This window comes from Allotamlana fucoidanivorans, assembly GCF_006265225.1.
GTDB classification, from domain to species: Bacteria; Bacteroidota; Bacteroidia; order Flavobacteriales; family Flavobacteriaceae; genus Allotamlana; species Allotamlana fucoidanivorans.
Genome location: NZ_VDCS01000001.1, coordinates 1 through 57,671, shown reverse-complemented (window position 1 = coordinate 57,671; position 57,671 = coordinate 1). Strand labels below are relative to the sequence as shown.

Sequence of the window (57,671 nt, the reverse complement as noted above, 5' to 3'; positions counted from 1 at the left end):
AAACCGGCGTCATTGTATATTCTAGTTGTTTTGGTAATTGATGCGCTGCCGCTAGAGCTAATTTGGAAAATTCCGTTGGCACTGCTTTGAACAAAACTTCCTTGGGTCTCAACAAAAAGAGTACCGTTTACAAAAACATCATTTTCAACACTTACATAAGAACCATTATCTACAGTTAAAACATATGGGGAGTTAATTGTTAACTTACAACAATCAATATTATCAATCGTTAAAGAATTGTAATCACCATTTATTATTGCTTCATCTGATGATGTTGGAGTAGAAGGAGTCCATGACGTGCCATCCCAAGTCGTTGTAATTCCCGAGCATGTAGGAATCAAATTAACAATGCCATCTAAACTAAGGTCGTCCCCTGGTAATGGTCCAACTGAAAAAGTTCCATTACCATCTTTAGCACCCCAGCCATAGAGTCGAAAACTTATTGTTGTACCAAAAGCAACATTTTGTAATTCAGAAATAGTTGATAAATTAATTTGAGTTTGAGAAGTAGCTGAGCTGTCTATGGAGTAGTTAAATGGATTACCAATATTAGTAAAAGTAATGCCATCAAGACTGTATTGCCATAGAAAGAACTCAGGACCCGTAGCTGTTCTTCTTAAATTTACATCTAAAGTGTATAAAGAAACTCGATACCCGTTAGTTGCAGAAATTTGAAATTCCAAATAGTCATTGTTGCTTAAAGCATCTGCTTGAGAACCATTAACGGTGAAGTTTCCAGAAGAAAAAGCGTTAGTAAGTTGTCTCGGTGTTAATCCAGACCCTCTACTTAATGTGGAAATAATCAATCCTAGATCATGAGTTGTGTCTTGAAAGGTTACTTCATCTCCATTATTACCATCCATGTCCCATGCCACAATCTGCCCAAACCCTAAACGAAACAGTAATATTAAAACAATAAGCAGTGTTGTTTTTTTCATAACGCGTATGTTTTTATGCCTAAGATTTGGCTTTTATAAATTTTCATTCGTTGGTTTATTAATAGTTGTTATTTTTGAGCACTTATGCTATCAAAAAAAACATATACACTACAAGAGGCTACTAAAAAATTAGAGCACTATTGTGCGTACCAAGAACGCTGTCATCAAGAGGTTAGAAAAAAACTAGAAACCATGCATATGATACCCGAGGCTATTGATGTGATTGTGGTTCATCTTTTACAACATAACTTTCTTAATGAAGAACGTTTTGCCAAAACATTTGTACGTGGAAAGTTCAATATAAAACGTTGGGGACGTTGCCGATTAACTTTAGAACTAAAGCGAAAAGACATTTCCAAAGTTAATATAAATCAAGCACTTGCTGAAATTGATGAAGGGGAATACATCGAAGTTTTTAACGCTTTGTCAGAAAAAAAGGCAAAAAGCATTAAGGAAGTTAATATTTACAAGAAGCGTAAGAAATTTACAGACTATTTTTTATATCGTGGTTGGGAATCTTATTTAGTATATGAAAAAGCTCATGAATTAATTTCTTAACTCAGGCTTTTGTGATATAAAAAAAGACGCATAATCTAGTTTTGGTGTTACTAGACCATGCGCCTTGTTGCTTTAAACGAATAGTTTATTTATAAACTAAATGAAGCACCAATATTTACATTAAATTGATTGTTTAATTTTTGAGCGGGGGTTAAATCTCCTGTTTTGTATTTGGCTAAAGGCACCCCAAACTCGGTATATAAACCAAACCCTGAACTGAAGAAGTAACGCGCCCCTAGATGACCACCAAAGTTTCTAAGTCCTAAACTTAGGCCTGGGTACAAATCAAAATTTTCATCTACATTAATCACGTTGCCTAGGTTAGCATTAAAGCGGCCTCTTACATCAAAACGATCGCCAAAATCGGCATCTATATTTTCATTAACGCCTAAGGCATAGGTTGAAGATACCCCAACTGAAATGTTTTCTCCCAAACCAAAGTCATAACTAGCATGAATACCTGTGGCATGGTTTTGCAAATTAACTCCTACTTGAAATTTGTTGTCGTTTGCCCCTATATAGGCTTGAGAACTGGCTAAGGTTATACTGAAAACAGCTACTAATAGCGCAAAATGTTTCATGTTTGATTGTTTAAAAATTAGTTGCAAAGATATTATAAGTACGGCAAAAACAAACTTAAATTTAAAGTTGTTTATGAGTTCTTAAAATGGCTTGCTCATTCTTCCAATCAATCCATTTTTGCCCCTTAATGCGGCGCATCATATTATCAAAACTCCGCATCACAAATACATTGTAAACCGCCTTGCTAAAGTTTTTAGGGTTTCGGGCCATAGCACGTAAACTCATAGAAAATCCAGGCGTAAGATAGCGCATATAATGCCAATAGCCCTCGGGCATATACAATACTTCACCATGATTAAGTTCAGTTTTATAACCTATTGCTTTTTTTAGCATGGGCCATTTTTTAAAATCAGGGTTGTTAAAATCAATATCTTCTCTGGTGATGAGTGAATGGGGTATTTTATACAGGTATTCGTTTTGGTTTTGATCAAACAAAATGCATTGTTTTTTTCCTTCAAAATGAAAGTGAAAAATATTGGCTAAGTCAATGTCATAATGCATAAACGTATAGGAATCTTCTCCGCCAAAAAATAACATGGGTATGCCTTTCATAAGGCGTAGTCCAAAATCAGGAAATGTAAAGTCTTTCTGTAATTCAGGAATTTCTTTTAATGCATTCCATAGAAAAATACGGTATTTAGTGGGTTCTCTTTTGAGTAAATCGATGTATTCACCCAGCTTCATTTTGGCATGTGGTTCGTTAAAACCGTCCTTGTAGTCAACCGGTCTGTCATCATACAATGGAACGGTTAAATCACCCCCAATATTTTTCATGTAATCTAAATTCCATTTAGAATAGGCTGGCCAATCTTCTATAAAACGCTCAATAACCACTGGTTTTTGTGGTTTAAAGTAATCTTTTAAAAATTCCGCTTTGGTAATGGTTTTCACGCGCGGAATATCCTGTAAGTTTAGTGACAACGTTGCTTTGGTTTTTATCAGGTAAAGTTAATAAATCGACACGAAATATGTTAATAGATTTTTGTAAGACCTGTGTTGTAATTATGCTTTTGTATAAGCAGGTCTTTTTATCTTTTGTCAGAGACACCCAAGGTGCTTACAAGAAAAGTTAAAATTCACTTGATAAGAACTTGACAATTGGCTAAACTATAGTATAACCTCAGGTTTTCTTGTAGATTTGAAATGCTAAATAAACAAAAAGAAAGATGAAACTGATTAAATTGATTAAAGAAATGAGGCTTTTAATGCTAATTTTACTTGTGTTTACATACATTATGGTAAGCTGTGGTGGTGACGATAATTCTGAGACTAATGATTTTCCTTCAGCAAATGATGACAGTTTAGTTGTTAATGAAAATAGTGTGCCTGGGAAACAAAATCAGGTAGTAGTCTCGGCCAATGACAATATTGGAAAGGATGGTGGAAAAGGAAATGATTATAGTATACTAGAAGCACCTAAAAATGGAAATGTAACAGAGGTAAGCGATGGTGTTTTTGAGTATTTGCCAAATCCTAATTATTTTGGAGAGGATAGCTTTATGTATACGTTAACAGATGCAGATGGTGATAAGGATTCTGCAATGGTTAGTGTCACGGTTACTGAGGTAAATAGTGAGCCTATTGCCAATGATGATACTTTAACAGTTGATGAAAATAGTGGTGCTGGTGAAGGAAATAGGATAAATGTTTCTCAAAATGATGTAATCGGATCTGATGGAGGTGACGGGGATGATTTTAGTTTGTTAAATAATGCTGGTAATGGTACGGTTTCAGAGGTTTCTGATGGTGTTTTTGAGTATGTTCCAAATGCTGATTTCCATGGAGCTGATTCCTTTACATATTCACTTACAGATGCCGATGGTGATAGTGATACGGCAACAGTGCATATAACTGTGAATAAATCTGAACCAACTTCAGAAGATTTTGCAAATATAGATCCTAATTTTCCGTCTTTCGTGTCTATTGATAATACAACGCCTGCAGGTAAAAAGTGGGTTAAATTAGAAAGTATGTCTGATGAGTTTAACTTTTGGGATAGCTCTAAATGGTTTAAGTCTACATGGAATTATGGTGTGCCAGTGTATATGTCAACCTCTGGAGAAAATTCTGGTGTTTCTAATGGTAATCTTTGGATAAAGGCAACGTTGAATGAGAGTAATCCTGAGGGGCGTTGGTTTCAAACAGCACGAATTCATTCTATCGATGAAACTAAATACCCAATGTATACAGAAGCAAGAATTAAAGCAGCACATATATCTGCATATAATACATATTGGCTTAATAATGGGGATATTAATAATAGAGATGAGATTGATATCATTGAAAATAATTCAAAACCGTCTTGTGGATGTAAGCCAGATTACCCAACCACAATGAATTCTCAATATTTTCATGCTGATTCTAGCTTGAATCCTGTTACCATTAGAAATGATGATAACTTTAATAATATTAATTTATCAGAAGCTAATCCGGCGCGTGGAGTGAAATGGAATGAAGCCTATCAAACATTTGGTGTGTGGTGGAAGGATTCTAAAAATATTCAATTTTATTTAAATGGAGAGGCTGTTGGTAGTGTTACGGTTGGTGAAGATAGATCGGGATCAATTTATCCTAATCGTGAATTTACCAGAGAACTAGAGATTATTTTTGATTTATGGACATTTGATGCCGATTGGATAGGTGGTTTAGCTTTAAAGAATGATTTGTTAGATGATACTATAAACACTATGAAGATTGATTGGGTTAGAACCTGGAAACTTGAAGATGAATAATTGAGCACTACTTTAAAATAGTGTATAAACACAAATGCCATCCAATGATTTGGATGGCATTTGTGTTTATATTAAATTCGTTTATTTAAGCGTTTTTGCTTTGGCCTTTGCAGCCTCGTTACGCTCAATAATATGCTCTGGGCGAGTCCATTTTGGTTTTTCACCTAAAGCCTCGAATTGAGATTCTGCAGCTTCAACTGTTTTAGGCTGAACCTTTTTAGTGAACGGTTTTTGTGGTTTCATACCTAAAACTGCAAACATTTCCATGTCCTCATTCACATCAGGGTTTGGTGTAGTTAATAATTTATCGCCCGCAAAAATGGAGTTTGCTCCAGCAAAGAAACACATAGCCTGACCTTCTCTAGTCATTTGCGTTCTGCCTGCACTTAAGCGCACTTGCGTCTCAGGCATAACTATTCGGGTTGTTGCTACCATGCGCACCATGTCCCAAATTGATACGGGTTTTTGATCTTCAAGTGGCGTGCCTTCAACAGCCACTAAAGCATTAATTGGGGTAGACTCTGGTTGCGGATTTAAGGTTGAAAGTGCTACAAGCATACCTGCGCGGTCTTCAATACTTTCGCCCATACCAATAATACCACCACTACACACGGTAACATTGGTTTTACGTACATTGTCAATAGTGTCTAAACGATCTTGATAGCCACGTGTTGAAATCACTTCTTTATAATATTCTTCTGAAGAGTCTAAATTATGATTGTAAGCATACAAGCCAGCTTCGGCTAAGCGTTTGGCTTGATTTTCAGTAACCATGCCTAAGGTACAGCAAACTTCCATATCTAGTTTATTAATGGTTCTTACCATTTCTAAAACTTGATCAAACTCTTCGCCATCTTTTACATTTCGCCATGCGGCACCCATACACACACGAGAGCTTCCTGTAGATTTAGCACGCAACGCTTGTGCTTTTACCTGTTGTACAGACATTAAATCATTACCTTCAATATCTGTGTGATAACGCGCAGCTTGCGGACAATAACCACAATCTTCAGAACAACCTCCTGTTTTTATAGATAATAGCGTAGATACTTGCACTACATTAGGGTCGTGATGCAATCTATGAACCGTAGCTGCTTCATAGAGCAATTCCATGAACGGTTTGTTGTATATTTCTAAAATTTCTTCTTTCGTCCAGTTGTGTCTAGTCTCGCTCATAAAATCAAATTCAAAATTTGGCTCAAAAATAACCTATTTTATATTGAAAAAAGTATTAAATAGGGTATAAAATTTATCGGGTTCCTCTAAATAAGGGTTGTGTGCACTATCTTCAAACATGACAAATTGGGCTTGAGGCATGAATATTTTGTATTGAACATTGAACTCTGGCGTTGAAACCCCGTCATATCGTCCCGCTACAATAAGTGTTTTAGCCTTTACATGTTTTAGTTGTTGCCTATAGTCTTGGTTAATCATGCTACCAGACACATCAAAATCGCCATCAATACCTATAATGGTAGTATACACATCATTGTTCCAATTTCGGTATTTCGTTTTTGGTCGGTTCGATTGAATTTTCGTGTTATGGTAATAGATGTATTTGGTTGGAAAATTGCCGTAAAGCGTTTTTAGGGGCTCCTGACTTGATACATAGCCTAAAGCACGAAGGGAATCTACTTGTTGCCACTTTTCAGGGAAATGGGTTTTAGCATAGTGGTTATAACTATCACAGTTTGCTTGCCACATGGCCCCTGAGTGAAACCCGCTAATAAGCATCATTTGATTCACATGATTAGGGTACTTTATGGCATAGGCCTGTGCGGGTACAGTGCCGTAGGAATGTCCAACGAGTGAAATTTTGTCAAAATCTAGTAATACGCGAAGTTTTTCAATAAGTGCAACATCATTTTCAACTGAGTATTCTGAAACGTTTTTGGCATCATCACTTTTGCCTCTACCTAAAAAATCAAAAAATACTACAGTTTTGTTTTTGTAATAGTGCCCAAAACAACCTTGCATGTAATCATGAGAATTTCCTGGGCCACCAGGTAAAAAGAAAATAGGGTCTCCTGATCCTTTTATTTCAACATTGATATTGTAGCCATCAATATTGTAGAATTTTGACTCAAATTTGTCAAAAATATCAGGGTCTGGTTGGGCTATTAATAAAATTGGTGTTAGAAACAGAAGTAATGCAAGAAAGGTTAAAATAGATTTCATAGCACAATGTTTTTAGGTATATGTGTAAAAGTATTGAAAAAAAATCATCCGCTATTTAGCGGATGATTTTGTTATGCTTCAGGTTGCGAATCGTTATTTTTGGTATCAGATGTAGGAGGCGTAGGTTTCGTTTTAGGATTGTCACTCTCTACCTCTTTACCACTTAAGTACTCGGGTAATTGCATGCCTGCCATATTAAACATGTCTTGTAATGGCGGAACGGATTTATACATACCCGATAAGAAATTGGCCGTTGATGATTTCCCATCTTTAGAACCTCCATTTTCCCAAACGGTAACTTTATCAATCTTAATGTTTTTAATGGCTTCGGCTTGTGTTTTAACTAATTCAGGTAATTTATCAGCGATTAGTAAAAGAACGGCATCTTTTGAATTATTACCGGCTGCTTTAACTATTTGGTCTAAACCAGCGGCTTGTTTGGTTAATACTTCATATAAACCTTCAGCTTCAGCTTGTGCTTTTAAAAGTATAGCATCGGCTTCACCTTTTGCAATTCTCCTTATATTTTCTGCTTCCGCTTCGGCGTCAATTTCTACTTTACGTTTATCAATTTCTGCAGGAACAATAATATCTGCTAATTGTGATGAACGTTCTCTGTCTGCTCTAGCTTCTTCTGCTTTCTTCTCGGCTGCATAGGCCTCTTCCAAGGCTTTTGCTGCTTGAACCTTTTCAGCAGCAATAGCTCTTTTTTCTGCTTCCGCCTCACGCTCTCTACGTTTGGCATCCGATTCTGCAATAGAAATTTTGGCAATATTTTCTCCATCAATAGCACGTGCATTAGCTTCGGATGTTTTAATGCGTTCTTCTTTTAAGGCTTCGGCCTCCCCAATTTTAGCTAAGGCAATAGCACTTGCGGTTTGAACACGCTCCGTTTGACTGGCATTAGCTTCGCCTATTTTAGCCTGAGCGTTGGCCGCAGCAACTTGCGTTCTTTCATTTTGCATGGCATTAGCTTCGCCTATTTTAGCCATAGCATTTAGTTCGGCTACTTGAGTGCGCTCATCTTGAACCGCATTGGCTTCACCAATTGATCCGTCTCTATTTTTCTCGGCAACCGATTTTCGAGCCGCATTAATGGCGTGAGCAGCCGCTTCTTTACCTAGCGCTTCTATATATCCAGACTCATCAACAATATCAGTAATGTTTACGTTAATAAGCTTTAACCCTACTTTTTTAAGTTCAGATTCTACACTTTGTGAAATATTTGTAAGAAACTTATCACGGTCTGAGTTAATCTCTTCAATATCCATAGAGGCTACTACCAAACGTAATTGCCCAAAAATAATCTCTTTGGCTAGTTCTTGCACATCGCTCATAGAAAGGCCTAATAAACGTTCGGCCGCATTTTGCATTACCCCAGGTTCGGTAGATACACCAATGGTAAAACGAGAGGGCACATTAACACGAATGTTTTGTTTTGATAAGGCATTGACCAGATTAACTTCAATTGAAATTGGTGTTAAATCAAGAAATTCATAATCTTGAATCACTGGAAAAATAAAAGCAGCACCACCATGAATACATTTGGCTGATTGCCCGCCGCCTACCTTACCGTAAACTACTAAAATGCGGTCTGAAGGACAACGTTTATAGCGTCTAACAAGGATGATAAAAAAAACAAATACAAAAAATACAGCAGCTATAATAGCCATTGGAAAGCCTATATTAAAGGCTTGTAATGAAGAAATGGATAACATATCTTTTTTTAGTTAAGTTGTTCTACAATTAAAATACCGTTTTTAGTTACCGACTTTACGGTAATAACAGTTCCTGATTTTAAGTCGGTTTCGGCATCTGTAAGCGCTTCAAGTTCTCTTAATGCGCCTTGAATACGTATGTGTGCTTTTCCTATTGAAGAGCGTTTAGCCCCAATGGTTAAATACACTTCACCAACACCACCTATGGCGTTTTTGTACACTAATGTGCCACTATCATTAAGTTTACGCATGTAATAAAACATAGCGGCCATGATACTCATCATAATGAGGCCTGCAAGCAACGCAATAATAATGGTTATAGGTTTTGATAATCCTGCATCAATACAGGCTATGCCTGTCCAGCCAAAAAGAGTGAAAAAGCCTATTAAGTTCTTAAAAGTGATGAATTGAAAACCAATACCGGTATCGGCATCAATTTCAGCATCGGTGTCAAGATCGCCAGAATCACCACCAATAAACGTGGTAATAATTACTAAAATAAAAACTAGCGATCCTAAAAGTGCAATGCTCCAAAAAATCTTTGGAAAAAGTTCTAAACTTGAGTACCACTCCATAGTTTTAAAATTTAAAAGATTAAAGAATTATGCCAAATAGATATTTTGTACTACGGAATAGTGCTTTAGCTATTTGGTACTAAATGTAAGACTTTTTGTATAATCTTACAACGTTATTTTGAAAGTAAAATAGAAACGGCATTTCCTCCAAAGCCAACAGCATTTACAAGAATATGGTTCAGCTTTTTAGGAGGTTTAGGGTTGTCTATATATGGTACACCAATACATTTTTGATACTGTAACATGAATACAGCGAGTTCAATATTTAGCGTTCCGGATGCGCCAAAGGTGTGACCTATCTTCCATTTATTTGTAGTTAAAAAAGGCCTTTTGTTACAAAATATTTTTTCAACAGCCTTAAATTCTGAAAGATCACCTTTTATGGTGCCTGGTGCATGCATGACAATAGCATCAACTTCATCAGGGTTAATGTTGCCTAAGGCCATTTTCATAGATTTTTGAAAACATTTTGCATCACTTGAAATGGAGATATTATGTTTTAAAACCTCTGTAGCGTAACCATAACCTGATATAGTTGCTAAAGCATTTGTTGGGCGGCCAGCTTCTAAACATACCATGGCGGCGCCCTCACCTAAAACCATGGTGTTTTTAGTTTTGTTAAAATCTAAAGCGCGACACGGAAAATTGGTGTTTTGCTTGGTGTAGATTTTAAGGGCTTGCATTTGTGCAATGGTAAATGGTGTTAAAGGAGCCTCACTACCACCTACCAAAAATTTAGAACACATACCTGCATTTATCCAAGCAATGCCATTGAGCATGGCATGTAATGCCGTTGAACAGGTAATAGAATGGCTTATTTCTGGTCCGTTAGTTTGTAAATCATGCGCTACCCATGAGGCAATGTTGCCTAGTGTTGTTGTTGGTGAGCTAAGAGTTTCGGCTTTATTGTTTTCAAGAAATGCGTCATAATACTTTTCAAAAAGTGTTGTGGCACCTCTTGAGGAACCTATGTTTACTCCAAAATGATCTGTTGATTGCCAGCCAGCTTGTTTTACGGCTTTTCTTGATGTGTAAATAGCGTATAAAACCGAATGGTCAAGTGATTTGTATTTAGGATCGGATTGTTTGAGTATTTCTATGTCTTTTAGGACATCTGGCGGAATTTGAGCCACCACCACGGGTTGTTTTGAAACTGTTTTTGTTGTGAAATGATGTTTGTTATTTAAATAACCTTCCCAAATATGCTTAGGCGAATTACCCAATGCAGAAATGGATGCTATAGCGGTTATTGAAATAGGGGTATTCATAAATGTTGTTTCAAAATTTAATCATGTTAATGTTTGATGTACATTATCATGTATAATATGAACGGCAAAAGTAATACTTATGCGTTAGGGATAGAAGCGGCATCCTTTTTAATTTTCGGAAAAATTAAAAAGATATAGCGGATAGCCTCGACCCTTGCGGTAACGCCTTAAAAAGTATTGAGTGCTTTTTCAATAACTTGATATACCGTGTTGAGCTGGGTAGGGGTAATTACAAATGGAGCTTGAATGTATATGGTGTTGCCTAGCGGACGTAAAAACACCCCATGATTCATAAAGAATTTAAAGAGTTGATCACGCATATTGCCATAGCGTTCCATTTCAATATTTAGGTCTAGCGCAAAAATGATTCCTGTTTGCCTAACGGATTTAACCTCGGGGTGTTGTTTTATTTTTTCGCCAAAGGTTTGATGGGATTCTATGATGCGGCTTATGTTGTTTTGAATGTCTTGTGATTGTAATAATTCAATGCTAGCTAAGGCGGCTGTACAAGCTAATGGGTTTGCAGAATAGGTGTGGCCGTGAAATAGTCCCTTGCTCATATTGTCACTGTAAAATGCGTTGTAAATATGTTGTGAGCAAGTGGTAAGCGCCATAGGGAGTAGGCCGCCAGTTAGGGCTTTACTAAGGCACATAATATCTGGTTTGGTACTAAGGTGTAGTGAGGCAAAATGCTTACCTGTTTTGCCAAATCCGGTCATCACTTCATCGGCTACAGTGATGATGTTATGAGCTTTACAAAATTCTAAAATGGCATTTAAACCTTCTGCATTATGCATGCTCATGGCGGCGGCACCTTGCACTAAAGGTTCATAAACAAACCCCGCTACCTGATGCTTTGCAATAATGGTTTTGAGAAGGCTTAAAATCTCTTGGTGATTATGGCCATTAGGGACAGGAATGCGCTTTACTTGTAGAAAGAAGTCTTCAAAAGGGCCATTGTATACAGATAAGCCAGAAACACTCATGGCGCCAAAGGTATCGCCGTGAAAACCGCCTTCAAAGGCAATGAGGGTATCTCGTTTGTCATTAGTGTTAAAATGGTATTGTAAGGCCATTTTTAAGCCAATTTCAACTGATGTTGACCCATTATCGCTAAAAAATATTTTATTTTGATTATCAGGAAGTATGTCCATTAGAGCTTCCGAAAGTTTAACGGCGGGTTCATGTGTAAAACCACTAAAAACAACTTGGTCTAGTTGTTTCATTTGTTCTGAAACCCTGTTGGTAATGTATGTGTTACAATGGCCGTACATACAGGTGTACCACGAAGCAATAGCATCAATATAGTCATTACCATCTTCATCCGTCAGAATACAACCTTTAGCCTTTTTTATAGCAATAGACTCAGGATGCAATTTATGTTGCGTTAGCGGGTGCCAAAGGTGTTTTTGGTCACGTTCTTTTAGTGTCATAATTTGTTTTTAAACAATTCGGCATATTCCTTTACTACATTTTGGTCAAAATAAGGCTCTTCATTAATTCTGCCAATAACGGGAACCTGTGTCATTTTTTTAATGATATCTTCGGTTGATTTATGCTTATTACCACTGAAAAGCAAATAGACATCAAAACCTGTTTTTTTCAGCAAATTAACGGTTAATAACGTATGATTAATACTGCCTAAATAATGCCTTGAAACCACGATAACTTTATAGTTTGGCTTAATGATATCAAATACCGTGTGTTTATCATTTAATGGGACTAATAAGCCGCCAGCGCCTTCAATGACCAAATGGTTGTCTGTTTTGGGAGGGGTTATGTGTTCTATGTCTATAGAAATCCCGTCAATATCAGCTGCGGCATGCGGACTCATAGCGGTTTTTAATGCATAGGCATTTGGATGGTATTTAGACCTTGAGTTAGATACCAAGCGTTTTACTTTTTGGGTATCACAATTGTCTAAGTCGCCCGCTTGCACAGGTTTCCAGTAGTCGGCCTTTAAGGCTTCGGTAATTATGGCAGAGGCTACTGTTTTACCTACATCGGTTGAAATTCCTGTTATAAAATATGTACTCATTTTAAATTGAATTCGGTTTTGCAATCTTCACAGCGGTACAGGTGTCTGGTGTGAAAAGGAAGCGCTGCAAAGATAAATCCAATAATAAAAGCAACAAGTGATTTAAAGGTATTAATTGTAGAGTAAATACCTATTTTTGAATGTCCGCAATTTGGACATTTTAAGGGTGTTTCTTCATCATCAATAGCATATTTATTAATGCGTTCAAGTATATATTGTGCCTTTAAAGCGTCCTGAGATAGTACTTTTAATTTCACGCCCCCAATAGCTTGACTTACCAGTGGATCGGTATCAATGGTTACATGGTCTGAAAGAAATACTTGAATGCCTTCGGCTTCCAGTCGCCCCTTAATAATTTGAGCTTCTGTTGTATATTGAAACCGTGCAATAGTTTTAAAAGTATTACTCATGGATTTAAATTTAAGGATAAAAGCTGGAGTACATGTTCTATATCTGTTTCTGTATTATAACTGTGTAAGCAAAAGCGTAAGCGTTCTTGACCTTTTGGTACGGTTGGAGATAAAATAGGTTTAACATCAAAGCCTTTGTTTTGAAGTGTTTTTGCTATGGTTTTTACCCTGTCATTACCAGAAACAATACAGCAATGAATGGCAGAATGACTTTCAATAAATGCGTTTTGAAGCTTATGTTTTAAGATACCGTTCTTAAAATGAAGAATGTTTTGATGTAACTGTTGCTTGCTATGAGATACAAACAGTTCGTTATAGGCCGCATGAATAGTTGATAAGCTATGCGGTGGTAATGCCGTAGTGTATATTAAGCTTCTACAAAAATTAATTAAATATTGTTTTAAAGGGGCACTGCCCAAAATAGCTGCACCATGACATCCCATGGCTTTTCCAAACGTTATTAATCGGGCAAAAACAGATGCTTCTAATTTTAGGTGTTGCACAAGTCCTTCACCTTTATTACCAAAAACTCCAATAGCATGTGCTTCATCTATAATCAACAGCGCCTTATTTGTGATGCAAAGTTTTGAAAGTGCTTTTAAATTGGGTGTGTCACCATCCATAGAGAATACAGATTCGGTAACCACATAAATATTTTGATCTTTGGGTATACGTCTTAATAATGCTTCAAGATGCACCAAATCATTATGTTTAAATTTATAAGATTTAGCATGACTCATGGAAATACCATCTCTAATAGAGGCGTGAATATATTCATCAAAAAAAATAATATCGCCGCGTTGAGGTACACTTGAAAAGAAACCAATGTTGGCATCATACCCCGAATTAAAAATTAAAGCAGCGTCACTATTATGGACATTTGAAATGCTATTTTCAAGAAGGGGATACAACGCATGATTACCCGATAATAGACGAGAACCTGTGGCACCATTTTGAGTTATACCGTGCCCGTTTAAATAATCATGTGCCTGCTTAAAGATGGTTTTGTTTTTTGCAAAACCCAGATAATCGTTTGATGAAAAGTCAATCAAATGCGTAGGCGTTGTTAATGCTCTTAGGGCATTAGAAGCCTCGCGTTCTTCTAGTTTATGATGTAGTTTTTTAGGAAACATAAGGTAAAGATAGTAAAAGACATGTCTAAATAAATCAAGAGATTAGTATTGTTTTAAGAATGAGTGTTCTTTTTAAATTGTATTTTTGAAAGCATGTTAATACTATAAATTTTGGCTATGAAAACACCTGTATTTTTAATCTTATGTTTTGTGTCTTGTTTTTGTTTTGCTCAAGACAATCATATTGCAACGCTTGAAGATGGTCGGCGTATTTTATTAAAGGCCGATTATACTTGGGAATATATTGATTTAAAAGCACCCGAACAAAGTAATGTAAAGGCTGCTCTTGCAGAAACCGAGGTGAAAACGGGTAAAACCTGTTCCTTGGAAGCTGATTTTGTAGAGCCTGCACTAGACAATAACCTTCAAAAGCAATTAAAGCGAGGACGAGCCACTATAAAGCATATTAAAAAACGGGTTGCTAAAGATTATAAATGTGATGTTGATGATGTGATTTTATTAGCGGTGACTGAAGACAGAACAAAAGGCTCTTATGTTTTTTGTGCTAACGGAACCAGAGTGAGTTACAAGCGTATGGGCTATTCTATTGTTGAAAAAGGAAAGTTGTTTTAGTATAGACTAGTCTAAGTAGACTAATGTTTTGTTGTTTTTAGTGGCTGTTTTGTTAACCCATTTGTAATTGTTTGGGGTTGTGGCATCTAACAAATCAATGTTTAAACGTTCTGATAATTCAAATGCTATTACAAGGGCTTCATTGTAATCGTATTTTTCATAAAGTTCCCAATGTTGGTTTTTATTGTACCATAAGTTGACTTCATATATTTTGTCACCATCACTTAATGGTTGGTGAAATACGGATACATATTCATAATTATTAATGACTTTCCATTGACCTAGTTTTATGGGACCAATTTCAACGGTTGATCTAAATTTTGATGTATCTAAATCAATGTAAATACTTTTGTGAAAGGAAAAACCAATTCCAATCCCCATGACATAAATTACCGATTTTAAGTTGTGCCCAATATTAATTAGGTTTTTATCACTAAAATTAGCGTTATAAAATGTGTATATAAGTAGGGCAATGGCTGCGGTGAAGAACAAAGCGGCAATTACCCTTTGCCATAGAGGGCGCTGTTTCTCGGTAATAATCATGTTTTCTTTCATATTGTAAATGTAGAAAAAGTAATTGTTTTACCTCCGTCTATTAGCTAATAGAGGTGGAGGTTCTCCTGTAAAGGGGTTCCATCTGCTAATACTTTTCGCTTCCATACCAGCGGCATTAATAACCGCTCTGTCTCCATACCGTTCTCGCATTTTATCAATAGCTTGACTAAGGTGTAAGTGTTTTTCATTGTCTTCAAATAAATTAATTTGATGACCACCTTCTACCAAATGACTAAACTTTACGCCAATTAACCGTACAAGTAAGCGTCTGTGGTATAATTTCTTGAACAGATCTAAAACCACAGGAATAATAGAGTGGTCCATAGCGCTATACGGAATACGTTGTTGCTGTGTATAGGTTTGAAAATCAGAATATCTTATTTTAAAGGTAATGCAGGCTGTTAACTTATTGCCGCGACGTAATTGATAAGCCAGATTTTCGGTCATAGCAATAATAATACCTCTTAGTTTATAAACATCTGTAGTGTCTTTGTTAAAAGTGCGTTCTGTTGAAATAGATTTACGCTCATGATATTGTATTACAGGGCTGTTATCTATACCATTGGCTTTTTTCCAAATACTTAAGCCATTTTTTCCTAATACTCTGTGCATAAGTTCCATGGGCATATCTTGTACAGTTTTAATGCGTTTTACGCCCAAATCGCATAAAGCTTTATATGTTACATTGCCAACCATAGGGATTTTTTTTACAGATAAGGGGGCTAAAAACGGCTTTTCATGGCCTTTGTAAATTTGTATTTGGTTGTTGGGTTTAGCTTCTCCAGTAGCAATTTTAGAAACGGTTTTGTTAATTGATAAGCCAAATGAAATGGGTAAGCCAGTTTCATTTATAATACGTTGTCTTAATTCAGAAGCTAGTTTATGGCACCCAAAAAATTTATCCATTCCGGTAAGATCTATATAAAATTCATCAATGGATGTTTTTTCATATAAAGGAACTGTTTCTTTTATAACATCAGTTACATTTTTTGAAAATTTGGTATAAATACCAGAGTTTCCACGAAGCACAATGGCTTCAGGACACAGCATTTTAGCCATACGCATGGGCATAGCAGAATGAATGCCAAACTGTCTGGCTTCATAACTGCAAGATGCTACTACACCTCTATCGGAAGTGCCACCAATAAGTACAGGTTTGCCGTTAAGACGACTATCTAATAAGCGTTCACAAGACACAAAAAAAGTGTCTAAATCCATGTGTACTATAGCGCGGTTATTATGCATAGGTAATTACAAGGTTTAAGTATGTTGTGTGTTTTTAGAAACCATTGGTGAGAGACGATTGGTTTTATGGTCCTTAAAGCTCTTTTTGTTTTGAAATGTTGTATTTGATGAATTTACTGCATATCTAGGGTCTTCAATAATAGCGGCGTGCTCCATGCGTGACACCTCAATGTTTACACAATCAAACTCTACTAAAACTCTACCTGTAACTGTATAAATGCCTCTACCTCTAAAAGGATATTTTTTTGCTACAGGCGGAAAGTGAACAGTATCAATAAAATCACCATCATAGTCTAGAAATGTGCCAAATTGCATGGTTTTATTATGAGATGTTTTGGTGTTTTTTGTAGCTACCAAATAGCATTCAATAGTTATGGTTTTATTTTGAAATTTAATAAGATTTTTGGCTCGTAAAGTATTTGATGATGGCGTTTCTAACAGGAGAAACGGATTGCACAACGGGAAGCCTAATAGTTCTATTTCATCAAAAGCATTTTCTAAAGCAGAACTGGTAAGTTGGGGTGTTTTATAGCTTATTTTTTCAGTTTTAAATAAGGTAGCAACAGGATGCTTTATGGTGGTTTTACTTATTTTAAGATGTGCTTCCCAAAGTAGCTCACGTTTGTTAACATGTGTAAAACGAAAAGCATTGATTTTTATAAGAATGCTTATTTGCTCTATAGAAATAGGAACGCGATTAATAAAATCGTCTAAACTTGTATAAAGGCCATTTTGTTGCCGCTCAAAAATGATTTTTTTTATGGTGTTAGACTCAAAAGCCTGTAAAAACATGAGGCCTAAGTAAATGGTTTGCTGTTTAATAATGGTTTCAGAAAAGCTGTGGTTTACACAGGGCGGTTCAATATTGCCACCGTGCATTCTAGCTTCATGAACATAGAGTTCAGTTCTGTAAAATCCACCAAAATTATTGATAGTAGCTACCATATATTCTAATGGATAATAAGCTTTTAAAAACAAGCTTTGGTAGCTTTCAACCGCATAGGATGCCGAGTGCCCCTTTGCAAAGGCATAACCCGCAAAACTTTCTATTTGATTCCAAACATCGTGTATTAATGTTTCAGGTTCTCCTTTTTTTCTGCAGTTGGTAAAAAACAGCTGTTTTACAGCTATAAACTCATCACGTGAACGAAATTTACCAGACATGCCTCGTCGCAGTTTGTCGGCTTCTCCTAAGGTTAATCCTCCAAATAGGTGAGCCACTTTAATCACATCTTCTTGATATACCATAACGCCAAAAGTTTCAGGCATAATTTTTAACAATACGGGATGTGCTTTTTCTATGCGTTTAGGGTAGCGGTAGCGCAAAATATATTCACGCATCATTCCAGACTTAGCAACACCAGGCCTAATAATAGAACTGGCAGCTACTAAGCCTAAATAGGTGTCAACTTGTAGCTTTTTTAATAGCATGCGCATGGCAGGAGATTCTACATAAAAGCAACCAATGGCTTTTGCGTTTCTTAGTAAATGTTTAATGTTTTCATCTGTCTTAAATCTTTTTATATCGTGAATATCAATAGGCGGTTTGTTAGGGTGGTTGTATTTTACAATCTCAACAGTATCTTTAATTTTTCCTAATCCACGCTGACTTAAAATATCAAATTTATATAGCCCAATATCTTCAGCAACAACCATGTCAAACTGTGTGGTAGCGTAGCCTTTTGGAGGTAAAAACGTAGCGGTGTAATAATGAATAGGTTTTTCTGAAATGATGATGCCGCTAGCATGAATGCTTAAATAATTTGGAAATCCTTGTATGTGTTCACTATAGGTGAGAACAAGGCGCGATAACTTGTCTAAGTCATTCTTATTGTAGCGTCCTCTAGTAAGTAAATCCATTTCAGCTTTTGGTAAGCCAAATACTTTGCCTAATTCACGTACAGAAGCTTTAAATTTAAAGGTATTGTAAACAGCTAAAAGGGCAACGTTTTTAAATGTTTTAAAGATAAAATTGGTAATGTCATCACGGTCTGTCCACGAAAAATCAATATCAAAATCAGGTGGGTTTTGCCGAAATAAGTTAATGAAACGTTCAAAATACAAATCAAGCTCTATAGGGTCTACATCAGTAATGCGCAACAAGTAAGCAACAATACTGTTTGCACCACTACCGCGCCCAACATAAAAATAGCCTTTGCTGCGCGCGTATTTTAAAATGCACCAGTTGATTAAAAAATAGGAAACAAAACCCTTTTTTTTGATGATGTTTAATTCTTTCTTTATGCGGTTATAGATGGTTGTGTCAGGGTTTTCATAGCGGTATGCCAAACCCTTGTAAGTCAATGTTTCTAGTAATTTGTAATCGGTTGTTTCGTTTTCGGTATATGATTTTTGATTGTTTGGTGTTTGTTGTGAAAAATCAAAATCAATATTACATTGGTTTAGTAGGAGTTGCGTGTTGTTAATGAGTCTTGGAAATTCTTGATAAATGTTACAAAGTTCATCATAGGGTAGCATCATGTCATTTATACTGCCTTCTTCTGTTTTAGAAAGCTTGCTTAACAAGGTGTTATTGTCAATAGCACGTAGTAAACGGTGGGTGTTAAACCCTTTTTTGTTTTGAAATGACACGGTTTGTAAGACTACAAGTTTATGTTGTAGCCTGTACCACGTTGAAAACTTAAGCATATTAATATCGGTTGGTTTAACCCCTAAAAATTCGTTTGCTTTTAAATTGAAATTTTTTCCTTTTTGAAAGGGATAAATAACAAAAGTATCTTCAAGGAGTGGTGCTTGGTTTGGTATGTTTGAGCTAGCATGGTGAAGATGGTTTGATAAATATACATTGATATTATGAAAGCCATTGTTGTTCTTGGCTAGCATGATAAATTGTTGCTGAGCACCGTTTCTAAAATCAACCCCTAAAACAGGTTTAATATTATAGTTTTTTGATAAACGCACAACATCTAAACAGGCAGATGTGGTATTTATGTCGGTCATTGCTAATGTGTTAAGTCCGTGTCTTGAAGCAGCCATAAGCAAGTCTTCTGGCTTAATAGTACCATAGCGTAAGCTGTAATATGTGTGACAATTGATATACATAAATTAGGATTAACAAAATTAGCTACTAATTGTAGTTTTTGTTGCTTATATTTGTAGCAAATACTGTTAAAAACGAACAGGTTTTATTTTATATATGATGAAGTATATTCAAACCAATATTAAGCATTTGCGTGTGTTAAAAAAGTTTTCTCAAGAGCGTTTTGCAGAGGAATTAAAGTGGACGCGCTCTATGGTTGGTTCGTATGAAGAAGGGCGTTCAGAGCCTCCTATTGATCGATTAATTGAATTGTCAAATTACTTTGATATTCCTATAGATATTTTGGTGAAAAATGATTTGCGTGCTGCCACAGATACTTCATTTATTGAAGTAGGTAATAAACGGGTGCTATTTCCTATAACTGTAAATGAAACCGATGAAGATTTGATTGAGATTATTCCTGCTAAAGCCTCGGCAGGCTATCTTCACGGGTATGCAGATCCTGAATATATTGAACAATTACAAAAAATAAAGTTACCCTTTTTACCAACCGGAACCCACAGAGCGTTTCCAATAAGCGGTGATTCTATGCTACCTGTAAAAGATGGTTCTTTTATTGTAGCTCGATTTATTGATGCGATTACAGATATTAAAAACGGGCGCACCTATATTGTACTTACTAAAGAAGATGGTTTAGTATATAAGCGGGTTTATGATAAAATTAAAGAAAAAGGAAGTTTAGAGTTGCATTCTGATAATAAATCCTATAAACCTTATAATGTAAAGGTTGAAGATGTTATTGAATTATGGGAGTTTACCTGTTGTATTAATACCCAAGAGTATAGTAAAGATGAATTAAAATTAAGCAGCATAATGCGTATGCTTCAAGACTTAAATGTTGAATTAAAATTAATCAAAGATTTAGAAAACGGATTGTATTAAAATAGAGAAAATGAAACTTAAAAAGATAAATGGCTTAACCTTATTTAATCCTGAAGAAACCCAAGATTCAGGCGCATTGTTTTTTGATGCGGGTATTTCGGCAGGATATCCATCACCTACTGAAGATTTTTCAAATCAGCACTACTTGTCCTTAGACAAGGAATTGGTTAAAAATAAGCAGAGTACATTTTATGCAAAAGTAAGTGGCCAATCTATGATAGGAGCAGGGCTAGATGATAATGATTTGTTGGTTATTGATAGAAGTTTAGAGCCCGCTAACAATAAAATAGCCGTTTGTTTTTTAGATGGTGAATTTACCGTAAAACGCTTACGTGTTGATGTTGATGGTATTTGGTTAAAACCAGAAAATCCTAATTATCCTATTATTAGAGTAACTGAAGATAATAATTTTGTTATTTGGGGCATTGTAACAAATGTGATTAAAAAGGTTTAAAAATAACGTGCTTACTGCTTTAAGATAATTTCAGTAATAGTTCTTAATTTAGATAAATTTTGGTTGTTAATAAGGTTTGTTATCTTTCCTTAAGAGATGTAACTGCTTAGTATTGATGATTTTTTTATACTTTTGTATTTACAATGAAACAGATTTTTCATAAAATAATGGCTTTATCTATGGCTTTTGTAGTATTGTTTTCTACACTGTCATTTACTATTGATATGCATTTTTGTGGAGACACATTGGTAGAAACAGCTATTCTTAAAAAGACAAAAGGTTGTGGGATGGACATGGAAACTCCTTCAACAAATAGCTGTTCTATTACAAAAAAAAGTTGTTGTAGTGATAAACAGATTGTTGTAGAAGGTCAAGATGAATTGCAACTATCTATTGATTATCTCACACTTGAACACCAACAATTCATTGTTTCATTTGTATATACTTACTTTAACCTTTTTGAAGGTTGTGATGAGGGTATAAATGCTTTCAGAACGTATAGACCTCCTCTTGTTGTCAGGCCCATCTACAAGCTTGATGAAACATATTTAATTTGATTTTTAAACAATAGGCTATGTTATCCTATGGCTTTATGCTGTATGGGTAATGCATTGTATCTGATGTTTTCTCGCATCAATGTCTAATTGTTTAATTATCAAAAAATCATGCTCAATAAAAGCATCAAATTTTTAATAGAAAATAAACTTGTAGCAGTTTTGTTACTTGTATTATTTGTTGGTTGGGGTATAGTAACCGCTCCTTTTAATTGGAATACAGGCTTTTTGCCAAGTAATCCGGTGGCTGTTGATGCCATTCCAGATATAGGTGAAAACCAACAAATTGTATTTACCACATGGGAGGGGCGTTCACCACAAGATATTGAAGACCAAATCACGTATCCGCTAACAACATCCTTGCTAGGAATTTCAGGTGTAAAAACCATTCGTAGTTCTTCTATGTTTGGCTTTTCAAGCATTTATATCATTTTTGAAGAAGATGTAGATTTTTATTGGAGCAGAAGTCGGATCCTTGAGAAATTAAATGCTTTACCCAATGATTTGTTGCCAGATGAGGTTAACCCAACTTTGGGGCCAGATGCCACAGGTTTAGGACAGATTTTTTGGTATACCATAGAAGGGCGTGATGAAGAAGGACATGTTACTGGAGGATGGGATTTACATGAGTTGAGAAGTATACAGGATTATTACGTTAAATATGCCTTATCTTCTGCTAGTGGCGTTTCAGAGGTGGCTTCCATTGGAGGGCATGTTCAGGAATATCAAATTGATGTTAACCCTGAATTAATGCGGCAATATAACATTGGGCTTAACCAAATTGTTAAAGCTGTTAAGGCAAGTAATAAAGATATAGGTGCACAAACTATAGAAATAAACAGAGCCGAATACTTAGTAAGAGGGTTGGGTTACATTCAATCTGTTTCTGATATAGAAAATACGGTTGTATCGTCTGAAGATTTTACAGCTATCAGAATAAAAGATATTGCAAAGGTTTCACTTGCCCCTAAAGAGCGACGAGGTATTCTAGATAAAGAAGGCGCAGAAGTAGTTGGGGGCGTTGTGGTGTCTCGTTATGGAGCAAACCCTTTAGAGGTAATAAACAATGTTAAATCTAAAATCAGTGAATTAAGTTCAGGATTACCATCAAAGGTATTAGTAGATGGCAGAACCTCGCAACTCACTATTGTACCGTTTTATGACAGAACAGAACTCATTAAGGAAACATTGGGGACACTTAATGAAGCATTAACTTTAGAAATACTTATAACCATTTTGGTTATTATCGTAATGGTCTTTAATTTACGGGCTTCTGTGCTTATTTCAGGGTTGCTTCCTGTGGCGGTATTAATGGTTTTTATGGCCATGAAATGGTTTGGTGTTGATGCCAATATTGTAGCACTTTCAGGTATTGCTATTGCTATTGGAACTATGGTAGATGTTGGTGTAATCCTGTCTGAAAATATTATACGGCATCTTGATGAGGCAGAACAACAATCGGTAACTAGCAACCACCAGCAACCAACAACCAATCAAACAGTTTATAAGGCAACGTCTGAAGTTTCGGGAGCTATTCTTACGGCTGTTTTAACCACCATCATAAGTTTCATTCCCGTATTTACTATGATAGGAGCAGAAGGTAAATTATTTAGGCCTTTAGCTTATACAAAAACCTTCGCATTAACTGCGTCTATTATTGTTGCGCTTTTTTTAATACCTCCTTTTGCAGCGTATATTTTTAAGAAGAAAAATTTAAAAAAACATTTTAGCTACGTTCTCAATGGGCTTTTGATACTTTTGGGTATTGTTGCTATCATTTATGGGTATTGGCTTGGGCTTGTCCTTATTGCTTTTGGAATAACCGCCGTTTTAAAACTTCAGCATAGACTTAATGATAAGCAAGCTAACCTTACAAATGTTACTATTTCTGCTGTGTCTATTGTATTTCTACTGGCAACATATTGGAGGCCTCTGGGAGTTGATAAAAGCATTTTTTGGAACCTTGTTTTTGTTGGTTTCATTTGTTTTGGTCTATTAGCACTTTTCACCATATTTAGAACCTATTACACCCAAATTTTAAATTGGGCATTAGCAAACAAAATACTATTTCTATCCATTCCAGCGGGGCTTATTATTTGTGGGTTTTTAATTATGAAGCGTACAGGCAAAGAGTTTATGCCTTCCCTAAATGAAGGCTCTTTTCTACTCATGCCAACCTCTTTACCACATGCAGGGGTTGAAGAAAACAAACGTGTTTTACGGCAGTTAGATATGGCCGTAGCTAGTATTCCTGAAATTGAAACTGTTGTTGGAAAAGCAGGTCGTGTAACATCTTCATTAGATCCTGCACCACTTTCTATGTATGAAAACATGATTCAGTATAAACCAGAATATATGCTGAATGCTCATGGAGAACGCCAACGCTATAAAGTAAATGATAAAGGTGAATATGTGCTAAAAAACGGCATGGTATTGCGAGCAGAACAACGCGAAGCGTGGCAATCTCTTAATTTAAAGGAACAACTTATTCCAGATAATAAAGGCGAGTTTTATCGCAATTGGAGGCCAGAAATTAAATCACCTGATGATATTTGGCAGGATATTGTGAGGGTTACAAAACTACCGGGTGTTACTTCTGCCCCAAAACTACAACCTATAGAAACCCGATTAGTTATGTTACAAACTGGGATGCGGGCTCCCATGGGTATTAAGGTAAAAGGACAAGATTTAAAGCAGATTGAGGCTTTCGGATTTGAATTAGAAAATATTTTAAAAAAAGTTGAAGGTGTTAAAACCGAAGCTGTTTTTGCAGACCGCATTGTTGGGAAACCCTATCTTTTAATTGACATTGACAGAGATAAAATAGCGCGCTATGGTATATCAATTCAAGATGTGCAAGATGTATTAAATGTGGCTGTTGGAGGCATGGTATTAACCCAAACGGTTGAAGGTAGGGAGCGTTATGGGGTTCGTGTTCGTTACCCTAGAGAGTTACGGGCAAATCCTACCGATTTAAAACATATTTACGTTCCAGTGGAACAAGGCAATCCTATTCCTTTAGGAGAATTGGTTGAGATAAGATATGAACAAGGTGCTCAAGTGATAAAAAGTGAAGACACATTCCTTATTGGTTATGTGCTTTTTGATAAGCAAGATGGTTTTGCCGAAATTACAGTTGTTGAACAGGCACAGAACGTTATTCAGTCCAAGATAGATTCAGGTGAATTAGTGGTGCCAAAAGGTGTTAGTTATCAATTTACAGGAACTTACGAAAACCAGATCAGAGCTGAAAAAACACTTTCGGTCGTGGTGCCTTTGGCATTACTCATTATATTCTTAATTCTGTATTTTCAGTTCCGTTCCATTGGAACCTCATTAATGGTATTTACAGGTATAGCTGTAGCGTTTGCTGGCGGATTTATAATGATTTGGTTATATGGTCAAACATGGTTTTTAAATATTAATGTCTTTGGTGAAAACCTTCGTGAGGTATTCCAAATGCATCCTGTCAATTTAAGCGTAGCCGTTTGGGTAGGCTTTATTGCACTTTTTGGCATTGCAACAGATGATGGTGTAGTCATGGCAACATATCTCACCCAAACTTTTAGCAGGAATGTACCTAAAACAAAACAAGAAATAAGAGCATCGGTAATTGAGGCAGGTACAAAACGTATTCGTCCTTGTTTAATGACCACAGCAACAACCCTATTGGCTTTACTGCCTGTACTAACCTCAACAGGTAGAGGAAGTGATATCATGATTCCTATGGCTATACCTAGTTTTGGAGGTATGCTCATTGCGTTGATAACCTTATTTGTAGTTCCTGTTTTATACAGTTGGAAGCAAGAGTTACAACTTAAAAAGAAGTAAATATGAAAACGTTAAAAACACTTATAAAAACGATCTTTATTCTTAGTGCTTTATGTTTGACACTAACAGGTCACACACAAGAATTAGAAGCATTAATACAGGATGCTTTAAAAAACAGCCCAGAGATTCAGGCGTTTGAGTTGAAACATCAGGCAGTTAAGGAAAGTATCAATGAAGCCAATACAATACCAAATACTCAAGTGGCTGTTGGTTATTTTGTTAGTGAACCCGAAACAAGAACAGGAGCGCAACGTTTTAAAATTTCGGCTATGCAAATGTTACCATCATTTGGTGAAATCACAGCACGAGAAAACTACATTAATACATTATCAGATGCCGTATATGAAGATGTGGTTATTGCGAAAAGAAAATTGGTTGTTGCTGTTTCACAATCCTATTACAATTTATACGCTCTAAAGAAAAAACAAACTGTTTTAGATGACAATATAACCTTACTTAAAACCTATGAAACCTTGGCATTAACCGCTGTTGAAGTAGGTAAAGCTTCGGCAGTAGCTGTTTTGCGATTGCAAATGCGCCAAAATGAATTGCAGCAGGTAAAACAAATTATGGAACAAGATTATTTGGCAGAACGCACCAAATTCAATAAGCTGCTACATAGAGATAAAAACAAACAGGTTATTGTTGTTGATAGCCTAAGTGTACCTTTAACCGACGCTTTATTTGATTCTGAAAATTTAAGGGTGCACCCCGAATTGTTAAAGTATGACAGGCTTTACAATTCAATAGAACAGTCTGAGTTATTGAATAAAAAAGAGCGCAACCCCATGTTAGGATTTGGCTTGGATTACATAGCAGTTGATGAAAGGCCTAATATGGATTTTAGTGATAATGGAAAAGATATTTTGATGCCTATGGTTTCGGTATCCATCCCTATTTTTAGTAGTAAATACGCCTCAAAAACCAAACAGAACGCATTAAAACAACAAGAAGTTTTATTACAAAAAGAGAATCGATTAAATGTGTTAGAAACATTACTTGATGAAGCTATTAAGCAAACAAACGCGGCAAGGATTAGCTACAATACACAAGTAAATAATTTAAAACAAGCTAAAGATGCCGAGACTATTTTAATAAAAAGCTATGAAACTGGAACAATTGATTTTACAGATGTTTTAGATATTCAAGAATTACAATTAAAATTTCAAATAAGTCAAATAGACGCTATTAAAAGCTACTATTTGCAAAGAACAGTTATTAATTATTTAACCAAACAGTAATAATGCAACACACCTATCATATACACGGCATGAGCTGCAATGGTTGTCGTAATCATGTAGAAGAAACACTTTTAAAAGTTACGGGTGTTTCTAAGGCTATGGTAAATCTTGAAAAAGCCGAAGCAACTATTGAAATGAAACAACATATACCTTTAGCAAAGTTTCAAAAGTCTTTAAAAGACGATGGTGGTAGATATAGTATACACAATCAAGGAGAACAGCAGCATCATTTAGAACCTAAAAAGGAAAAACAACCTCAAGGAAAAAGCACAGGTACGTTTTATTGCCCTATGCAATGCGAAGGAGATAAAACCTATGACAAACAAGGAGATTGCCCCGTTTGTGGTATGGATTTAGTGCCACTTCAAGTAGACCTTTCTGCCGAAGATTCGTCTGCTAACGGGCAAGAAAGCACCTATAAACTGTTATTAAAAAAGTTTTGGGTAGCCAGTGTCTTTACATTGCCTGTTTTCTTAATTGCCATGAGTGACATGCTTGCTAATAACTCATTATATAGCATTATGAAACAACAATATTGGAATTGGGTACAGTTTGTTTTATCAATTCCAGTTGTTTTTTATGCGGCTTGGATGTTCTTTGAGCGTGCCTACCGAAGTATCAAAACTTGGCACCTTAACATGTTTACGCTTATAGGTATTGGCGCAGGTGTGGCCTGGTGTTTTAGTGTGTTCGGACTTGTCTTTCCAGATTTTTTTCCACAACAATTTAAAACCGAATCTGGTGCGGTACATGTCTATTTTGAGGCGACAACAGTTATTTTAACATTAGTGCTTTTGGGTCAATTACTAGAAGCCCGTGCACATAATAAAACAAATTCTGCAGTTAAGGAATTGTTGAAGCTAGCACCTAACAAAGCAGTTAAAATGGTTGATGGTGAAGAAGTAGAAGTTGGTATTGATAGTATAGCATTACATGATATTCTTAAAGTTAAGCCAGGCGATAAAATCCCTGTAGATGGAACAATAACTGAAGGCGAATCTAGTATTGATGAATCTATGATTACTGGCGAGCCTATTCCAGTCATTAAAAAAATGGGAGACAAAGTAAGTAGCGGAACCATTAATGGCAACCAGTCGTTTTTAATAAAAGCAGAAAAAGTGGGGAGTGATACACTGCTTTCGCAAATCATTCACATGGTAAATGAAGCCAGTAGAAGTAGAGCACCTATTCAGAATTTAGCTGATAAAGTATCAGGGTATTTTGTACCCACTGTAGTTGCTATTTCAGTGCTTACCTTTATTTTTTGGGCTATTTGGGGCCCCGAACCCGCATATGTGTATGCTTTGGTTAATGCTATTGCGGTTTTAATTATTGCTTGTCCCTGTGCTTTAGGCTTGGCAACACCAATGTCTGTCATGGTAGGTGTTGGTAAGGGGGCTCAAAATGGGGTGTTAATAAAAAATGCTGAAGCCCTTGAAAAAATGAATACAGTTAATACACTTATTGTTGATAAAACAGGAACCATGACTGAAGGCAAACCAACAGTTGAAAAAGTAGGTGTTTTAGATAGCGGTTTTACAGAAAGGGACATTCTACAATACATTGTTTCGCTCAATGCTCATAGTGAACATCCGCTAGCAGAAGCTACCGTTAAATACGGTAAAGTACATAATGTTAAAATACTTAAATCTTTTCACTTCAAAGCTATTACAGGTAAAGGAGTTGAAGCTTCAATCAGTAATAACCATGTAGCTTTAGGCAATTCTAAAATGATGAGTTATGCACAAGTAGAAATGACCATTAATGTAATAGAAGCAGCTAAAACATTTCAGAAGCAAGGAAAAACGGTGTCTTTTTTGGCTCTTGATAAAAAAGTTGTGGGCTATGTGGTGATTGGTGATAAGCTAAAAGATACTAGTGCTAAAGCTGTTAAAGCATTGCAAAGTAAAGGGATTGATGTGATTATGTTAACAGGCGATAATCATAACACCGCACAAGCAGTAGCCTCAGAATTAAATCTTACCCATTTTAAAGCAGGTATGCTACCTGAAGATAAGCTTAAAGCGGTAGAAAAACTTCAAGCCAAAGGCAAAGTGGTGGCCATGGCTGGCGATGGTATTAATGATGCACCAGCCTTAGCCAAAAGTGATGTGGGTATCGCCATGGGTACAGGAACCGATGTAGCTATTGAAAGTGCCATGATAACTCTAATAAAGGGCGATTTACAAGGCCTAGTAAAAGCAAAATATTTGAGTGAAGCTGTCATGAAAAATATTAAGCAAAATCTATTTTTTGCACTTATTTACAACGCCATAGGCGTGCCAATAGCAGCAGGTGTGTTATTTCCGTTTTTTGGCATTTTACTATCTCCTATGATAGCTGCTTTGGCCATGAGTTTTAGTTCGGTTTCGGTGATAACCAACGCGTTAAGATTAAGAACAATAAAAATAAGCACATGAAAAAATATTTAGTTTATATAGGCGTATTGGCCTTAGGGCTCGCACTGGGTTGGGTATTTTTTGGTCATTCTTCTCTTGAAAACAAAACTCAGAATCATGATGAAGTTGTTAAAACAGATCAAATGTGGACCTGTTCTATGCATCCACAAATTATGCAGCCAGAAGCTGGCGATTGTCCTATTTGTGGTATGGATTTAATACCAGTTGAAGTAGGGGCAGATGGGTTAGGAGCTGATGCCTTTAAAATGACAAAGAATGCTATGGCTCTGGCAAATATCCAAACTTCCATCGTTGGAAATGCTATGGTTGAAGGGAATACCATTAAACTTTCAGGAAAAATCGCTGAGAATGAAGATGCCAATGTGGTACAAGCAAGTTATTTCTCTGGCAGAATTGAACGGTTAAATATAAGCTCCGTTGGGGAAAAGGTTAATAAAGGGCAGTTGTTAGCAACCATTTATTCGCCAGAACTTTTTTCGGCACAGCAGGAATTAATAACCGCTGCCTCTATTAAAGCATCGCAGCCAGAGTTGTATATAGCGGTTCGCAATAAATTAAAGCTTTGGAATATTTCGGACGACCAAATTAATCAAATTGAATCTTCTGGAAAAGTACAACATAACGTTCCCGTATATGCTACGGTTTCAGGAACAGTCTCTGAAAAATTGGTAGATCAAGGTGATTATGTCAAGCAAGGAGAAGCGCTGCTAAAGATTACAGACTTAAATACGGTTTGGGCTTTGTTTGACCTGTATGAACATCAAATCGATTTAATAAAAGAAGGGCAGAATATTAGCATTACAACAAATACCTACCCAAACAAACCGTTTCACGAAAAAATCGATTTTATTGAACCCACGTTGAACCCTTCAACCAGAACGGTTAAGATTCGTGTGGTTTTAAATAACACCACTAGAGTATTTAAACCTGGTATGTTTATAGAGGGGCTTGTTGAGGTTAAAAGGCAAAGTAAAGAGCCATTATTAACAATCCCAGTTTCTTCTGTTTTATGGACAGGAGAACGCTCTGTAGTGTATGTAAAGCTTACTCCTGAAACACCCGTTTTTGAAATGCGTGAGGTAACACTTGGAAAACAAGTTGGAGCGCAATATGAAGTTATTGAAGGTTTAAATCATGGAGATGAAATAGTTGTTAACGGAACGTTTACGGTTGATGCTGCGGCACAATTGCAAGGTAAAAAATCGATGATGAATAAGGAAGGCGGAAAAACGAGGTCAGGACACGAAGCGCATTTAGGTATAGATCACAAGACTTTAAATAATACAGACTATACTAAACAGAATACCCGATTGGAAACACCTAGCCTATTTCAACAACAATTAAAAAAAGTATATGATAATTATATTGCCATTAAAGATGCTTTGGTACAGGATAATGTTAATAAAGCCTCTGAAAGTGCCAAAGATCTTTTAGTCAATTTAAGTCAGGTGGATATGAAGTTGTTGAAAAATGATGCTCACACACATTGGATGTCTCTTGAAAAAGAAATCAAATCTTCTACAGATTTAATTTCAAACACATCCAATATAGAAATACAAAGAACTCATTTTAAACCGTTATCGGCACACTTAATTAGTGCTATTCAGTTATTTGGTATTAATGAAAAAGTGTATGTAGAGTTTTGTCCTATGGCAGATAACAATAAAGGTGCCTATTGGTTGAGTAAAGAAGCAAAAGTTATCAATCCTTATTTTGGAGATGATATGTTAACCTGCGGAGAACTAAAACAAGTAATAGAATAAATAATAATTAAAAATTGAGAACATGAAAAAAGCAATGTTAAGTGTAGCTGTAATAGTAGCAATAGGGTTTACAAGTTGTAAAAATAACACAAAAAAAGACGTAGAGACCTCAAATACAGCTGTATCAACAGAAGTAGCAATGATAAGCTTGTCCTTTGGGGTAAGAGGAAACTGTGGTATGTGTAAAAAAACCATTGAGAAAGCCGCTCATGGTGTAGATGGTGTAGAGCGTGCAAATTGGGATAAAAACAAGAAAATCATTGAGGTGTCTTTTGATGATACTGAAACAAATGAAATGGCTATTCACAACGCCATAGCAGCATCAGGGTATGATACCGAAAAAGTAGCAGGAAGCGAAGACGCTTATAAAAATTTACCCGACTGTTGTCAATATGACCATGATATGCTAATGAATCAATCGGGTGATATAAAAGCTGATGATTATACTAGTCAGGGTCATTAGCTAGTGAATCACTAAGTGTGTGGTAAAATACAATACTGGATTCATATTAGCACGAGCGGCGTAGATAGCGGCCGTATATCTAGCCGGGCCAGAACCTATGATTAAACATGTAACTTTTTCAATTTCTTCTGGCATACTTAAATTAATTTAAATTTATATCATTAGACTCGGAATACCCAATAGTACCATAAGAGGCAATAAATTAAGTTATTTCATCAACGATATCTTTGCTTCCTGACAATTACAGAAGGGTATATTCTTTTTGTATTTCCAAAATTTTCCCTTTATACCTGTGAATTATAGCCGTTATGGATTCTTCAGCCAAAAGTTGATTTGTTAAAGTTTTGTATAATACAATTTTTCTTGTAATCATTAAATGATTTCCCTTCTGTAATTATAGCTTGAACCAATCTTTTATAATTTCCTTTTCAGGGGATATGTTCTCGGTATGGACATAATCATTTTTTAATGGATCATATTTATAATCTAATCCCCATATTTCAATATTTTTCGTTACCTCATCTATGGCATCACAAATAAAAATGACTTCTTCATTTGTCATTGTGGGATGAATGGACATCCTAATCCATCCCGGTCTTTCCATTAGGCAACCTTCCAATATTTTTTCTTCAATAGCTTTTGATGTGTCAAGATCTACATTTAAAAGGTAATGACCGTATGTGCCTGCACAAGAACAGCCACCTCTAGATTGTATGCCAAATCGATCATTTAACAATTTTACGATAAGATTATAATGATAGCCTTCAATAAAGAAAGAGAAAACTCCGAGCCTATTTGTACATTCAGAAGCTAAAACCTTTAGTCGTTTGTTCTTTTCTAGTCTGTAAAAAATGTAATTGTTGAGTTCATGTTCTCTTTTTAAAATATTTTCAACACCCATTTCTTCCTTTAACCTAATTGCCAGCGAAATCTTTATAGCCTGAAGAAAACCTGGAGTGCCCCCATCTTCACGAGTTTCAATATCGTCTATATAATCATGATCTCCCCAAGGATTAGTGTATGACACCGTTCCGCCACCTGGATTATCTGGCACCAAATTTTTGTATAATTTCTTATTAAAAATCAATACCCCTGAAGACCCTGGACCTCCTAAAAACTTATGAGGAGAAAAGGTAATGGCATCTAAATATTCATCTTCATTCTCAGGATGCATATTGATATTAACATAAGGTGCGGAACACGCAAAATCCACAAAACAAAGTCCACCGTTTTGATGCATTATTCTAGCTATATCATGGTAATTGGTTCTAATACCCGTAACATTTGAACAACCAGTGATAGCTGCAATTTTTATTGGGAATGATTGATGTTCGTCAATCGATTCTTTCAAGCTAGTTAAACATGGTAAACCGCTTTGATTGGAAGGTATCACAACAACTTTAGCAATGGTTTCCAACCATGATGTTTGATTGGAGTGATGTTCCATATGAGAAACAAAAATAATAGGCCTTTTCTCCTCTGGAATTTGGGTATGATCTTTGAAATTTTCGTTCAGCTTGATACCCAAAATTCTTTGAAATTTGTTGATTGCACCTGTCATTCCTGTTCCAACGGTTAACAATGCATCATCGTCACTGGCATTTACATGTTTTTTAATAATGGTTCTTGCCACATGATAGGCATGAGTCATGGCCGAACCTGTAATAGATGTTTCTGTATGGGTGTTGGCAACAAATGGTCCAATTTCATTCAGAATTTTTTCTTCAATTGGTCTGTACAACCTACCGCTTGCCGTCCAGTCAGCATATAATATTTTTTTTCTGCCATAGGGTGAATCGAATTCATCATCTATGCCAACAATATGATCACGAAATTGAGCGAAATAATTCTCTAATTCAGAAGATTTTAATATTTTCTTCTGAAACACGTTTTTAATATTTTTCACAATAGATTTCATAACTGAATGGTTGCTATTCATTTAATGCTTTAAATACATCCAGACCACAGTCTAAGAATTGTGCATATTCAATTGGATCTGGAGCATAACCTATTGGAGCATTCAAAATTTTCGTGCCATCCTGATTTAAAAGGACATAATATGGTTGCGAATTTGTCTGGAAAAATTGAGTTTGAAAATTTGCCCATTTATGGCCATAGTTTTCCAATAACCTAGTACCTCCATTTACTCTGTTAACTTCTACTTGTTGTGCTTTTGGCAAGTCCTTTTTATCATCTACATACAGAGAAATAAGAACGTAATCGTTTCTTAAAAACTTATCAATATTGGCTATGGGCCAAACATGTTCTTCCATCTTTCGGCAGTTAACACAGGCATATCCTGTAAAGTCCAACATGATAGGCTTATTTACTTTTTTAGCATATTCAATACCCGTTTTTAAATCCTTGAAACATTCAAGGTTATTAGGGCAGTCATTGGGTAAAAAGAAGCTATATCCTACGGGTGGTGCAAGCCCACTTAAAAGCGTTAATGGTCTATACGTATTTGTATCTTGATTTACTCTAAAACCAGAAGCTAAATAGATTGTAAATGCTAAAACTAATATCGCAAATGAAATTCTAAAGAATGATAGTTTTTTAATGGGTGAGTCATGTGGAAATTTTATTTTTCCAAATAAGTAAAGAGCTAATCCACCAAAAAGTACTATCCAGATTAGTAAAAAAGGTTCGATTTTAAGAATACCCCAATGGGCAACTAGGTCGGCATTGGACAAAAATTTAAAAGCTAATGCCAATTCCAAAAATCCAAGTACCACCTTAGTAGTGTTTAGCCATCCACCAGATTTTGGTAAAGCATTCATCATATTAGGAAACATTGCAAATAATGCAAAAGGTAATCCCAAAGACACCCCAAAACCTGCCATACCGGCGGTTAATTGCCAAGCACCTCCATCAGCCGTTAAAGAACCTGCCAATAATGAGCCCAAAATTGGTCCGGTGCATGAAAATGAAACGATGGCTAATGTCAGTGCCATAAAAAAGATACCAACAATACCACCCACATTTTCTCCTTTTGTAGTTTTGTTGGTCCAGCTTGCGGGTAATGTAAGCTCATAGAATCCGAAAAAGGAAAATGCAAAAAACAGAAAAATGGCAAAGAAAATTATATTAAGCCAAATATTGGTTGAAATTTCGTTGAGTATATCTGGATTAACTGAATCTAATAGGTGAAACGGAACACTCAACAAAATATAAACGGCAAATATGAAAAACCCATAGAGTAATGCCTTAGAAACTCCACCCTTATTCCTTTCACCTCCCTTTTTAGTAAAGAAGCTAACTGTTAAAGGAATCATTGGAAATACGCAAGGAGTCAACAACGCCAATAGACCCCCAAAAAATCCTAGTGCAAAAATGCTCCATAATGATTTGCCCGAATTCTCTATCGAGGTAGATTCACTTCGTAACTCATCAGCACAAACTATTTCAGATTTTGCTAAGTTTTCGGGTTGTAAACCATACAATTCTTGGTTTATTTCATTGTTGTTAATAGTGGGATCAATTGTCTCCACAACATCCATCTCATTGGTCGCATTACTTCTAAGATTGAATATCAATTGAATTTCATTTGGCGGTAAGCACCTTTTATCATCACAAACCATAAATTCTACAGAACCCAATACTCTTGATATGTCTCCAGATACTTTTATTCTTTGTATGAACTCTGCTGAATTTTCAAAGAACTTAATTTCCATACCGAATACAGGGTCATCTACAGTGTGCCCCTCAGGTTCAGATGTTTTTCCTATTAATTCTAACCCATCGACAACTTCAAATGCCAAAGTTGTAGGGATTGGCCCATTTTCTGGAACAATCTGAGAATATAGATGCCATCCTCCGTCAATTTTAGCCCTCGCAATAAGCTCGTATTCATTTTCAGAAATGCTTTCTACAGACGTTGTCCACTTTACGGGTTCGTATATTTGAGCATCAACTGTAAATACTGAGATCAGGGCTACAAGAAAAAGAAATCTTTTTATCATAATAGTTTTGTTATAGGTTGGTAAATAAAATTATCCAGTAATTCTAATGATTGTCTCAAAACGTACAATTGAGACAATTTTATCCTTAGACTTTACTGTTAAATCGTATTATTTTAAGATAAATCTCTTAATGTATTTAGGAAACTATTGATCAGTTAACTCAGGTTTAAAGATGACCTCATAGGATTTATAGTTGTCCAACAATTTTGAGGTTATTTCTTGAATATCCTTTTGGGTAATCGAATTAACAATATTTTCAAAATTTTCTGGAGCATTCCTATTATAGCCATCCCTAACCCATGTTCTAATTGCTGAAATTTCATAATTATTAGAGCTTTTACTCTCTTGACGTTCCTTTAGGAAATTAGCTAGTACTTTATCCAGGTCATTTTGCTTTATATTCCCATTTTTAATTTTTAATATTTCATTATGTACAATGGAAGTAAGTTTTTCAGCCATATCAGGATTGCAATCAAAACTAACAGATAGATAGGCTATAGATCTTGGCTCCCTTGATAGAGAACCTCTTACACCTGCTCCATAGGTGCCTCCTTCTTCTTCCCTTAAAGACTCTGTATATCTTAATTGCAGGATACTACCTAAGGCATCCATTAATAACTCATCCTTAATAGTATAAGGCATTTCATTTTTATAAGCAATTCTCACTGATGCCTTCGGATCTTCCATAGGTAGATAAATATCTTTATCGATATTATCAGTAGTCCACTCTACTGTATTATCTTTCCATTTTTCTTTCTCAGGTGTTGTTGGAATACTGCCTAAATACTGCTCAATTAGTGGTTTTAAAATTTCTTCTGAAACATCACCAACAATGATGAACTCAAAATCTGATGCGTTTTCAAATCTAGATTTATAAAGTTTTTGAATCTTATCAAAGTTTATATCGTCTATATATTCTTTATTAAATAAACGCCTCTTTGGATGATTGTAACCGTACAAAGTCGTTATAATACTGTCGTTCATTTTATAACTTAAGTTTTGACTTCTAGCTATTAAGTTGTTTTCGAGATTTTGTATGGCTACATCAAAAGCTTTTTTGTCAAATCGGGGTTTGGTGAAATGTAGGTTCAACAATTGCAACATGGTTTCGACATCCTCTGTGGTAGATGAACCACTAAAAGATTCTATGATATCTGAAATCCTTATCGATACTCTTGCAGTCTTACCAGCCAAAACCTTCGAAAGTTCGTTAGCAGAAAATTCATTGATTCCAGAACTAGATACTATACTTGAAACCATTTGCGCAGAAGGCAAGTCTTCGTCAGCAATTAGCGACTCACCGCCATCACTGTAACCTAAAAGATCTACAGTATTTTTGTCTTTATCTACAAATTGATAATGGACTTTTATACCATTAATAAGTGTATATGTAGTGAATCCTAATCCCGGATGCGTTTCTGTTTTGGTAATTTTACCAGCTTTTAATGCAATACCAGTCATTAAAGATTTAGAGCTATTATCTTCTTCGTATGGTTGGAGGCTAGAATCGTTTTCAGTCGTTGAAATGATATTCTTAGCCTGTCCTTCAGTTAGATTATTTTGACCTTCAACACCAGTTACTATTAATGTTCTGTTTTTAACGGTATAAATTTCGTTTAAGCGATTTAATAATGACTTTTGATCAATATTTTTTACGAGTTGCTCGATTATCTTAAATTCCTTTTGCTTATCCATAATAGGTTCGTTGTCCAGATAATTCGATTGCATGACTTGGATAATTTCTGCGTGTCTCCGATCATCCAGCTTTGCAATTTCGTTTTCGTAAGATTTAATTAATTTGATTTTTGCACGATTTATCTCCGAATTTGTAAACCCATGTCTTACTGCTCTATTGATTTCAACCATTGCCAGTTTAAATGCTTCCTTTTGCATCCCTTCCTTTGGGAAAACATTAAGTTGAAACTCATTGTGCGCCCTAGAATGTCCTCTCATTCCTGCATATACATTAATGAATGGAGAGTCCGGTTGTTGCACTATTTCGCTAAAGCGCTCGGAAAATATCGAGCGGATAATAGAGTTATGCAAATTTTCGTTCAAATAGGCAACAGTATTTTTATTATTGCTTACGGCATGGCGGATACCAAATCTAACACTCGCAGTAGATACTTCAGGATCCCTTACCATAATGTATTGCAGTTCATCGTTGTCATCTATCACGACAATGTAACGCTCTATGGGATTTTCAACAGGCGGTATTGCAGAGAATTTAGCAATTACTTTTTGCTCCATTTCATCAATATCTATGTCTCCCACAATGGCTATAGCCTGAAGGTCTGTTCTGTACCAATCGTGATAGAAGTTCCTAAGGGTTTCATACTCAAAATTTTCAACTATGTCCATTAGGCCAATTGGCATACGCTTAGCGTATTTTGAATTGCCATATTTCACACCTAAACTTTGCTGAAAAAGTCTTAATCCTCCACTTTGTCTCGTTCTCCACTCCTCTTTTATAACCCCTCTTTCGGCATCGATCTCCTCATCGGTAAGCAGAAGATAATTGGACCAATCATGAAGTATCTGCAAACCAGTGTCTATGAGTTCTGGTGTAGTTGGAATATTATTGATATTATATACGGTTTCATCAAAAGAAGTATAGGCATTTATATCTCTACCAAAAACGATACCTTCTTTCTCTAAAGTATTGAGAATGCCTTTGCCTTCAAAATGCTCTGTTCCATTAAAAGCCATATGCTCCAAGAAATGTGCTAGACCTTGCTGGTCGTCATTTTCTAATACTGAACCTACGTTTTGAATGATGTAGTAGCTTGCGACGTCCTCGGTGACATCAGTACTGTACAGATAATAGGTAAGCCCGTTAGGAAGAACATCTTTTTTAATATTAGAATCTATAGGTAATTCCTGCTTTAAGTTCTGTGCACTAGCAAATGTAATTGAGATTAAACTAAATACTAATAGAAAGTTTTTCATCGTTGAGTTTTTATGATTTATATAGAAAACGTTAGTTATCTAAAATTCCCTTATTAAGGAAATGTTAATATTAGATCTTGCCAAGAAGTATGAACTCTTAAAGTTTCAATTTTATAAGTTTTTCATTGGGAGGATAGCACTTATTAAGATCACAAGTCTGGTAATAAATCCCACAGGTCAATTCATTACTATAATTACTATTTGTAACTTTTAAATAGTGAACGAATGTTTGTACTCCATGATAGATGTAAACACCATCGTTATATGCTTCGTCCATAGGTTTGATCCAATCACCTATTTTATATATTCCTTTTGGCAACTCCAACAGTAATTCTGTTGGGATATAGGGCTGAGTCTTTGGAACGAATGAATAAATATGCCAGCCTGGTAGCAAATTTATTTTCATTATGACCGCCAATTGTGATTTGTCTTGCGACCATAAAACGAGGGCATTTAATGATAACGGATCTAAAGAATGACAATCCAATACTTTTAGTTTTACGCTGGCCTCGGCAACTTTTCTTTGCATTTCTGGTCGTATTAAATCGTATTGTGCCCAGCTATCATGATTTAGAAATAATATAGCAAACACAATAAGGAACTTAATTTTCATAACCTACAATGTGTTAACTAGCCATTTGTAGCCTCCTGCCTCCGTAAAAAAAAGTTTGTTTTTGTTGGTATCAAACCAGTTTTGCCATTCATCGGCAGTTTCAAAATTCTCTTCGGTATAGCGATTCAAAATTTTTGTAACCAATTCATCTTGTTCCCCTTTCTTTAATAAATCTATACACGTACTTAACAACTCAAGTTTTCTAGTGGAGACCTTTAAAGATTTTACATCTTCATCAACAACCATCCCATAGTATCCCTTGTCCTTTTCAAAACCTATGTATTCAATATTTTCGTCTAAATATTCAGTATATGCTGTTACATCATTACCAAATTGTTCGTGGAAATTGCCCATAAATTTTTTTATATATTCTTCCCACGAAATATCAGGTTGCCTCGGCCTAGGCGCCCTGTTAACTAGTTGCTCTTCTTCTGAAGTTAAAGTTTCACCTCTTTCTTTTTTAGCAATGGCATTGGTTCGTTCTTCTTCATTTTTGTCATGAAACTCCCTAATTACCTGTATATATTCTTGATAGGCTTCTTCAGTAAGATAATATTTTATTTGATCAATATATTTTCGAGTGAAAATGAGTTGTTCCGTTTTTTTTGCAATAATCTTTTGGCCTTTAAATTTGCTCATATAGTGAACGGCATTGGCAAAAACCTTTTTAGCCTCTTCAGTCATATAATCGGGAGAAGCACTAAAACCCCATAATAAAAAGTTACCATGCCTTCCAATGGCTACAGCATTTATATCTTTTGTGGATACACCGCCTGAAATAAATTCAGTTTCTGGAGAATCCAAAAACCCATCAAATGATGAAACTTGCCCTATTCTATAACCTTTACCTTCTAGATAGCCCTCTGTTTGCACTTGCCACATGGGTATAGAGTCAGGTAGGTTTTTACCCGATAGATAATGAAGCGCACCACTAGGTATAGGTTTATTTTTAATTGTTAGTTCAACTTCATAAGGCTGATTAAAAATCGTGTGATCATAATTGATGTTATGTGCGTGAGCATCCAAACACAAACAGTACCAATCTAATTTTGAACCTACAGGAGATGACATGACAGGAGCGGTATGCCCTATAAAAATGGTGGCATGGTCAAATTCATCGCTTATGTATTTAGGAGGTTTGTACCCTATTGTTTGGCCATTTTCATCTTTTTCTTCAACTGCATTGGTCTTTGGATCTGGGATATGATCAAATATAGTAACATCATATTCTGCAGATAAGCTGGAATCATAATCCCTTGCATCTACTCCTTTTACAACTTTAAAGTAGCTATTCAAATAATCAATAAATGCAGAGTATCTTTTTGGATATTCTTCTTTAAAACGTTCATTATCCAAAGATCCGGTAACATAAAATCCTAATCTCTTGGGCATGTCTCGCTCTGGCTGAAAACCTACATACAGCACTTTGATATCTGATTTTTGTTGTGCCTCTAAACTTTCATAGAAAAGTGAGATAACAAAAAAAATGGCAATTTTTAAAATATAGTTTTTCATTTTATATGATTTTTTAATTAAAAAAGGGTTGCTAACCAAACAACCCTTCTTTTTTTGTTAAAAACTAACTAACTCAAAACAATTCTAACAAAATTTTAGGGTGATATTATATTAAAAGTTCATCGAGAAGCTCAAAGGCTTCTTCACCAGAACCTACATATTTTTTGATAATTTTACCTTCTGGGTCTATAATGAATTTGGTTGGAAATGCACTGACATTGTAGCGAAGTACAAAGTTATCTAATTCACTATCCCTTACATCCATTATTTGTTGCCAGTCGTAATCATTTCTCTCAATGAAGTCAATTATCCTTTGCTTCTTATCACCAGAATTGACGCCAAGAATTTCCAACCTATCGTTATACTTTTCATAATATTCCTTAACCTTCGGCATCTCTGAAACACACGGTCCGCACCAAATCCCCCAAAAATCTATCATCACATACTTACCTCTAAATGAAGATAAATCAAATTCATTTCCATCTAACGTTGAAGTTGTTTTAATTGCTGGGGATAAGGCACCTGCTTTCGTGCTGTTAATTGCATTAACCCTGTATGATACGTCTTTATAAAATGATACATCTGCTAAAGAACTATCAAGATTATTGAAAGCGTTTATTGCGGTCTCATCCTCAATTTGACTTCGCATCATCATATCGCTTAAATAAAATAATCCAGCTACCGATGATGGATTGTTTAAAACAAACTTTTGTTTAAGATCATTTACAATTGCACTTACTGAATCTGCTTTCGTCTCAAGGCTTTTTTTAACCTCTTCACTTGCTTCATAGGTCGACTTTACAAGATAATTGACACTTTCATTCATCAATGGATAAATCTCTTGGTGTAATTTCCCTAATTCATTATTTACATCGTCACTGTTTTCTGGATAGGCCTCCATGAAATCAGATACCTTACCAGATACTTTTATTTCGGCACCAGGATACAGAATCGTATTTAGATAACCAGATTTTGCAGGATAGTAGCCCATTGGTGTTTTCTTAATTAACTCATCCATTCGGGTATAGAAAGAAACGTAATGATAACCTTCAATAGAATCCGTTAACTTAAAATTCCCATCAGTTACAGCCAAGGAATCCATATTGTAACCCAATCCATCGTAATCCTTGTTTGGTACTCTATAATACAGATAGTTATTTCCAAGTCCGCTAATTGTACCCTCTATAGAATAGGTTGTTGGCTCTACTTCCTCAATTTCTTTTGGCTCATTCTTGCACATAAGTAACAAGAAAACCATGGCGAATAAGGGAATATAAGCCATTATAGTTCTTAGGTTTTTAGCTTGATTTTTCATTTTTTTATTTAAATAATCTTTTAAATAAGTGAGTCGAAGCAAACCAAATACAAATATTTCTTTATATTTGATTTGCTATGATTCTAATAAATTAATATTGGTTTTGTTGTGTAGCTCCTCCGCTTAATATAACAATCTCATCACCGATTGGTCGAGCATATCTCCTATCATCGGGTTGTATGGTAACCGTTTCCCCATTAGCTGATCTAGATAAAATGATAGGATCTGTTAGCGGATCGTTATTTAAACGTTTAATGTCCATAAAACGATACTCATAAGGATCTTCCCTTCTGCGCTCTTCAATAATGGTCTCAACAGCACCTTTTGCATCCGAAGGAATTGCTAATGCGGTGTAATTATCTAGGTGAAACCTATGAGATCTTACTATTTCCACATCTGCCATAGCACCTGAAATATCATTGTTTCTTGCCTTACATTCTGCTCTAGTTAAATACATTTCTGGCACTCCAGGTCCAGCAGGATTGTAACCCACATATGAATTCATGTAATGAACCCATGGATTAGTTGTAGCTCCATACCTAGTAAACCAGCCTTCTATAAAAAACAGGTTTCTAATGTCATTATCATCATATAAATCTAGCAATTCTTGGCTAGGGCTTGTATTCCAATTACCATTAGTATAGTTTATATAAAAATATTTATCTACATAAAAATCGGCAATTGAAGTACCTGAGAATGGCACTTGTTCCGCGGTATTTGGATAAACAAAATCTCCATACCAAAATGTATAGTCAAGTTCATATACCTCCGTTGCATAGTCTATCATTGCGCTATGCCCTGCAAGCGCATTGTTAGCATGTTCAAGTGCTTTATCATAATTGCCTAAATAGAGATGTATACGAGAAGCTACTGCATTAACTGTGGCCTTATTAATTCGGTAAACAGAACGCTTTTCGTCTGAGGGGTATTTCAAGGCCATCTCGAGTTCCGATAGAATAAAATCAAAAGTCTGTCGAAGTGTAGCTCTAGATTGATTTTCAGTTAAAGATGATGTCTTTCTTAACACCATTCCCAATTCATTGGCATTTGCTTCGCTAGGATAAAGATTATAAATTACAGCTAACTCAAAGAGGTAATAGGCTCTGTAGAAATGACTTTCTGCTATAAGCAATTCCTTTAATCCAGGTTCGTCACTTTCTATGAGTTCGCCAGAATTAATATAATCAAGTACTAAATTGGCTCTTAAAATGTAAAAGAAAAATGGACCCCAAGTTCGATCACTATCTCTATTGATTTTAGTATTAAACAAATATTGATCTATTTGTGTCTGACTAAAAGTAGTACTTTCATCCAAGATACTTTGAGGCATACTACTATTGTCTGTACACCATAGGCCCACTTGATTTGGAATAGCTGGCATTCCCATGCCATTAAATAATTTATCTAATTCATCAATTCTTGTAATTTCAATATTACTGTTAATTTCAGGTTCTTGGTCTAGAAAATCGTCGTTGGAGGCGCAATTAGCTAAGAACAATATGAGGATAACTAAATATATATTTTTCATAATCTATTTTTTTTAAAATTGTACGTTTAGACCAAAAGAGAATGTTTTTTCAGGTGATCTTACCAAACCATTTATATATTCAGGGTCAATGTTAAAGTCGTTGGCAGTCCAAATATTTCCTAAATTTTCAGCTGAGGCAAACAATCTAAAGTTAGTTATACCTAACTTTTCAACGACCTGTGACGGTAGGTCGTAGCCCAAGAATATTTGTCTTAATCTTATGTGGCCAGCATCTTCTACCAAGCTATCCAAATAAGGGACGTACCAACCCCATCTGTATTGCCACTGCTCAAATTTTTGTACATATGGTGGAAGACCCAGTTCGTCATGTCTGCCTGCTAGAATAAGCTCTAAATCTTCGTGATGATTACCATCTTGTAAGAATCCACTATAATCATATGTTGGTCTTCTAAATTTATGACCAAATTTACCTACTATACGGGTGTTCAAAGTAAAGTTCTTAAATGTAATTGTGTTATTCCATCCTAAAACAGTAGGAGCAACCCTAGTTCCCATATATTTAAGAACCTCACGACCATCTTCACCATTAACTCCAATATTTTCGTCCATACCGTATATTTTGCCATTCTGTCCTATTATTGTTGGATAAGGCTCAGGCTGTGAATCAATAGTTTGTAAACCACCATATTCAAATGCATAAATGGGCTGATATGGATTCCCTTCAATATAATTGAAATCTGTAATGCTTCTTGGAAATATTAAAAGATCCTTTAGACTTGTAACCTCACTATCATTGTGGCTATAAACAACATTAGTAATTAGATTTAAATCTTTCGCTATTTTAATATTAGAAGATAAATTTAGTTCGATTCCTTTGTTGATCATCTCTCCAACATTGAAAGTTCCTGAGGACACACCCAAGGTAGCTGGTAAATCTATGGTGGCGATTAAATCTTTACTTTCTTTGTTGTAATAATCAATACTGCCGTATAATGCGCTATCAAACAAGTTAAAGTCAGCACCGACATTGAAAGTATGAACTCTTTCCCATCTTAAATCAGGATTTCCAAGAGAATTTAAAGACGCGGTAAAGACATTGGTGAATGGATTTGGAGTAGCACTTAATCCAATTGTAGCTGTAGTTGATGCTGAGTTGACGATGTTCCCATTTTCACCATTAGTTACTCTAAATTTAAGAGATCTAATGGCGTCAACATCTCTTAAGAAACTTTCATTTTTGGCATTCCAACTAAATCCAACAGACCACATAGGGTTATAGCGTTGTGTTTTATCTTCAACAATGTAATTGGCTCCATCTGATCGAGCACTTCCTGACAGCGTATATCTTCTATCAAATGTATATGCTAAATTGCCAAAATAGGACACAAATCGTCTTTGACTAATATTGAAGAAACGTCCGTCTGTAATAATACCAGTATCGCCAAATCCAGGCCATAAGGGTGTAGAGCCTTGTCTATTTAAAGGAACGGTGTAACTGTAAGTCTCAGGATCAAAGCCATAGGTATATGGTTCAGCACTTGCTTCAATAGTCCTTTTCTCTCTTTCATATCCTGCGAATGCAGTTACAGCATGCAAGCCAAAAACCTTATTATAATTCAAAGTTGTACGATACGTAAGCGCAGAAGATTCACTTTGCCCGCCCCTAAATATGTCGCCTACAGGAATTTCTGGCTCTCCTACCATGGCATTTGTAGGATCGTAATTAGGTTGTCCTGTACTATTCATAACTAAATATTTGACGAATGAACTTTCTGTGCCCCAATAGCTATTTGTATTTGTTTGGAATTGTTGATATGTAACACTAGGGATAAGCTCTAAGCCATCTAAAAGTTTTATATTTAGACTTCCAGTAATTCTATAATTATTCTCTTTCGACCTAAAATTATTATTTCTTGCATCCCTTAATAGATTATAATTTAGGTTGTCATAAGGCAAATTAGTAATGGTATTTGCAAAAAATTCCATGTATTTGGCATCGTAGGTGCCATGTCTCATAGAGGAATAAGATCCATCAGCATTAATAAGGTTTTCGTAAGGTGACATATTCTGTATATCCCCTAATGACAATCCTCTATTCTGAGCAAATGAGTTGTCCACCATACCAACTACTGTTCCACTTAACCAGTTATTGAATTCATAATCTGCATTTAGATTAATCAATAACTGATTGTTTTCATCCCCAATAAAGGCATTAGTATTGTCATTATAAACAGCAGAAAGTCTAGTATGGCTATTTTCGCCTTTAGATGATAAAGCAATATTATATTGTTTGTTTATAGGATTGGTTAGCAAATAGCGTTCTGCATCATCAAAGCTATTAATACCTGAAAGATAGTCTATTCTTCTTGCTAACTCAGCTTGGGTTATATTACCAAAATGGGCATCAAAATATGCCCTGGCACCTAAACTATAGCTAGTATTACCACTTCTATTTACATTGGCACGATCAAATAGTGTAGAAGGTGCTGGATAATTGGCTATAAAGAAATTGTTAGCTCCCTGTCCATCTGGATCACCCCAAATAGTACTTTCCAATGCTAAGGTTGTCGCTGAGTTAGCCCTAGTTACATTTCTGTCTAAATTTATTTTAGATCTCATTTTTATAAAAGAACTTACCTCTACATTCAGACCTTTTCGCTGGCCTTTTTTCGTTACAATAACTATTACACCATTGCCCGCTCTTGCTCCCCAAATAGAGGCAGATGCCGCATCTTTTAAAATCGTAATGCTTGCAATGTCATTTGGGTTAATGGTATCAAACCCACCATCTATGGGAAATCCATCCACTACCACTAAAGGAGCGCTATCAGATGATATGGTTCCTACTCCCCTTATTACAACATCAGAGATATCAATATTCCCATCAGCATCTTCCACAACTTGAATACCGGGTGCTATTCCTTGCAAAATAGAACCCATTGTTTGCGTAACGGTATTGTTTAATTCTCTCGTTGGGATAGTATTAAATAAACCTGTTGCACGCTCTTTGGGAATCTTTTGGTAACCTGTGCTTACCACTACTTCATCTAGTTCATTAATACTTTCTTTTAATATAAAATCGTAACTAGTTTTATTCTCAAGAACCAAAGTTTGAGTAGTTTCATAACCGATTCCAGAAACCACAATGAATTGACCTGGATTCACTGTCAAGGTATATTTACCATCAAAATCAGTCGTGGTGCCTCTAATAATATTAACATTTTCAGTAGTAAGGTCATCTGTAATATAAACGCTTAAACCTGGCAGAGGAATACCATATCTGTCTACGATTGTACCACTAACAGAGAATTGCTGCGTATTTATTGAAGAGGTGTTTTTCCTTATAACAATAGTATTTGTATTCGTTACATCAAAATTATAATCACCTAGCGTTAGACTCTGCGCGAGTAAATTGTTTACTCTTACAACACCTTTGTATAATTGAACCTTAGGAGCATCTTTAAACATGTCAACTTGATAGATAAACGTGTAATCGGTCTGTGCCATTATAAGATCGAATACTTCATCTACAGTAGCTTGCTTTGCTTCATTAATTCTAATTTTTAAATTTTGTGAGACTACATCGTTGAACGAGAGACCAAAAAAGGTAGTACAACTTAGAAATATTAGTGTTCTCATCATGATCTTTAGGAAGTTTTTTCTTAGTCTAGAAAAAACGTTAGTTGAGTTAATTTTCATAAATTTGCATAGTATTAGATGGTTAATATTTAAATAATAACTGTTTAGAATAAAGGGAAGTAAGAAACACTTTGGACGGTCTATCTTTTTCCCTTTACTTAATTATAATTGAGTTTTCTTTAATTATATAATCATTTATATAGTTGGTGCTTTTTATCAATCTTAGGATTTCTTCTATATCCTGATATTTGCTTAGGTTTCCCTTAAACTTTACTGTTTCGAGATCTTTATTCTCAAATGTAATAGCTACATCATACCATCTCATAAGGGTTTTCGATATGTCTTTAAGCGATTTATGTTTGAAGGAAAAGAAACCTTTCATCCAGGCGATTTCCGAATTAATATCTACCTCAATTACGTTAATAGCTTTCTCGTTTGAATCCAGATGTATAATAGACTGGTCATTAGGGTTTAATATAGCTTTATGGTTTTCATTTTCCACTAAAACCTTACCCTCAACCAAAGTTGTATAAACCTCATTCTCATCCTTGTATGCACGAACGTTAAATTCAGTTCCTATAACTTCAATGCTTTGCAATGGGTTTAATACTTTAAAACTTAACCCATTATTATCACTGCTTGGTGAGACGTCAAAATAGGCTTCCCCGTACAAAAGTTCTACTTGGCGTGGAGCATTATTGGCAAACGATGTAGGGTATTTTAATTGAGATTCAGAATTTAACCACACCTTCGTACCATCACTAAGATTTAGCACAAATTGCCCACCGCGTGGAATGGTCAAATAATTAAATTCCGTTTTAGAAGAGGAGTTTTCGGCATCTTTTTTATAAGTCAATTCTTCTCCCGTACTCGCAAAATTAATACCATTTAAACTTTCACCTTTATTAAGAACAACTTCTGTTCCATCTTCTAAGGTAAGCTTGGCTTTATCGGTGCCAATTTCAATAGAGTTTCTTATGCGATCATTATTATTAGCTGGAGAATTGAAGAGACTAGAATTATTTATTATTACTGGGAGGCCAATTAAAAGCAACAAAATGGCCGCAGCAGCAAATTGCCATCTCGGATTACTCAATTTGCGTTTGGTTGTTTTGGCTCGAATCTTCCTCCAAAGCAATTCTTTTTCAATCAGATTGATTTTTTTAGATTGCTCTACAGTTTGATTTATATGTAAATATTCCTTAAATATATTGCGATTACTTTTGCTTTCTTCAATCCATTGCTGAAGTTGATGGGCTTCAGAGGCATTGAGCTCTCGCGCGCAATATTTAGCAATTAATATTTCTATTGTAGACTTTGTCATTTTCTTATTCTTATATTTAATACGGAGATTTTAATTAATACCCTTATCTAAAAATACTTTTTTTTAGATTTACGGCAATATCTGATTTTTAATTATGGAATTAAATAAGGAAATCATAAAAAACATAGAGCAAAGATTAAAGGAAGGCGATAAGGATGCCTTTAAAGAATTTTATGATTTGTTTTATGATAAACTATTTAATTACATAAACAGTTATACCCATGATCATGATACCACATTAGATATACTTCAAGATAGTTTCATTAAATTATGGGATGGCAGAAAAAGTCTAAAGGCTGGAAAATCAGTAATCGGTTTATTATACAAGATTTCTTATAATGCATTTGTTGATATTCACAGAAAGAGCAAAACAGAGTTTAAAATGTTGGATACTCTGGCTTATAAAAAATCGTTGGAATTAAGCACTGATAACGAAGATGTAAAAGAAGCCAGGATCGAACAAATGATGTTGGCTATAGAAAGTTTGCCCCCCAGATGTAAAGAAATCTTTAAAATGAGTAAAATGGAAGGCATTAAATATGTCGATATTGCTGAGACATTAAGTATTTCGGTAAAAACTGTAGAGGTTCAAATGGGAAAAGCCTTCTCAATCATAAGAGAAAAAGTTAAAAATTCTAATGTTTTTCTAATGTTAATAAACCTTATTCCTAAAGCCAAAAATTTGATTTTTAAAAGTGCTAAATTAAATAAATCAACTTATTAATAGTGAATATTTAGCCGTAACAGCTAAAGGTTTATATACACCTTATCATTAGTTTTTTAGTTCAATTTTGACATTCCAAATTGGTCAATTGCCTGTCTTCTAGTTTTATTGATCGAGAAAGTCAAATCAGTCCATCTTGTTCCTTCGATTCCATTAAGGATAATTCCACTTTTTGTCTTGGTTAATATAATCAGAAAATCCGCAAGATTAGAATCCTTTGCCGCTGAGCCCTTATCCGATTCTGTCATTCCGTATTCTTCGATTACCTGTGGTTGGAGGTTCTAAATACTTAAATTCCAAATCCATCTATGCGCATCCTTTAACACTTTCCAATTTAATTCCGTAATCAGTTTTTTGAACGATTATTTTAAAGTCTTTTAATTCTGGTAATATTTGATCATTCTTCTTGAAAGAAGAATGACTCATTACTGAAATTATAAAAATTAATAATATCAGATTTGTACTTCTTTAGTATAATTTTGTTTTCATAATAATACTTTTTTCCAGTGGGTGATTATTCCAGTGCACTTACTAAACTAAAGTTTGTTATTTTTTAATCTTCTTTGCTGTTCAGTATAAGGGATGCTTTCAATAATCCAATCTTCTGCTTTATCACCTTTTAAGAAATGTCCAAACCATTGCAAGATACGCTGTTGATAATCGGTAGCATTTTTATCTTCCCTTAATCCATGACCTTCGTTGGCATATACCAATAGTATAAATTCTCTATTAGCCCTCCTAGCCGCGTTATAATATTCTATTCCTTGAGCCCAATTTACATTCTCATCATTATCACCAACTTCAAACAATATAGGAGTTTCCAGCTTATCTATTTGCATTACTGATGAATTTTCTATGTAATTATTGGGAGAAATATGAGGAGGTGTACCCATGCGTTCCTGACCTACCTCAAAATGATCATTCTCTGGTCTTCCGCCAAAGGCAGGCGTAATAGCAAGATTCATACTAATTAAATTCGTTAGACCTGCTCCTGCTACGCTTGCTGCAAAAATATTGGTTTGTGTAGGCACAAAGCCAGCTTGATAACCACCCCACGAATGCCCTATTAAGCCTACTTTGTTGGAGTCTACATAACCTAAATTTATAACTGATTGCACTGCGTTTTCTAAGGTTGTGGTGGATGAAGTCCCAGGCTGTCCTGTTATAAAATCGATATCGGGGTGAAGTACAAAATATCCATTCTGTGTCCAAATAGTAGTATTGTAGTAATCTGTTTTGGATGGCATAGAATATCTATGCAAACCTCTAGATAGTTTCTCATAAATGTAAGTAATCATGGGATATTTCTTGCCTTTAACATAATTAGCCGGATAATAGAGTATTCCTTGAGCTTCATGGCCCAGAGCATTTTTAAAAGAAATTAATTCAGCCTTTCCCCATGCATAGTCTTTTTGAAATTTGTTGGTATTACTGATTTGCAATGGGTTATTCAATTGTTTGCCAGCTAAAAAAAGGTTTGGTGATTGTTCGAATGATTGCTTAACAAATATTAGTTTGTCTTCGTTTTTTGCTCTGCTCAATCTGCTAATAGAGGCATCTTCTAATATTAAAGTATTTACTGGTTTCCCAATGTAACCAGAGGCATATCCAGTTTGTTTAGAGTCTTTTCCAAACAAACTATAATATAATGGCTCTTTTGTGTTTATATAATCCTCATCCCTTTCTAGACTTTGTATTCTATAAATAATGTTTTTTGAATTTCCGTCTGTTAGTTTTCTTGCTTCTAAATCGTTTACAAAAAATTGCCAAACATCAAATTCTGAATAAATAAAAAATGACTTACTATCCTTGCTCCATCCCGCAAAACCAAAAGCATTTTTTTGAGGTAAGGGATGATCGTCGTTAAAATCTATAAAATTAGCATTGATGTTATGGGTTAAATTCTTGCTGGTCTTAGGCTTTATATCAAATAAATGAAGTTGGTCTTCATTTAGATAAACAAAAAATTGATTGTTTGGACTTACATCCCAAGTCTTTGAAATGTTTTCCAAAACTTTAGTTTTATTACCATTATCAGTATTCACTATATAGACATCGTGGGAGGGTCTACCAAACATGGCGTCAAAATCGTATGGCGTATCATCTAGCCCTAGAATAATCTTATTGTTCTCTTGAATATTTATGCTTTCTAAAATAGAATCATTTAATTGGATGAAAGTATTCTCATCAATATGCCAAACAGCTTTTTTTGGGATTTCAATATCCTTCATTTTGCTTTTCTTCTGGGCGGGTATGATAACGACATCCTTACTATTCCATATCTCAAGGGCAGGAGCTTCGTAATTGGAAGTATCAATTACTGTAGAATCACTTTCTTTAAGTTTCTCTTGTGTTATTTTCTTGTTCCTATTAAATATTTCAAAATAAAGTTTATTTCCATTATCCGTTAGTTGAATGTTTTGTTCAAGTATTCTTGCGTCTGAAGGAAAATTTGAAAAATTGTTTTGATTAAAAATGTGGAATCGGGTATTCTTTTGATCTAGATTATTCCAAATCAAAAAATCTATAGTGTGGTCCTCATAGTCTTCATTCTCCGCCTTTCTTAAAACCAATAAACTATTATTTTCTTCAAACCATTTTAAATTGGAATAATCCACTTCATTTTGATCTAAAACCTGTAAAGTATTGTTAATTGTATTGAATAATTGAAGGCTATTCCCTTTTTTATCTACTGTTTCTATATTTAATGCCAATAAATCTTTTTCAGGGTGCCATGAGAATTCCTTTACATTTCCCAAGGTAATATTCTTTTTGGAAATTATATCTTTTAGAATTAACGTATGAATTTTGTCCTTAACCCTTTTTACTGCAAGATAGTTACCTGAACTACTAAATTTGAAGCTTTCGTAATCTTCTAGTAATATTGAGTCTTTCGTTAGAAGGTTAATTAGTGTAGCCTTATTGGGCGTCTTATTTTCCTCTTTATTTTTCTTTTTCTTTTTCAGCTCTTTTCCTGGTGGAACATGAGTATAATAAAACCAATTATTATTCTCACTAAATTCAGCATTGGATGAATTATTAAATTGACGCTGTTTTTTTTGTGAAATGTTATAAAGAAAAGTCGTTTTGTCTTTTTCGTTAGTGACAATCCCATAGGTTAGCCATTTGCCATCATTAGATATGATAGGCCTGCTTAATCTTTCCCATTTACCATAGTCTTCTGGAGTAATAGTTTTAATAGTATCTTGTGCTTCTAACAGAACGCAATTGGTTAATAGGAGTAATAGAATAAAATAATATTTAAAATGTTTTTTACAATTGAATTGACACATAATTAGAATATTTAATTTGTAGTAATATTTGACCATGACAAGCCTTCAAATAGAATTGTAGCGTCTAAACCAATAATCTATTTTGATTGTATTGATACTAGGATTTGCCCGACGAAAAAGTTTAAATAAAAAACTCCTAAACATAGAGTTTTAGGAGTTTTTTTAACTTATTTAATGAAATTTATCTCTCTCTGGAAAATATATTTTCAGGCCAATTAGCACCATCAGTCCGTGTAAATCTTATCGTACCAGTTTCGTCATAGGCATCGGAATAAGTATACCAAAACTCAATGTCCATGGAGTCTCCATCTATATTAGAGATAGTCCAATGTTCTGATGCATTGCCTTCAACATAGGTTTCACCTGTCAAGAAATCAAAATATATTTTCCCAGCTGTTCCATACTTATAGTCCCATAACAAATTGTCCATACTGTAAACCTGATTACCTAAGTGAGTAATGTTTACATTTCCTGTTTTCCCAACGAAAACACCACCCCAACTTTGAGCACCGCCACTAACTTCAATCCATTCAAAATTAAATGTGCCCTCCCATACTGGTGGCGCATAATCTTCTACTCTTACTTTCATGCCATATCGACTTCCTTCCTTGAATGATTCTCTACTATCAAATACGCTTCCATCATCTAATTTAATAACCCAATATATTAGGAAAATATCACCTTCACGAGCCAATTGTTCTGTTCGATTGTTCTCAAAGTCATTTTGAAATAAAGCATAGACATCATTTGCGTCTAACTCCAAAGTTAATTCTCCCGATTCTGGCACCTGCTTTGTTGTTATTTTTTTTCCTGAAGTATCAAATGGCGCATTATAATTATATCCGTCTTCCTCCTCTGCCACAACATAAAAGTCTATAGCACTAAAACTACTAGCTGGCAGGGGCGATATAATTGATAAATCTAAAACTACCGTTTGATTACCCCAGTATTCTTCATTAGTTAACAAATCTGTATACCATATAAAAGTTTCCTGGTCTTCTTGTGGCATAACTGCCAAACGTGTGTTTGCCTGCCATGGTAGTTCAGAAACTTCAGCATTATCGACGTCATCACTTTCAGTACATGACAATGTAAATAAGCTTATGCAGAATAATGTGTAGATAAAAAAGGTTGATTTTTTCATAATCTTATTGTTAGAGGTTTTAATAAAAGTTGAGATGATTTTAGTTTGATATTTTTATTTAATACGTGCAGAGTTTAAAATACCCTTATTTAAGTTTGAAGAAATTAACGAAGAAATCAAATATTAGGATTATGATAAGATAGATTAAACATCAAACTAATAACAAATTTAAATGTCAAAATAGTTAATAAGATTAAAACTATTTAATAAAAAATTGGTAGAGTAATAATTAAATAATGTGGTAAGAGTAGAACTTAAAATTAAAAATCAAACTCTGTAGTTTGAAAAATTTCCTTGAGAACAAAATAACTTTCAAGCACACCTATATTTTCAATCTTTGATAATTTAGAACGTACAAATTCATGATACGCATCGAGACTTTCTAAATTAATTTTTAGGAAAAAATCTACCTTTCCTGCCATGTGGTAGCATTCTTGGACTTCCTTGAGCTCTTTAATTTGTCTATCGAATTTATCTATAAATCCCTCATTGTGATACCTTAATGAAACCATGCAGATGGCCGTAATAGGTTTTCGCAAAAGCTTCTTATCAAGTATCGCAACATACTTTTTTATGTATCCCTTATTTTCTAATCTTCTAATGCGCTCGTAAACTGGTGAAGTCGTTAGGTGCAATTCCTTGGCTATTTCTTTTGTGGTTTTCTTGGAATCCTTTTGGAGAATTCTAAGTATGTCCATGTCAACTGAATCTAAAGTTTCCATTTGAAGATAAATTTACTATAAAACAAAACAAATACGTTTTATAAAAGTAAATATTTCTTCATAATATAAAAATAAAAGTTTAATTAACTTATTTAATTTTGATTAAAAGGCAAAAAACCCTTAATAGTTAATTTATATGTAAATTTACACTTCTTGATTTTCGATGCTATGAAAAGAAAAAAAATACTAATTACAGGAGCAAGTGGACAATTGGGGTTCGTTTTAACCAAGGCTCTTCAATTTAAGTATGGAATTAAAAATATTATCGCTACAGACATAAATTTCCATTCTAGCTTGGAAGGCCATTTCGAGTTCTTGGATGTGACCGATTTGATAGCCCTGAAACAAATGGTGGTTGATTATAAAGTATCTCAAATCTATCATCTTGCAGCCATTCTCTCGGCTAAAGGAGAGAAAGATCCAATTAAAACTTGGGATATAAATATTAAAACTTTAACCAATGTCTTGGAGGTTTCTCGACTCAATAATGTGAAAAAAGTATTTTTCCCTAGTTCTATTGCTGTTTTTGGAAATAATATTTTAAGGATTAACACGCCTCAAAATTCAAATTTAAGTCCTTCTACCATGTATGGAGTGACAAAAGTAGCAGGAGAAAACTTGGCTAATTATTACTTTCAAAAATATGGTATTGATGTTCGGTCATTGCGTTATCCTGGTATAATTGGTCACCAATCGCTTCCAGGAGGTGGCACTACCGATTATGCTGTTGAAATTTATCATAAAGCGGTAAGAAATGAAAATTTTGAATGCTTTTTGGAGCCATTCACTATGTTACCCATGATATATATTGATGATGCTGTTAGGGCCACGATTGAACTTATGGAAGCTCCCTCTCAACAAATTTCAATTAGGACTTCGTATAATTTGGCTGGTATGAGTTTTAGTCCAAAAGATTTAGTTATGTCCATAAGAAAAAGCTATCCATATTTTCAGGTTAATTACAAACCTGACTTCAGACAGGAAATTGCCAATACGTGGCCTGTAAGTATTGATGACAGTAAAGCCGTGCAGGATTGGGATTGGCAGCCTGAATTCGACTTGAACAGGATGACAAAAGATATGATAGCGAATCTAAAAAAGCAATTATTAACAACTAAATGAGAAAGGATATGTACGGAGAAATAAAGAATGCTTTGATTAATGATATTGAAACAATGAAGTCCAATGGACTTTATAAAAATGAGAGAATAATTACATCCAAACAAGGGGCTTTAATTAACACCAACTCACAGGGGAAGTTTTAAATTTTTTTGCTAATAATTATATGGGATTAGCGGCCCATCCTACAGTATTGGAAGCTGGGATTGAAAAGCATTAAGTCCCATAGATTCGGCTTGTCTTCAGTTCATTTTATTTGTGGAACACAAGATATTCACAAAGAGTTCGAGAGGAGAACTGCCAAATTTCTTGGAATGGAAGATTGTATCTTATATGCGGCGGCCTTCGATGCCAATGGCGTCTTTTTGAGCCTTTACTTTCTGCTAAAGATGCAGTTATTTCCGATGAGCTTAATCACGCTTCAATAATCGATGGCATTAGACAAAAATTATGAGTACAGTCAGGAAGAACTTGACAATCATGCAAATCAATTAAATCCTAACAATGATGCTTATTGGTCATCAAAGGCGTAGTTAAACAAACCGTAGCATTAAATTGTTGCGGTTTTTTGTTTCGAAAATTAATTAAGAATAACGATATGTTTTTCGGAAAAAATTCGGCAAAAAAACAAAATAAAAAACTGTAAAACACGGTAAATTAACTAATTGTGGTTTAATCAAGTACACCACATTGACTTATTCTCGAACCAAACGATTAAATTGTTTGAAGATTTGTGGTTAAATGGAAACGGTTGATTATGATTGACATTCAAAACTTTGGCTCCCAAACAAAAGATTCAGCGTATACTGATTTGACCTCTCTTTTTCTCGTCTGGCGATGTCATTATGAAGTCTTTATTTAGATTGTTATTCTGGGGTATGTTGAATCATCTTAATATTTAAAATCTAATTGGTCTCCCCAAAAGTAGAGTTTTAAGGTTGCTTCTAAATATTTTAAAGATTTTGTATAACAAATTGTTTTCCTGCTTAATCGTTTTAAATGTGTCCTTAAGTTGAGGTTATTCCGTTCAATTCTATTTGTTTTATAATGGGTAAATTTGTGAATATCTTTCAGTTTATATACAAATTGCTGTACTTCGTTTTTTTACGTTTTTACGATAATAATTAGGCGTAGAATTACATTGTTATGTATTTACTGTAAGTTTATTTCTTAATCTTTGAAAAGGTTGTTCAATGATTAAATACATGAGAGCCGCCACAAGCAAAATTACAATCATCGAAACAAATCCATTTATAACTATTATAGTAGATTCTGACATTGCCATTTCTTTAAAATATGATGCAGCTTTTGGGAAGTACCAAAACATAAACATCTCATGAAATAAATAAGCTGAATATGAAACTTGAGCAATTGGATAAAATATTTTAAGAGATAAAAATGATTTTAAAGGTTTAATGGCAAAACCTTTAAAAAATAGAGATGTAAGAATCAAATAAGCTATTATATAACAAAATATTTCTCGATGTAATATTTCATACCAACTTCCAACTACTGGAGGGAAGTTTTCAAAAATAGAATTTTCTGTAATTGTCCATTGTCCTAAAGTAATACTTGATATTAAAATGAGAAGCACAAATGAAATAACGATTAGTACATTATTAAACTTTACGTATTCATTAAAATAATTAATAACATTATCACTCTTAAACACATAAAGATAGGATGCAATTACACCAGATAGTAATCCTCCATATCGCAAATGAGTATAAACATAATAATCCCAGAACCAAGTAAGATGTGCATCATCGATAAATGCACCTTCGAAAGGAATTTTAAAATCATGAACAATAACGGAATTATGATATTTTAATACAATCGGTATTATAGCTAGAATTATAAAAAACAATGTTTTTCTTTTGAATAGAGGAAAAATAAAGGCAATCAAAAATGGAATAATTATATAGAATTGTTCCTCAATAGCTAAAGACCAAGTCCATGGCATATATGAACCTGTAATGTAATTATTTATATACAATAAATTCGCCCAAGATAAGTGCCACGTATCAAGGACAGTCCCTTTTAGGAAATATACGCCAATAACCATAGCAAAAATGTAAACTGGTATAAGCCTGAAGAAACGTCTTATATAAAACTTTTTAAAATTTAGTTTAGAATTCTTTTTATATTCTTTAAACAGTATAGATCCAATTAGGAAACCACTAATCACAAAGAATAAATCTACTCCCAAATCTCCTCTTGAAATCCAGATTAAAAACTTATTTTTTACAACTTCTTGACTAGTTTCTAAAAATAAGTTGAGTTGAAAAAGCCATGAATGAAATATAATTACCCAAAGAATCGCAATTGCGCGAATTCCATCAATTACTTTAAAATTTTGTTTAGGGCGATTGAATAAATTTGATACGCTCATTATGGTTAGTGGTTGATTATTTGTCTAGTCCTGAAATATGGCTACAGGTTAAAAATTGATTTACGCTGTTTTTAAATATACCATATTTGGTGTTTTATAGTCTAAAGATACATGTAATCTAATTTGGTTGTATAGATTGATTGCACTTTTTGTTGCTCTTTTGGCGTGTTGTATGCTATCAAAGGTCTGGTCAAGATAAAACTCGTCTTTTAGGATGCCGTTTACACGTTCAGCAATAGCGTTTTCGTAGCAATGATTTTCTTCTGTCATACTAATTTTGATGTTGTTTCTCTTTAAAA

42 protein-coding genes and 3 pseudogenes (1 of these 45 running past the window's edge) are annotated in these 57,671 nt (G+C 34.8%); 14 read left to right on the top strand and 31 right to left on the bottom strand.

Features of this window, described 5'->3' with window-relative positions; translation table 11 throughout:
- Positions 1-938: the start of a T9SS type A sorting domain-containing protein gene (locus FGF67_RS00225; protein ID WP_139694451.1), read on the bottom strand. It extends 1,474 nt beyond the left edge of the window; only the first 938 of its 2,412 coding nucleotides appear in the window; its start codon is at positions 936-938; its stop codon lies off the left edge, out of view.
- 84 nt (positions 939-1,022) lie between these two features.
- Here FGF67_RS00225 and FGF67_RS00220 point away from each other — a divergent pair, with 84 nt between their 5' ends.
- Entirely contained in the window at positions 1,023-1,496 is a 474-nt protein-coding gene (locus FGF67_RS00220) for a regulatory protein RecX (RefSeq protein ID WP_139694450.1), read from the top strand.
- An 89-nt stretch (positions 1,497-1,585) separates the two neighbouring features.
- On the opposite strand, the gene FGF67_RS00215 is transcribed toward FGF67_RS00220, so the two are convergent.
- Together FGF67_RS00215 and FGF67_RS00210 are read right to left on the bottom strand one after the other, a co-directional pair.
- Entirely contained in the window at positions 1,586-2,077 is a 492-nt protein-coding gene (locus FGF67_RS00215; RefSeq protein WP_139694449.1) for a DUF6646 family protein, read from the bottom strand.
- Positions 2,078-2,138: 61 nt separating this feature from the next.
- Positions 2,139-2,999: a cupin-like domain-containing protein gene (locus FGF67_RS00210; RefSeq protein ID WP_139694448.1), complete on the bottom strand. Its 861-nt coding sequence runs from the start codon at positions 2,997-2,999 to the stop codon at positions 2,139-2,141.
- A 245-nt stretch (positions 3,000-3,244) separates the two neighbouring features.
- On the opposite strand from FGF67_RS00210, the gene FGF67_RS00205 reads away from it, so the two are divergent.
- On the top strand, positions 3,245-4,810 hold the full coding sequence (locus FGF67_RS00205) for an Ig-like domain-containing protein (protein WP_139694447.1): 1,566 nt from the start codon (positions 3,245-3,247) through the stop codon (positions 4,808-4,810).
- A gap of 81 nt (positions 4,811-4,891) precedes the next feature.
- Here the strand turns inward: FGF67_RS00205 and bioB are convergent, their stop codons facing one another.
- The 9 genes from bioB to FGF67_RS00160 form a co-directional block, all read right to left on the bottom strand.
- A complete protein-coding gene (bioB, locus tag FGF67_RS00200) occupies positions 4,892-5,986 on the bottom strand; it encodes a biotin synthase BioB (RefSeq protein WP_139694446.1) in 1,095 nt (364 codons plus the stop codon).
- A 33-nt stretch (positions 5,987-6,019) separates the two neighbouring features.
- Positions 6,020-6,988, bottom strand: a complete 969-nt coding sequence (locus tag FGF67_RS00195) for an alpha/beta fold hydrolase (RefSeq protein WP_139694445.1) — start codon at positions 6,986-6,988, stop codon at positions 6,020-6,022.
- A gap of 71 nt (positions 6,989-7,059) precedes the next feature.
- Positions 7,060-8,706: a flotillin family protein gene (locus FGF67_RS00190; protein WP_199240629.1), complete on the bottom strand. Its 1,647-nt coding sequence runs from the start codon at positions 8,704-8,706 to the stop codon at positions 7,060-7,062.
- 8 nt (positions 8,707-8,714) lie between these two features.
- A complete protein-coding gene (locus tag FGF67_RS00185; RefSeq protein WP_139694444.1) occupies positions 8,715-9,281 on the bottom strand; it encodes a hypothetical protein in 567 nt (188 codons plus the stop codon).
- Between the two features lie 113 nt (positions 9,282-9,394).
- On the bottom strand, positions 9,395-10,549 hold the full coding sequence (locus FGF67_RS00180; RefSeq protein ID WP_139694443.1) for a beta-ketoacyl synthase N-terminal-like domain-containing protein: 1,155 nt from the start codon (positions 10,547-10,549) through the stop codon (positions 9,395-9,397).
- Positions 10,550-10,716: 167 nt separating this feature from the next.
- Positions 10,717-11,982 carry an adenosylmethionine--8-amino-7-oxononanoate transaminase gene (gene bioA / locus FGF67_RS00175; RefSeq protein ID WP_139694442.1) on the bottom strand — a complete coding sequence of 422 codons (1,266 nt, stop codon included), beginning with the start codon at positions 11,980-11,982 and terminating at the stop codon, positions 10,717-10,719.
- The gene (bioD, locus tag FGF67_RS00170) at positions 11,979-12,587 is read right to left on the bottom strand and encodes a dethiobiotin synthase (protein ID WP_139694441.1); all 609 of its coding nucleotides are present in this window, start codon (positions 12,585-12,587) and stop codon (positions 11,979-11,981) included. Before bioD ends, bioA begins: the two co-directional genes overlap by 4 nt.
- Positions 12,584-12,997, bottom strand: a complete 414-nt coding sequence (locus FGF67_RS00165) for a putative signal transducing protein (RefSeq protein ID WP_139694440.1) — start codon at positions 12,995-12,997, stop codon at positions 12,584-12,586. The genes bioD and FGF67_RS00165 overlap by 4 nt, the downstream gene beginning before the upstream one ends.
- On the bottom strand, positions 12,994-14,130 hold the full coding sequence (locus FGF67_RS00160) for an aminotransferase class I/II-fold pyridoxal phosphate-dependent enzyme (RefSeq protein ID WP_139694439.1): 1,137 nt from the start codon (positions 14,128-14,130) through the stop codon (positions 12,994-12,996). Before FGF67_RS00160 ends, FGF67_RS00165 begins: the two co-directional genes overlap by 4 nt.
- Positions 14,131-14,247: 117 nt before the next feature.
- Here FGF67_RS00160 and FGF67_RS00155 point away from each other — a divergent pair, with 117 nt between their 5' ends.
- Complete coding sequence (locus FGF67_RS00155; protein WP_139694438.1) at positions 14,248-14,703, top strand: DUF3157 family protein; 456 nt, start codon at positions 14,248-14,250, stop codon at positions 14,701-14,703.
- Between the two features lie 6 nt (positions 14,704-14,709).
- Here FGF67_RS00155 and FGF67_RS00150 read toward each other — a convergent pair whose 3' ends face one another.
- From FGF67_RS00150 to FGF67_RS00140, 3 genes are read right to left on the bottom strand one after another with little or no spacing between them, the layout of a single operon-like run.
- On the bottom strand, positions 14,710-15,258 hold the full coding sequence (locus FGF67_RS00150) for a hypothetical protein (RefSeq protein ID WP_139694437.1): 549 nt from the start codon (positions 15,256-15,258) through the stop codon (positions 14,710-14,712).
- A gap of 27 nt (positions 15,259-15,285) precedes the next feature.
- Positions 15,286-16,503 carry a DNA polymerase IV gene (gene dinB, locus FGF67_RS00145; protein ID WP_139694436.1) on the bottom strand — a complete coding sequence of 406 codons (1,218 nt, stop codon included), beginning with the start codon at positions 16,501-16,503 and terminating at the stop codon, positions 15,286-15,288.
- A gap of 15 nt (positions 16,504-16,518) precedes the next feature.
- Positions 16,519-19,566, bottom strand: coding sequence for a DNA polymerase III subunit alpha (locus FGF67_RS00140; RefSeq protein ID WP_139694435.1), 3,048 nt, complete (start codon positions 19,564-19,566; stop codon positions 16,519-16,521).
- 97 nt (positions 19,567-19,663) lie between these two features.
- On the opposite strand from FGF67_RS00140, the gene FGF67_RS00135 reads away from it, so the two are divergent.
- The 8 genes from FGF67_RS00135 to FGF67_RS00100 all read left to right on the top strand — a co-directional run bounded on the left by FGF67_RS00135 (position 19,664) and on the right by FGF67_RS00100 (position 31,172).
- Positions 19,664-20,446, top strand: a complete 783-nt coding sequence (locus FGF67_RS00135) for an XRE family transcriptional regulator (RefSeq protein ID WP_139694720.1) — start codon at positions 19,664-19,666, stop codon at positions 20,444-20,446.
- 10 nt (positions 20,447-20,456) lie between these two features.
- Positions 20,457-20,900 carry a LexA family protein gene (locus FGF67_RS00130; protein WP_139694434.1) on the top strand — a complete coding sequence of 148 codons (444 nt, stop codon included), beginning with the start codon at positions 20,457-20,459 and terminating at the stop codon, positions 20,898-20,900.
- A gap of 143 nt (positions 20,901-21,043) precedes the next feature.
- Positions 21,044-21,457, top strand: coding sequence for an HYC_CC_PP family protein (locus FGF67_RS00125; protein WP_139694433.1), 414 nt, complete (start codon positions 21,044-21,046; stop codon positions 21,455-21,457).
- Positions 21,458-21,565: 108 nt separating this feature from the next.
- Entirely contained in the window at positions 21,566-25,285 is a 3,720-nt protein-coding gene (locus FGF67_RS00120; RefSeq protein WP_139694432.1) for an efflux RND transporter permease subunit, read from the top strand.
- Positions 25,286-25,287: 2 nt separating this feature from the next.
- Positions 25,288-26,526 carry a TolC family protein gene (locus tag FGF67_RS00115; protein ID WP_139694431.1) on the top strand — a complete coding sequence of 413 codons (1,239 nt, stop codon included), beginning with the start codon at positions 25,288-25,290 and terminating at the stop codon, positions 26,524-26,526.
- Between the two features lie 2 nt (positions 26,527-26,528).
- Positions 26,529-28,946: a heavy metal translocating P-type ATPase gene (locus tag FGF67_RS00110; protein WP_139694430.1), complete on the top strand. Its 2,418-nt coding sequence runs from the start codon at positions 26,529-26,531 to the stop codon at positions 28,944-28,946.
- Positions 28,943-30,709, top strand: a complete 1,767-nt coding sequence (locus FGF67_RS00105) for an efflux RND transporter periplasmic adaptor subunit (RefSeq protein ID WP_139694429.1) — start codon at positions 28,943-28,945, stop codon at positions 30,707-30,709. The genes FGF67_RS00110 and FGF67_RS00105 overlap by 4 nt, the downstream gene beginning before the upstream one ends.
- A gap of 22 nt (positions 30,710-30,731) precedes the next feature.
- On the top strand, positions 30,732-31,172 hold the full coding sequence (locus tag FGF67_RS00100; RefSeq protein WP_139694428.1) for a heavy-metal-associated domain-containing protein: 441 nt from the start codon (positions 30,732-30,734) through the stop codon (positions 31,170-31,172).
- Positions 31,173-31,199: 27 nt separating this feature from the next.
- On the opposite strand, the pseudogene FGF67_RS00095 reads toward FGF67_RS00100, so the two are convergent.
- The 10 genes and pseudogenes from FGF67_RS00095 to FGF67_RS00050 form a co-directional block, all read right to left on the bottom strand.
- Positions 31,200-31,307, bottom strand: a pseudogene (locus FGF67_RS00095) (thioredoxin-disulfide reductase); the annotation flags it as partial.
- A 259-nt stretch (positions 31,308-31,566) separates the two neighbouring features.
- Positions 31,567-33,090 (bottom strand): aminotransferase class V-fold PLP-dependent enzyme, encoded by a 1,524-nt coding sequence (locus tag FGF67_RS00090; protein WP_139694427.1) that lies wholly within the window; start codon positions 33,088-33,090, stop codon positions 31,567-31,569.
- Between the two features lie 13 nt (positions 33,091-33,103).
- Positions 33,104-35,134, bottom strand: coding sequence for a protein-disulfide reductase DsbD family protein (locus FGF67_RS00085; protein ID WP_139694426.1), 2,031 nt, complete (start codon positions 35,132-35,134; stop codon positions 33,104-33,106).
- 144 nt (positions 35,135-35,278) lie between these two features.
- Positions 35,279-38,083 (bottom strand): M16 family metallopeptidase, encoded by a 2,805-nt coding sequence (locus tag FGF67_RS00080; RefSeq protein ID WP_139694425.1) that lies wholly within the window; start codon positions 38,081-38,083, stop codon positions 35,279-35,281.
- Between the two features lie 97 nt (positions 38,084-38,180).
- Entirely contained in the window at positions 38,181-38,696 is a 516-nt protein-coding gene (locus tag FGF67_RS00075) for a protein-disulfide reductase DsbD domain-containing protein (RefSeq protein ID WP_139694424.1), read from the bottom strand.
- 3 nt (positions 38,697-38,699) lie between these two features.
- The gene (locus FGF67_RS00070) at positions 38,700-40,211 is read right to left on the bottom strand and encodes a hypothetical protein (protein WP_139694423.1); all 1,512 of its coding nucleotides are present in this window, start codon (positions 40,209-40,211) and stop codon (positions 38,700-38,702) included.
- A 106-nt stretch (positions 40,212-40,317) separates the two neighbouring features.
- Positions 40,318-41,526: a TlpA disulfide reductase family protein gene (locus FGF67_RS00065; protein WP_139694422.1), complete on the bottom strand. Its 1,209-nt coding sequence runs from the start codon at positions 41,524-41,526 to the stop codon at positions 40,318-40,320.
- A gap of 91 nt (positions 41,527-41,617) precedes the next feature.
- Complete coding sequence (locus FGF67_RS00060; protein ID WP_139694421.1) at positions 41,618-43,054, bottom strand: RagB/SusD family nutrient uptake outer membrane protein; 1,437 nt, start codon at positions 43,052-43,054, stop codon at positions 41,618-41,620.
- 12 nt (positions 43,055-43,066) lie between these two features.
- Complete coding sequence (locus FGF67_RS00055; protein ID WP_158293150.1) at positions 43,067-46,657, bottom strand: SusC/RagA family TonB-linked outer membrane protein; 3,591 nt, start codon at positions 46,655-46,657, stop codon at positions 43,067-43,069.
- Positions 46,658-46,808: 151 nt separating this feature from the next.
- Positions 46,809-47,978 carry a FecR family protein gene (locus tag FGF67_RS00050; RefSeq protein ID WP_139694419.1) on the bottom strand — a complete coding sequence of 390 codons (1,170 nt, stop codon included), beginning with the start codon at positions 47,976-47,978 and terminating at the stop codon, positions 46,809-46,811.
- A gap of 94 nt (positions 47,979-48,072) precedes the next feature.
- On the opposite strand from FGF67_RS00050, the gene FGF67_RS00045 reads away from it, so the two are divergent.
- Entirely contained in the window at positions 48,073-48,702 is a 630-nt protein-coding gene (locus tag FGF67_RS00045) for an RNA polymerase sigma factor (RefSeq protein WP_139694418.1), read from the top strand.
- Positions 48,703-49,238: 536 nt separating this feature from the next.
- On the opposite strand, the gene FGF67_RS00035 is transcribed toward FGF67_RS00045, so the two are convergent.
- The 3 genes from FGF67_RS00035 to FGF67_RS00025 all read right to left on the bottom strand — a co-directional run bounded on the left by FGF67_RS00035 (position 49,239) and on the right by FGF67_RS00025 (position 53,861).
- On the bottom strand, positions 49,239-51,995 hold the full coding sequence (locus tag FGF67_RS00035) for an alpha/beta hydrolase family protein (protein WP_158293149.1): 2,757 nt from the start codon (positions 51,993-51,995) through the stop codon (positions 49,239-49,241).
- A 181-nt stretch (positions 51,996-52,176) separates the two neighbouring features.
- Complete coding sequence (locus FGF67_RS00030) at positions 52,177-53,139, bottom strand: hypothetical protein (RefSeq protein ID WP_139694416.1); 963 nt, start codon at positions 53,137-53,139, stop codon at positions 52,177-52,179.
- Positions 53,140-53,399: 260 nt separating this feature from the next.
- Entirely contained in the window at positions 53,400-53,861 is a 462-nt protein-coding gene (locus FGF67_RS00025) for an Lrp/AsnC family transcriptional regulator (RefSeq protein ID WP_139694415.1), read from the bottom strand.
- 168 nt (positions 53,862-54,029) lie between these two features.
- Here FGF67_RS00025 and FGF67_RS00020 point away from each other — a divergent pair, with 168 nt between their 5' ends.
- Both FGF67_RS00020 and FGF67_RS17475 read left to right on the top strand, forming a co-directional pair.
- Entirely contained in the window at positions 54,030-54,983 is a 954-nt protein-coding gene (locus FGF67_RS00020; protein ID WP_139694414.1) for an NAD-dependent epimerase/dehydratase family protein, read from the top strand.
- An 8-nt stretch (positions 54,984-54,991) separates the two neighbouring features.
- Positions 54,992-55,422 (top strand): annotated as a pseudogene (locus FGF67_RS17475) (aminotransferase class I/II-fold pyridoxal phosphate-dependent enzyme); the annotation flags it as partial.
- A 449-nt stretch (positions 55,423-55,871) separates the two neighbouring features.
- Here the strand turns inward: FGF67_RS17475 and FGF67_RS00015 are convergent.
- The 3 genes and pseudogenes from FGF67_RS00015 to FGF67_RS00005 all read right to left on the bottom strand — a co-directional run.
- Positions 55,872-56,045, bottom strand: a pseudogene (locus FGF67_RS00015) (IS1 family transposase); the annotation flags it as partial.
- Positions 56,046-56,124: 79 nt separating this feature from the next.
- Positions 56,125-57,372 (bottom strand): acyltransferase family protein, encoded by a 1,248-nt coding sequence (locus FGF67_RS00010; RefSeq protein WP_139694413.1) that lies wholly within the window; start codon positions 57,370-57,372, stop codon positions 56,125-56,127.
- Positions 57,373-57,432: 60 nt separating this feature from the next.
- Positions 57,433-57,671, bottom strand: a 239-nt coding sequence (locus tag FGF67_RS00005) for an integrase core domain-containing protein (protein WP_139694412.1), incomplete at its 5' end; no start/stop codon positions are given.

Coding starts and splice junctions, on each gene's coding strand:
- FGF67_RS00160 (WP_139694439.1), bottom strand. CDS start 14,130: ATGTTTCCTAAAAAACTACATCATAAACTAGAAGAACGCGAGGCTTCT.
- FGF67_RS00125 (WP_139694433.1), top strand. CDS start 21,044: ATGAAACAGATTTTTCATAAAATAATGGCTTTATCTATGGCTTTTGTA.
- FGF67_RS00050 (WP_139694419.1), bottom strand. CDS start 47,978: ATGACAAAGTCTACAATAGAAATATTAATTGCTAAATATTGCGCGCGA.
- FGF67_RS00065 (WP_139694422.1), bottom strand. CDS start 41,526: ATGAAAAATCAAGCTAAAAACCTAAGAACTATAATGGCTTATATTCCC.
- FGF67_RS00090 (WP_139694427.1), bottom strand. CDS start 33,090: ATGAAATCTATTGTGAAAAATATTAAAAACGTGTTTCAGAAGAAAATA.
- FGF67_RS00215 (WP_139694449.1), bottom strand. CDS start 2,077: ATGAAACATTTTGCGCTATTAGTAGCTGTTTTCAGTATAACCTTAGCC.
- FGF67_RS00140 (WP_139694435.1), bottom strand. CDS start 19,566: ATGTATATCAATTGTCACACATATTACAGCTTACGCTATGGTACTATT.
- FGF67_RS00155 (WP_139694438.1), top strand. CDS start 14,248: ATGAAAACACCTGTATTTTTAATCTTATGTTTTGTGTCTTGTTTTTGT.
- FGF67_RS00060 (WP_139694421.1), bottom strand. CDS start 43,054: ATGAAAAATATATATTTAGTTATCCTCATATTGTTCTTAGCTAATTGC.
- FGF67_RS00020 (WP_139694414.1), top strand. CDS start 54,030: ATGAAAAGAAAAAAAATACTAATTACAGGAGCAAGTGGACAATTGGGG.
- FGF67_RS00055 (WP_158293150.1), bottom strand. CDS start 46,657: ATGATGAGAACACTAATATTTCTAAGTTGTACTACCTTTTTTGGTCTC.
- dinB (WP_139694436.1), bottom strand. CDS start 16,503: ATGCATAATAACCGCGCTATAGTACACATGGATTTAGACACTTTTTTT.
- FGF67_RS00195 (WP_139694445.1), bottom strand. CDS start 6,988: ATGAAATCTATTTTAACCTTTCTTGCATTACTTCTGTTTCTAACACCA.
- bioA (WP_139694442.1), bottom strand. CDS start 11,982: ATGACACTAAAAGAACGTGACCAAAAACACCTTTGGCACCCGCTAACG.
- FGF67_RS00190 (WP_199240629.1), bottom strand. CDS start 8,706: ATGTTATCCATTTCTTCATTACAAGCCTTTAATATAGGCTTTCCAATG.
- FGF67_RS00220 (WP_139694450.1), top strand. CDS start 1,023: ATGCTATCAAAAAAAACATATACACTACAAGAGGCTACTAAAAAATTA.
- FGF67_RS00110 (WP_139694430.1), top strand. CDS start 26,529: ATGCAACACACCTATCATATACACGGCATGAGCTGCAATGGTTGTCGT.
- FGF67_RS00165 (WP_139694440.1), bottom strand. CDS start 12,997: ATGAGTAATACTTTTAAAACTATTGCACGGTTTCAATATACAACAGAA.
- FGF67_RS00205 (WP_139694447.1), top strand. CDS start 3,245: ATGAAACTGATTAAATTGATTAAAGAAATGAGGCTTTTAATGCTAATT.
- FGF67_RS00035 (WP_158293149.1), bottom strand. CDS start 51,995: ATGTGTCAATTCAATTGTAAAAAACATTTTAAATATTATTTTATTCTA.
- FGF67_RS00130 (WP_139694434.1), top strand. CDS start 20,457: ATGAAACTTAAAAAGATAAATGGCTTAACCTTATTTAATCCTGAAGAA.
- FGF67_RS00045 (WP_139694418.1), top strand. CDS start 48,073: ATGGAATTAAATAAGGAAATCATAAAAAACATAGAGCAAAGATTAAAG.
- FGF67_RS00010 (WP_139694413.1), bottom strand. CDS start 57,372: ATGAGCGTATCAAATTTATTCAATCGCCCTAAACAAAATTTTAAAGTA.
- FGF67_RS00115 (WP_139694431.1), top strand. CDS start 25,288: ATGAAAACGTTAAAAACACTTATAAAAACGATCTTTATTCTTAGTGCT.
- FGF67_RS00030 (WP_139694416.1), bottom strand. CDS start 53,139: ATGAAAAAATCAACCTTTTTTATCTACACATTATTCTGCATAAGCTTA.
- FGF67_RS00025 (WP_139694415.1), bottom strand. CDS start 53,861: ATGGAAACTTTAGATTCAGTTGACATGGACATACTTAGAATTCTCCAA.
- FGF67_RS00185 (WP_139694444.1), bottom strand. CDS start 9,281: ATGGAGTGGTACTCAAGTTTAGAACTTTTTCCAAAGATTTTTTGGAGC.
- FGF67_RS00180 (WP_139694443.1), bottom strand. CDS start 10,549: ATGAATACCCCTATTTCAATAACCGCTATAGCATCCATTTCTGCATTG.
- FGF67_RS00100 (WP_139694428.1), top strand. CDS start 30,732: ATGAAAAAAGCAATGTTAAGTGTAGCTGTAATAGTAGCAATAGGGTTT.
- bioB (WP_139694446.1), bottom strand. CDS start 5,986: ATGAGCGAGACTAGACACAACTGGACGAAAGAAGAAATTTTAGAAATA.
- FGF67_RS00075 (WP_139694424.1), bottom strand. CDS start 38,696: ATGAAAATTAAGTTCCTTATTGTGTTTGCTATATTATTTCTAAATCAT.
- FGF67_RS00080 (WP_139694425.1), bottom strand. CDS start 38,083: ATGAAAAACTTTCTATTAGTATTTAGTTTAATCTCAATTACATTTGCT.
- bioD (WP_139694441.1), bottom strand. CDS start 12,587: ATGAGTACATATTTTATAACAGGAATTTCAACCGATGTAGGTAAAACA.
- FGF67_RS00085 (WP_139694426.1), bottom strand. CDS start 35,134: ATGATAAAAAGATTTCTTTTTCTTGTAGCCCTGATCTCAGTATTTACA.
- FGF67_RS00120 (WP_139694432.1), top strand. CDS start 21,566: ATGCTCAATAAAAGCATCAAATTTTTAATAGAAAATAAACTTGTAGCA.
- FGF67_RS00135 (WP_139694720.1), top strand. CDS start 19,664: ATGAAGTATATTCAAACCAATATTAAGCATTTGCGTGTGTTAAAAAAG.
- FGF67_RS00105 (WP_139694429.1), top strand. CDS start 28,943: ATGAAAAAATATTTAGTTTATATAGGCGTATTGGCCTTAGGGCTCGCA.
- FGF67_RS00070 (WP_139694423.1), bottom strand. CDS start 40,211: ATGAAAAACTATATTTTAAAAATTGCCATTTTTTTTGTTATCTCACTT.
- FGF67_RS00150 (WP_139694437.1), bottom strand. CDS start 15,258: ATGAAAGAAAACATGATTATTACCGAGAAACAGCGCCCTCTATGGCAA.